Annotated in this window: 52 protein-coding genes and 1 pseudogene (2 of these 53 only partly in view); 31 read left to right on the top strand and 22 right to left on the bottom strand. The window is 60.1% G+C overall.

The features are described from left to right. The 5 genes from WLY71_RS01095 to WLY71_RS01115 form a co-directional block, all read left to right on the top strand. Positions 1 to 1,584, top strand: the 3' portion of a protein-coding gene (locus WLY71_RS01095; RefSeq protein ID WP_347802163.1) for a glycogen/starch/alpha-glucan phosphorylase. The gene continues 867 nt to the left of window position 1, outside the view; only the last 1,584 of its 2,451 coding nucleotides appear in the window; the start codon falls outside the window, past its left edge; the stop codon is at positions 1,582 to 1,584. Between the two features lie 184 nt (positions 1,585 to 1,768). Further along, a complete protein-coding gene (locus WLY71_RS01100) occupies positions 1,769 to 5,356 on the top strand; it encodes a DUF2339 domain-containing protein (RefSeq protein ID WP_347802164.1) in 3,588 nt (1,195 codons plus the stop codon). After that, entirely contained in the window at positions 5,353 to 6,726 is a 1,374-nt protein-coding gene (locus tag WLY71_RS01105) for a DUF3999 domain-containing protein (protein ID WP_347802165.1), read from the top strand. Before WLY71_RS01100 ends, WLY71_RS01105 begins: the two co-directional genes overlap by 4 nt. Before the next feature lie 238 nt (positions 6,727 to 6,964). Continuing rightward, on the top strand, positions 6,965 to 7,975 hold the full coding sequence (locus WLY71_RS01110; RefSeq protein ID WP_347802166.1) for a class 1 fructose-bisphosphatase: 1,011 nt from the start codon (positions 6,965 to 6,967) through the stop codon (positions 7,973 to 7,975). A 3-nt stretch (positions 7,976 to 7,978) separates the two neighbouring features. Next, positions 7,979 to 8,581, top strand: a complete 603-nt coding sequence (locus tag WLY71_RS01115) for a DUF924 family protein (protein ID WP_347802167.1) — start codon at positions 7,979 to 7,981, stop codon at positions 8,579 to 8,581. Positions 8,582 to 8,716: 135 nt separating this feature from the next. On the opposite strand, the gene WLY71_RS01120 is transcribed toward WLY71_RS01115, so the two are convergent. Next, positions 8,717 to 10,609, bottom strand: a complete 1,893-nt coding sequence (locus WLY71_RS01120) for a methyl-accepting chemotaxis protein (protein WP_347802168.1) — start codon at positions 10,607 to 10,609, stop codon at positions 8,717 to 8,719. 40 nt (positions 10,610 to 10,649) lie between these two features. Next, positions 10,650 to 10,859 (bottom strand): hypothetical protein, encoded by a 210-nt coding sequence (locus tag WLY71_RS01125; protein WP_347802169.1) that lies wholly within the window; start codon positions 10,857 to 10,859, stop codon positions 10,650 to 10,652. Between the two features lie 30 nt (positions 10,860 to 10,889). Here WLY71_RS01125 and WLY71_RS01130 point away from each other — a divergent pair, with 30 nt between their 5' ends. Together WLY71_RS01130 and WLY71_RS01135 are read left to right on the top strand one after the other, a co-directional pair. Then, entirely contained in the window at positions 10,890 to 11,144 is a 255-nt protein-coding gene (locus WLY71_RS01130) for a lipoprotein (protein ID WP_046052167.1), read from the top strand. A 31-nt stretch (positions 11,145 to 11,175) separates the two neighbouring features. After that, on the top strand, positions 11,176 to 11,745 hold the full coding sequence (locus tag WLY71_RS01135; protein WP_347802170.1) for a lipocalin family protein: 570 nt from the start codon (positions 11,176 to 11,178) through the stop codon (positions 11,743 to 11,745). Between the two features lie 93 nt (positions 11,746 to 11,838). On the opposite strand, the gene WLY71_RS01140 is transcribed toward WLY71_RS01135, so the two are convergent. Further along, on the bottom strand, positions 11,839 to 13,203 hold the full coding sequence (locus tag WLY71_RS01140) for a formimidoylglutamate deiminase (RefSeq protein ID WP_347802171.1): 1,365 nt from the start codon (positions 13,201 to 13,203) through the stop codon (positions 11,839 to 11,841). Between the two features lie 146 nt (positions 13,204 to 13,349). Between WLY71_RS01140 and hutC the strand changes: the two genes are divergently transcribed. The 21 genes from hutC to WLY71_RS01245 all read left to right on the top strand — a co-directional run bounded on the left by hutC (position 13,350) and on the right by WLY71_RS01245 (position 39,273). After that, the gene (gene hutC, locus WLY71_RS01145; RefSeq protein WP_177326944.1) at positions 13,350 to 14,060 is read left to right on the top strand and encodes a histidine utilization transcriptional repressor HutC; all 711 of its coding nucleotides are present in this window, start codon (positions 13,350 to 13,352) and stop codon (positions 14,058 to 14,060) included. A 10-nt stretch (positions 14,061 to 14,070) separates the two neighbouring features. Further along, positions 14,071 to 14,640, top strand: coding sequence for a HutD/Ves family protein (locus WLY71_RS01150; RefSeq protein WP_347802172.1), 570 nt, complete (start codon positions 14,071 to 14,073; stop codon positions 14,638 to 14,640). Positions 14,641 to 15,090: 450 nt separating this feature from the next. After that, positions 15,091 to 16,779, top strand: coding sequence for a urocanate hydratase (gene hutU / locus WLY71_RS01155; protein WP_347802173.1), 1,689 nt, complete (start codon positions 15,091 to 15,093; stop codon positions 16,777 to 16,779). Positions 16,780 to 16,930: 151 nt separating this feature from the next. Next, complete coding sequence (locus tag WLY71_RS01160; RefSeq protein ID WP_347802174.1) at positions 16,931 to 18,403, top strand: purine-cytosine permease family protein; 1,473 nt, start codon at positions 16,931 to 16,933, stop codon at positions 18,401 to 18,403. A 68-nt stretch (positions 18,404 to 18,471) separates the two neighbouring features. Further along, positions 18,472 to 19,440 carry an ABC transporter substrate-binding protein gene (locus WLY71_RS01165; RefSeq protein ID WP_347802175.1) on the top strand — a complete coding sequence of 323 codons (969 nt, stop codon included), beginning with the start codon at positions 18,472 to 18,474 and terminating at the stop codon, positions 19,438 to 19,440. Positions 19,441 to 19,510: 70 nt separating this feature from the next. Further along, on the top strand, positions 19,511 to 20,362 hold the full coding sequence (locus WLY71_RS01170; RefSeq protein ID WP_283189675.1) for an ABC transporter permease: 852 nt from the start codon (positions 19,511 to 19,513) through the stop codon (positions 20,360 to 20,362). Further along, a complete protein-coding gene (locus WLY71_RS01175) occupies positions 20,359 to 21,189 on the top strand; it encodes a quaternary amine ABC transporter ATP-binding protein (RefSeq protein ID WP_008149478.1) in 831 nt (276 codons plus the stop codon). Before WLY71_RS01170 ends, WLY71_RS01175 begins: the two co-directional genes overlap by 4 nt. Before the next feature lie 142 nt (positions 21,190 to 21,331). Further along, entirely contained in the window at positions 21,332 to 22,855 is a 1,524-nt protein-coding gene (hutH, locus tag WLY71_RS01180) for a histidine ammonia-lyase (RefSeq protein WP_347802176.1), read from the top strand. Between the two features lie 114 nt (positions 22,856 to 22,969). Beyond that, entirely contained in the window at positions 22,970 to 24,502 is a 1,533-nt protein-coding gene (hutH, locus tag WLY71_RS01185) for a histidine ammonia-lyase (RefSeq protein WP_347802177.1), read from the top strand. Positions 24,503 to 24,613: 111 nt separating this feature from the next. Continuing rightward, positions 24,614 to 26,023, top strand: coding sequence for an amino acid permease (locus WLY71_RS01190; protein WP_347802178.1), 1,410 nt, complete (start codon positions 24,614 to 24,616; stop codon positions 26,021 to 26,023). A gap of 17 nt (positions 26,024 to 26,040) precedes the next feature. Beyond that, positions 26,041 to 27,246: an imidazolonepropionase gene (gene hutI / locus WLY71_RS01195; RefSeq protein ID WP_347802179.1), complete on the top strand. Its 1,206-nt coding sequence runs from the start codon at positions 26,041 to 26,043 to the stop codon at positions 27,244 to 27,246. A gap of 10 nt (positions 27,247 to 27,256) precedes the next feature. Then, positions 27,257 to 28,060: an N-formylglutamate deformylase gene (gene hutG, locus WLY71_RS01200; RefSeq protein ID WP_347802180.1), complete on the top strand. Its 804-nt coding sequence runs from the start codon at positions 27,257 to 27,259 to the stop codon at positions 28,058 to 28,060. Positions 28,061 to 28,291: 231 nt separating this feature from the next. Beyond that, entirely contained in the window at positions 28,292 to 29,239 is a 948-nt protein-coding gene (locus WLY71_RS01205; RefSeq protein WP_347802181.1) for a choline ABC transporter substrate-binding protein, read from the top strand. Further along, complete coding sequence (locus WLY71_RS01210) at positions 29,239 to 30,159, top strand: alpha/beta hydrolase (protein WP_347802182.1); 921 nt, start codon at positions 29,239 to 29,241, stop codon at positions 30,157 to 30,159. The genes WLY71_RS01205 and WLY71_RS01210 overlap by 1 nt, the downstream gene beginning before the upstream one ends. A gap of 113 nt (positions 30,160 to 30,272) precedes the next feature. After that, positions 30,273 to 31,244, top strand: coding sequence for a prolyl aminopeptidase (gene pip / locus WLY71_RS01215; RefSeq protein ID WP_347802183.1), 972 nt, complete (start codon positions 30,273 to 30,275; stop codon positions 31,242 to 31,244). Continuing rightward, entirely contained in the window at positions 31,241 to 31,678 is a 438-nt protein-coding gene (gene dtd / locus WLY71_RS01220) for a D-aminoacyl-tRNA deacylase (RefSeq protein ID WP_347802184.1), read from the top strand. The genes pip and dtd overlap by 4 nt, the downstream gene beginning before the upstream one ends. A 321-nt stretch (positions 31,679 to 31,999) precedes the next feature. Continuing rightward, the gene (locus tag WLY71_RS01225) at positions 32,000 to 33,847 is read left to right on the top strand and encodes a glucan biosynthesis protein G (RefSeq protein WP_347802185.1); all 1,848 of its coding nucleotides are present in this window, start codon (positions 32,000 to 32,002) and stop codon (positions 33,845 to 33,847) included. Further along, complete coding sequence (mdoH, locus tag WLY71_RS01230) at positions 33,840 to 36,410, top strand: glucans biosynthesis glucosyltransferase MdoH (RefSeq protein WP_347802186.1); 2,571 nt, start codon at positions 33,840 to 33,842, stop codon at positions 36,408 to 36,410. Before WLY71_RS01225 ends, mdoH begins: the two co-directional genes overlap by 8 nt. A gap of 205 nt (positions 36,411 to 36,615) precedes the next feature. After that, a complete protein-coding gene (locus WLY71_RS01235; RefSeq protein ID WP_347802230.1) occupies positions 36,616 to 37,413 on the top strand; it encodes a transporter substrate-binding domain-containing protein in 798 nt (265 codons plus the stop codon). Positions 37,414 to 37,586: 173 nt separating this feature from the next. Beyond that, positions 37,587 to 38,546, top strand: coding sequence for an amino acid ABC transporter permease (locus WLY71_RS01240; protein ID WP_347802187.1), 960 nt, complete (start codon positions 37,587 to 37,589; stop codon positions 38,544 to 38,546). Then, positions 38,539 to 39,273, top strand: coding sequence for an amino acid ABC transporter ATP-binding protein (locus WLY71_RS01245; RefSeq protein WP_046045596.1), 735 nt, complete (start codon positions 38,539 to 38,541; stop codon positions 39,271 to 39,273). The genes WLY71_RS01240 and WLY71_RS01245 overlap by 8 nt, the downstream gene beginning before the upstream one ends. A 156-nt stretch (positions 39,274 to 39,429) precedes the next feature. Here WLY71_RS01245 and WLY71_RS31200 read toward each other — a convergent pair whose 3' ends face one another. The 11 genes and pseudogenes from WLY71_RS31200 to ubiE form a co-directional block, all read right to left on the bottom strand. After that, positions 39,430 to 40,302 carry a methyl-accepting chemotaxis protein gene (locus tag WLY71_RS31200; protein ID WP_425589903.1) on the bottom strand — a complete coding sequence of 291 codons (873 nt, stop codon included), beginning with the start codon at positions 40,300 to 40,302 and terminating at the stop codon, positions 39,430 to 39,432. Further along, positions 40,288 to 41,367 (bottom strand): annotated as a pseudogene (locus WLY71_RS31205) (methyl-accepting chemotaxis protein); the annotation flags it as partial. The gene WLY71_RS31200 and the pseudogene WLY71_RS31205, both read right to left, overlap by 15 nt. A gap of 198 nt (positions 41,368 to 41,565) precedes the next feature. Further along, positions 41,566 to 42,273 carry a 16S rRNA (uracil(1498)-N(3))-methyltransferase gene (locus WLY71_RS01255; protein ID WP_347802189.1) on the bottom strand — a complete coding sequence of 236 codons (708 nt, stop codon included), beginning with the start codon at positions 42,271 to 42,273 and terminating at the stop codon, positions 41,566 to 41,568. Beyond that, positions 42,270 to 43,064: a twin-arginine translocase subunit TatC gene (gene tatC / locus WLY71_RS01260; RefSeq protein WP_223431127.1), complete on the bottom strand. Its 795-nt coding sequence runs from the start codon at positions 43,062 to 43,064 to the stop codon at positions 42,270 to 42,272. Before tatC ends, WLY71_RS01255 begins: the two co-directional genes overlap by 4 nt. After that, positions 43,061 to 43,480: a Sec-independent protein translocase protein TatB gene (tatB, locus tag WLY71_RS01265; RefSeq protein ID WP_347802190.1), complete on the bottom strand. Its 420-nt coding sequence runs from the start codon at positions 43,478 to 43,480 to the stop codon at positions 43,061 to 43,063. The genes tatC and tatB overlap by 4 nt, the downstream gene beginning before the upstream one ends. A gap of 10 nt (positions 43,481 to 43,490) precedes the next feature. Next, positions 43,491 to 43,769 (bottom strand): twin-arginine translocase TatA/TatE family subunit, encoded by a 279-nt coding sequence (locus WLY71_RS01270; protein WP_347802191.1) that lies wholly within the window; start codon positions 43,767 to 43,769, stop codon positions 43,491 to 43,493. A gap of 25 nt (positions 43,770 to 43,794) precedes the next feature. Beyond that, positions 43,795 to 44,127, bottom strand: coding sequence for a phosphoribosyl-ATP diphosphatase (locus tag WLY71_RS01275; protein WP_008047820.1), 333 nt, complete (start codon positions 44,125 to 44,127; stop codon positions 43,795 to 43,797). Beyond that, positions 44,120 to 44,521, bottom strand: coding sequence for a phosphoribosyl-AMP cyclohydrolase (hisI, locus tag WLY71_RS01280; protein ID WP_008149521.1), 402 nt, complete (start codon positions 44,519 to 44,521; stop codon positions 44,120 to 44,122). The genes WLY71_RS01275 and hisI overlap by 8 nt, the downstream gene beginning before the upstream one ends. A gap of 80 nt (positions 44,522 to 44,601) precedes the next feature. Beyond that, on the bottom strand, positions 44,602 to 46,206 hold the full coding sequence (gene ubiB / locus WLY71_RS01285) for a ubiquinone biosynthesis regulatory protein kinase UbiB (protein WP_347802192.1): 1,605 nt from the start codon (positions 46,204 to 46,206) through the stop codon (positions 44,602 to 44,604). Continuing rightward, complete coding sequence (locus tag WLY71_RS01290; protein ID WP_347802193.1) at positions 46,203 to 46,826, bottom strand: ubiquinone biosynthesis accessory factor UbiJ; 624 nt, start codon at positions 46,824 to 46,826, stop codon at positions 46,203 to 46,205. The genes ubiB and WLY71_RS01290 overlap by 4 nt, the downstream gene beginning before the upstream one ends. Further along, positions 46,826 to 47,596, bottom strand: coding sequence for a bifunctional demethylmenaquinone methyltransferase/2-methoxy-6-polyprenyl-1,4-benzoquinol methylase UbiE (gene ubiE / locus WLY71_RS01295; protein WP_007948968.1), 771 nt, complete (start codon positions 47,594 to 47,596; stop codon positions 46,826 to 46,828). The genes WLY71_RS01290 and ubiE overlap by 1 nt, the downstream gene beginning before the upstream one ends. A gap of 155 nt (positions 47,597 to 47,751) precedes the next feature. Here ubiE and WLY71_RS01300 point away from each other — a divergent pair, with 155 nt between their 5' ends. From WLY71_RS01300 to WLY71_RS01310, 3 genes are all read left to right on the top strand, one after another. After that, positions 47,752 to 48,027, top strand: coding sequence for a polyhydroxyalkanoic acid system family protein (locus tag WLY71_RS01300; RefSeq protein ID WP_074872865.1), 276 nt, complete (start codon positions 47,752 to 47,754; stop codon positions 48,025 to 48,027). A 141-nt stretch (positions 48,028 to 48,168) separates the two neighbouring features. Continuing rightward, positions 48,169 to 48,591 carry a phasin family protein gene (locus tag WLY71_RS01305; protein ID WP_347802194.1) on the top strand — a complete coding sequence of 141 codons (423 nt, stop codon included), beginning with the start codon at positions 48,169 to 48,171 and terminating at the stop codon, positions 48,589 to 48,591. Between the two features lie 10 nt (positions 48,592 to 48,601). Then, positions 48,602 to 49,387 (top strand): phasin family protein, encoded by a 786-nt coding sequence (locus WLY71_RS01310; RefSeq protein ID WP_347802195.1) that lies wholly within the window; start codon positions 48,602 to 48,604, stop codon positions 49,385 to 49,387. A gap of 175 nt (positions 49,388 to 49,562) precedes the next feature. On the opposite strand, the gene WLY71_RS01320 is transcribed toward WLY71_RS01310, so the two are convergent. From WLY71_RS01320 to WLY71_RS01355, 8 genes are all read right to left on the bottom strand, one after another. Then, entirely contained in the window at positions 49,563 to 50,183 is a 621-nt protein-coding gene (locus tag WLY71_RS01320) for a TetR/AcrR family transcriptional regulator (protein ID WP_140680643.1), read from the bottom strand. A gap of 59 nt (positions 50,184 to 50,242) precedes the next feature. Continuing rightward, positions 50,243 to 51,925: a class II poly(R)-hydroxyalkanoic acid synthase gene (phaC, locus tag WLY71_RS01325; RefSeq protein ID WP_347802196.1), complete on the bottom strand. Its 1,683-nt coding sequence runs from the start codon at positions 51,923 to 51,925 to the stop codon at positions 50,243 to 50,245. Positions 51,926 to 52,054: 129 nt separating this feature from the next. Beyond that, positions 52,055 to 52,909 carry a poly(3-hydroxyalkanoate) depolymerase gene (gene phaZ / locus WLY71_RS01330; protein ID WP_347802197.1) on the bottom strand — a complete coding sequence of 285 codons (855 nt, stop codon included), beginning with the start codon at positions 52,907 to 52,909 and terminating at the stop codon, positions 52,055 to 52,057. 156 nt (positions 52,910 to 53,065) lie between these two features. Beyond that, positions 53,066 to 54,745 carry a class II poly(R)-hydroxyalkanoic acid synthase gene (gene phaC, locus WLY71_RS01335; protein WP_347802198.1) on the bottom strand — a complete coding sequence of 560 codons (1,680 nt, stop codon included), beginning with the start codon at positions 54,743 to 54,745 and terminating at the stop codon, positions 53,066 to 53,068. Between the two features lie 257 nt (positions 54,746 to 55,002). Continuing rightward, a complete protein-coding gene (locus WLY71_RS01340; protein WP_033055352.1) occupies positions 55,003 to 55,383 on the bottom strand; it encodes a gamma-butyrobetaine hydroxylase family protein in 381 nt (126 codons plus the stop codon). A gap of 45 nt (positions 55,384 to 55,428) precedes the next feature. Then, the gene (gene hslU, locus WLY71_RS01345; RefSeq protein ID WP_347802199.1) at positions 55,429 to 56,769 is read right to left on the bottom strand and encodes an ATP-dependent protease ATPase subunit HslU; all 1,341 of its coding nucleotides are present in this window, start codon (positions 56,767 to 56,769) and stop codon (positions 55,429 to 55,431) included. A gap of 55 nt (positions 56,770 to 56,824) precedes the next feature. After that, a complete protein-coding gene (gene hslV / locus WLY71_RS01350; RefSeq protein ID WP_007899242.1) occupies positions 56,825 to 57,355 on the bottom strand; it encodes an ATP-dependent protease subunit HslV in 531 nt (176 codons plus the stop codon). A gap of 253 nt (positions 57,356 to 57,608) precedes the next feature. Then, on the bottom strand, positions 57,609 to 57,671 hold the end of the coding sequence (locus tag WLY71_RS01355; RefSeq protein WP_347802200.1) for an SPOR domain-containing protein. It continues 642 nt past the right edge of the window; the window shows 63 of its 705 coding nt (coding positions 643-705); the start codon falls outside the window, past its right edge — the gene reads right to left on this strand; the stop codon is at positions 57,609 to 57,611.

The raw sequence follows: 57,671 nt of genomic DNA on the forward strand, positions 1-57,671 counted from the left end.
TATTTCTTCGTCGCCGCGTCCTTGCAGGACTTGCTGCGTCGTCATCGCAACATGCATACCTCGGTCCTGACCCTGGGCGATCATGCAGCGATCCAGCTCAACGACACCCACCCTTCGATTGCCGTTGCCGAACTGATGCGGCAACTGGTCGATGTCTATGACGTCGCGTGGGATGCGGCATGGCAGGTCACCGTCGACACGCTGTCCTACACCAACCACACGCTGCTGCCGGAAGCGCTGGAAACCTGGCCGGTGGGTTTGATGGAGCGGATGTTGCCGCGGCACATGCAGATCATTTACTTGATCAACGCCCAACACATCGATTCGCTGCGCGCCAAAGGTATTCACGACTTTGAAGTGCTGCGCGCGGTGTCGCTGATCGAGGAAGACAACGGCCGTCGTGTACGCATGGGCAACCTCGCGTTCCTTGGCTCCCACAGCGTCAACGGCGTGTCCGGCTTGCACACGCAACTGATGCGCGAGACGGTGTTCTCCGAACTGCACAAGCTCTATCCGGAGCGGATCAATAACAAAACCAACGGCATTACTTTCCGGCGCTGGCTCTACCAGTCCAACCCCCAACTGACCTCGATGATGGTCGATGCCCTCGGCCCGGAACTGCTGGATAACCCCGAAGAGCGCTTGCTTGATCTGGAGCCGTTCGCCGAGAAAACCGCGTTCCGCAAAGCGTTCGCCGAACAGCGGCTGCACAACAAAAAAGCCCTGGCGTACATCATTCACGAGCGACTTGGCGTTGCGGTCAACCCGGCGGCGATGTTCGACGTGCAGGTCAAACGGATCCACGAATACAAACGTCAGTTGCTTAACCTGTTGCACACCGTTGCGCTGTACCAGGCCATTCGCGCCGAGCCGGAAATCGATTGGGTGCCGCGGGTGAAGATCTTCGCCGGCAAGGCGGCGGCCAGTTATCACCAGGCCAAGCTGATCATCAAGCTGACCAACGACATCGCCCGGGTGGTGAACAACGACCCGACCGTGCGCGGTTTGCTGAAAGTGGTGTTCTTGCCCAACTACAACGTCAGTCTGGCGGAAAGCATCATCCCGGCAGCGGATTTGTCGGAGCAGATCTCCACCGCAGGCTTCGAAGCCTCGGGCACCAGCAACATGAAGTTCGGCCTGAACGGCGCGCTGACCATCGGCACCATGGACGGGGCCAACGTCGAAATGTGCGAACGTATTGGCGTCGAACACATGTTCATCTTCGGCCTCAGCGCTCAGCAGGTTGAAGCGCGCAAGCAGAACCATGAGTTCAACGCGACGCCGGATATTGCCGCATCCCATCGGCTCAATGACGTGCTGCAAGCGATACGCGGCGGGGTGTTCTCGCCGGATGATCCTTCCCGTTACACAGGATTGATCGATTCGCTGATCGACTACGATCGCTTCCTGGTCTGCGCCGATTTCGACTCTTACTGGGACGCGCAGATGCGGGTTGAAGCCCATTGGCACGATTCGAAGGAATGGTGGCGTTCGGCGGTGCTAAGCACCTCCCGGATGGGCTGGTTCTCGTCCGACCGGACCATTCGTGAGTACGCCACGGATATCTGGAAAGCTTTGGAGTAAGCCTTCGTTCGGGTCGATATACTGACGCCCCGGAAAAGATCGCAGCCTTCGGCAGCTCCTACCGTCAGCGTTCACCTAACATTGGGTGAACGCGGTCGGTGTAGGAGCTGCCGAAGGCTGCGATCTTTGCTGTACGGGCTGCGCTAATCTTCTTCGATTGGCCTCTGCGCTTAGGGATTCGACCATGCAATGGATGTTCATGCTGATTGGGCTGGTGCTGGGCTGGGTACTCGATGAGTCGTTCAGCGATGCGCTGCTGGGCGCGCTGCTCGGGTTGTGCATTGCCCAGGCCATTCGCATCGGCCGCTTGGGGTCACAAGCTGACGAGCAGAGCCGGCTGCTTGAACAGGCGCAGGTGGCGCTGAATGCGGTCGAGCAACGGTTGGCGTTGCTGGAGGTATCAGGCGTCAAGGCGTCGGAAATCAGCGAGCCGATTGCCAGCGAAGCTGCTGCATCTCCTGAATTCATTCTCGACGAAATCCCTGTCGAAGCCCCGGAGCTGATCTGGGAACTCCCTCCCGAACTGGAACCGATTACCGCGGCCGCCGCCGAAAGCAGCCGTCCAGTGCCCGTCGATGCCTGGAAACCCGAACCGCTCGCCCGCGAGCCGCAACAACCCGCCATCCCACGTGGCCCGAACTTCATCGACCGCGCCATCAGCGGCGCACGCAACTGGCTGTTCGGCGGCAACACGGTGCTGCGGGTCGGTGTGGTGCTGTTGTTTCTCGGCCTGGCCTTCCTGCTGCGTTACGCCACCGAAGGCATGGTGGTGCCGATCGAGTTGCGTTACGCCGGTGTTGCGGCGGCGGCATTGGGTCTTCTGGGGCTGGGTTGGTGGCTTAGAGCACGCAACAGCCATTACGCGTTGATGTTGCAGGGTACCGGGATCGCGGTGTTGTACCTGACCGTGTTTGCCGCGATGCGCCTGCATCCGCTGCTTGATCCCACGGCGGCGTTAGGCCTGCTGGTCGCGGTGACGGTGTTCTCGGCGATCCTCGCCATCACCCAGGATGCCTTGGGTCTGGCTGCCGCTGCGGCACTCGGTGGTTTCGCGGCGCCGATCCTGACCTCCACCGGTGCCGGCAACCATGTCGCGCTGTTCAGCTACTTCGCCTTGCTCAACGCCGGCATCCTCGCCATCGCCTGGTTCAAGGCCTGGCGGCTGCTTAACTTGATCGGCTTCGTCGGCACCTTCGGCATCGGTTTCGCCTGGGGCCTGCGTTCCTATACCCCGGAACTGTTATGGAGCACTGAGCCGTTCCTGATTGTGTTTTTCCTGATGTACCTGGCCATTGGTCTGCTGTTCGCCCGGCGCAAATTGCTGGAAATGAGCGACGCACCCGAGGACGGCAGCCGTGAGGCGCTGCTGCACTGGTCGGCGCGCAAGGGCGATTACGTCGACGGCACAATGCTGTTCGGTCCTCCGTTGGTGGGCTTCGGCTTGCAGTTCGCGTTGGTCCAGCACTTGGAGTTCGCCGCAGCCTTCAGCGCGTTGGCGTTGGGCATGATTTACATGGGCCTGGCGCGGTTGTTGATGGGCGGACGAGCGTTGCTGCTGGCGGAAACCTGTCTGGCGCTGGGGGTGATCTTCGCCAGCCTCGCGATTCCGTTGGGGCTCGATGCGCGCTGGACTGCTGCTGCCTGGGCCGTCGAAGGCGCCGGCATCTTCTGGCTTGGCCTGCGTCAGCAACGACCGCTGGCCCGAGCCTTTGCCTTGCTGCTGCAACTGGGCTCGGCGCTGGCGTTTATCAGTGAGCTGCGGATCGGTGAAAGCAGCTTGCTCGACGGTGCGCCGCTCGGCGCGTTGATGCTCGGCGTGGCGTTGTTGTTCAGCTTCTATCAAATGCGCAAAGCCTTGCCCGAACAAGCGTCGGAATGGGAACGCAAAGGGCTGCCCGTATTGGCCTGCCTCGGTCTGACCTTCCTCTATCTGCTGGCGCCGTTGTTCTTCTTCACTCACGGCACGGCGATCAGTTGGGCGCTGGCGGGGTTGGCGACGTTGTTCGTTGGCTTGCGTCTGCAATCGCGCACGTTCCTGTTCACCGCGTTTGCCGTGCAGTTGCTCGGCGGTGCGTTGTTCCTGCTGCGGCTGCAAGGTTCGAGCGGTGAGTCCGCCGCTGTGTTCAACGCGGGTTGGAGCGGTCTGCTGAGCGCATCGTTGATCGGCCTGGCGCTGATCGCCGGGATGTTGCTGGCGGCGCGCGATGAGATGGTCCGAAGCGACGTGCGCTTGCTGCGCGGCTTGTCGGTGGTGTTGCTCGCCGGTCTGGTGTTGATCAATCTGGCGGTGCTGTTCGTCTTGCCTTGGCAAGCGGCGAGTGCCGTATGGGCGGCCAGCGGTCTGTTCATTATCTGGCTGAGTCTGTATCTGAAGCAGCGCGTGAGTTTTGTCTTCGGTTTGCTGTTGCAGGTCATCGGCGGCGCGGCGTTCCTGATGGCCGGGCCTGATTTGCTAGGACCACTTGCGAGCGAAGGATTGAAGCCTCTGGCTCATAGCGGTTTCTGGACACCGCTGGTGTTGGGTTTGGCTGCGATGATTGGCGCCTGGCGCTTGCAGCTCGGCAATCATGCTTCGGCCTTCGATGTGCTGAGCTTGCAGCGTTTGTCCGAAGTGCTGCTGGTGTGGGGCGCGGGGTGGTGGGCGCTGGCGTGGATCAGTGAAGTGCTGCGATTCGCACCGTTGAATCTGCAAGCGACCTTGTTGCTGGCCGTTGCGGCGCTGAGCGTGGCGCTGTGGACGGTATTGGCGCTGCGCCTGAAATGGTCGTCGCTGGCCTTGCTCTGCACTTTGCTGATGCCTGCTACCGGTTTGGTGTTGTTGGCTGCGTGGCACTCGCGTTATCACCCGGCGGCCAACGTCGGTTGGCTGGTTTGGGCGGCCGTGTTCGTTGTGCACTTCATCTCCCTGCGGCGTTTGGCGCCGATGTTGCCGGAGCGTGCCCTGAGCGCGGCCCATGTGCTCGGCTGCTGGCTATTGATCGGTGTGTTGGCCCTGGAGCTGCGTTACGGCCTGTTGCTGTTGTCCGAGCAGTACAACGCCTGGCGCTGGTTGGGTTGGGCGATTTTGCCGAGCCTGTATCTGGTGCTGATGGCGGCACCCCGGGCCTGGCCATGGTCGGTGTCGGCTTATTCGCGCGAGTACCGTGTGTACGCGGCGGCACCGCTGGCGTTGCTGATGCTCGGCTGGTTCTGGCTGGCGAACGTCGTCAGCGACGGCACCGCCGAGCCGTTGCCTTACGTGCCGCTGATCAATCCGCTGGAGTTGGGGCTGCTGTTTGCGCTGTTCGGCGTTTACGTGTGGTCCCGCAGCGCCGTGACGCCACTGGCGATTCGCAAGGACTACTTGGATCACGCCACGCAACTGATCGCTGGCGCCTCGCTGTTTGTGTTCTTCACGGCCCTGGTGATGCGCACTACCCACCATTGGGGCGGTGTGCCGTTCGAGCTGGAGGCGTTGCTCGAATCCATGCGGGTGCAGGCCGGTCTGTCCATCGTCTGGACCTTGATGGCCCTGAGTCTGATGATCGGCGGCCATCTGCGTCATCGCCGCGAAGTCTGGCTGATCGGTGCGGCGCTGATCGGTGTGGTGGTGGCCAAACTGTTCTTTGTCGAATTGAGTAACCGCGGCGGACTCGCCCGGATCGTCTCGTTTATCGGCGTTGGCGTGTTGCTGTTGGTGGTGGGCTATTTCGCCCCGTTGCCGCCCAAGCGCTTTGATGCTGTGCCGGAGGCTGAAAAACCGGCCCCGCAAACCGAAGGAGTGTCGTCTTGAGTCAGAAGCTGAACCGTGTCTGGTTGGGCGCTGTTGCGCTGGGTGTGGCGCTGTCGGCCAGTGCTCAGGAAAAATTGGCGGACTTCGCCACGCAGGTGCCGTTGTCGGTCAGCGGCGAAGGTCCGTGGTATCGCCTCGAATTGCCGTTGAGCGTGCAATTGAATGCGCGGCAAACCGATCTCAGCGATGTGCGCGTGTTCAATGCCGCCGGTGAGGCTCAGGCGTATGCCTTGGCGCGCGCGCCGGCGCAGACCAGCGACAACCGTACCCTGACCGACGTGAAGTGGTTCCCGCTGTACAACTCGGCGGACTCCACTGAGCACGCACCGAGCGTGCGGGTGCAATCGAGCGCCAACGGCACGCTGGTCGAAGTGCAGCCGTCCAGTCAGCTGGAGGCGGGTGAAGAAATGCTGCGTGGTTGGTTGCTCGACGCCAGCAGCATCAAAGCACCGTTGCAGCAGTTGATCCTCGACTGGACCAGCGAACGCGACGGCTTCCAGCGTTTCACCATCGAAGCCAGTGACGACTTGCAGCATTGGCAGTCGTGGGGCGAAGGGCAGGTGGCGCGCCTGACGTTTGCCGACGAGCGGGTCGAACAACATGAAGTCGCCTTGCCGGGTCAGTCGGCCCGTTATCTGCGCTTGCTATGGAGCACGCCGCAATCGGCACCGACGTTGACCTCGGCGCAACTGCAAAGCGCCAAGACCCGCAGCCTGCCGCTACCGCTTGTCTGGTCGCAACCGCTGGCTGGCAGCAGCGTAAAGGCCGGTGAATACACCTGGCAATTACCCATGGGGCTGAATGTCGAGCGCTTGCAGGTCGAGTTGAGTCAGCCCAACAGTTTGGCGCCCGTGACCTTGTCCGGTCGTCGGGAAAGCAGCCTGCCGTGGCAGGCGCTGAGCAGCGGTTTGCTCTATCGCCTGACCCAGAGTGGCCAGGACGTGGTGCAGAACGAATTGCAGCTGTCGGGGCAAACCGTGCAGCAGTTGAAGCTGACGGTGGACGAGCGCGGCGGCGGCTTGGGGGCAGAGGCACCGACAGTGCGATTCGCCGTGCGCTCCATTCAATTGGTGTTCCTGGCGCGCGGAGCGGGGCCTTATACGCTCGCACTGGGAAGTGCCACGGTGAAGGCGGCGAACCTGCCGCTGTCGACGTTGATTCCGGATTACAGTGCTGCAAAGTTGGCGACGTTGGGCAAGGCTACGGTGGAGGGCGGGGCGGTGGCCACGCCAGCGTCGACAGTGACAACGGCTGCGACGATGGACACAAACTGGAAGAAATTCGGGTTGTGGGCGGTGTTGCTGCTCAGTGTTTTGTTTCTGGCCGCGATGGCGTTCAGTCTGTTGCGCAAACCACCAGTCAAACCCTGAAGGCGGGTGCTGCGCACCCCAATCGCGAGCAAGCTCGCTCCCACAGGGTCCGCGTTTCTCTGTGGGAGCGAGCTTGCTCGCGATAGCGGTTTCCAGGTCGGTAAAAATGTCGGTTTCGAACTACGCTCAACCGGGCGCATGAACTCTATTGGGTGTAACACGTCTGATAGGAGGAAATGCGCCCCGACTCGCGTTAAACTGCGCGGGTTTTTAGCCCCCCATTCCACCGGAGCCTTCCATGTCCCGCGTTACCCTGAGTCGCTATTTGATTGAGCAGACCCGTAGCAACAACACCCCTGCCGATCTGCGTTTCCTGATCGAAGTGGTGGCGCGCGCCTGCAAGGAAATCAGCCACGCCGTGTCCAAAGGCGCCCTCGGTGGTGTCCTGGGCAGCATGGGCACCGAAAACGTCCAAGGCGAAGTGCAGAAGAAACTCGACGTGATCTCCAACGAGATTCTGCTCGAAGCCAACGAATGGGGCGGTCACCTGGCCGGCATGGCGTCCGAAGAAATGGACAATGCCTACCAGATCCCGGGCAAATACCCGAAAGGCGCGTACTTGCTGGTGTTCGACCCACTGGACGGCTCGTCGAACATCGATATCAACGCACCGGTCGGTACTATCTTCTCGGTGCTGCGTTGCCCGAGCGAATACCTGAGCCAGAACGAAGCCTTGAACGAAAAGGCCTTCCTGCAGCCAGGCACCGAGCAGGTAGCCGCCGGTTATGCCATCTACGGCCCTCAGACCATGCTGGTACTGACCTTGGGCGACGGCGTAAAAGGCTTCACTCTGGACCGCGAAATGGGCAGCTTCGTGCTGACCCATGAAGACATCAAGATTCCGGAGTCCACTCAGGAATTCGCGATCAACTCGTCCAATCAGCGTCACTGGGAAGCTCCGGTACAACGCTACGTCGGCGAATTGCTGGCTGGCGAAGAAGGCCCGCTGAAAAAGAACTACAACATGCGTTGGGTCGCCGCGATGGTCGCGGACGTGCACCGCATCCTGACCCGTGGTGGTCTGTTCATGTACCCACGCGACAGTCGCGAGCCGTCCAAGCCGGGCAAGCTGCGTCTGATGTACGAAGCCAACCCAATGTCGTTCCTGGTTGAACAGGCTGGCGGCGCTTCCACCGATGGCCATCAGCGCATCCTCGACATCAAGCCTGACGGCTTGCACCAGCGTGTCGCCGTGTTCCTCGGTTCGAAAGAAGAAGTCGAACGCGTCACGGCTTACCACAAGGAATAAACCATGACCGCGCCCTGGCAGCCGTTGCTCGAATGGTGGTTCGGAACGCTCGAATCCCCCAACGAAATAGCGGCTGACAAGGGCAAGTTATGGTTCGGCAAGCGCGACAGCCAGGACCTCGAAGCGCGCACGCGTTTCGGGGACTTTGTCGAGCAGGCACTGGCCGGCGGATTGACCGAGTGGGCGCAACGCCCCGAAGGTTGGCTGGCTCTGGTGCTGCTGCTCGATCAACTCCCGCGAATGATCTTTCGCGACACTCCCAAATCCTTTTCAGGCGATCTCAGGGCTCAGGCACTGGTGGCGCAAGGCATTGCTGCGGATTTCGATCGGCAGTTGCGGCCGATCCAGCGGGTGTTCATTTACCTGGTGTTTGAGCATTGCGAGAATCTGGCGGTGCAGAACGAAGCGGTTTCGCGGTTTATCGAGCTGGTGGCGCAGCAGCCTGAGGCTGATCGGGCGGTGTTTGCCGATAACCTGGATTATGCCGAGCGGCATCAGAAAGTAATTGCGTGGTTTGGGCGGTTTCCGCATAGGAATGCGGTGTTGGGGCGGGAATCTACGGCTGAGGAAATTGAGTTTCTGAGCGGGCCTGGGTCTCGGTTCTAACTCTTCGTTGCGGCTTAGGCCGTCATCGCGAGCAAGCTCGCTCCCACATGGGTTCTATGTCGTACACATAATTTGTGTCCAATGAAAATCCCCTGTGGGAGCGAGCTTGCTCGCGATGAGGCCGCAGAGAACGCCTTAGATCCGGAAGCTTCCGACCAACTGCTTCAACCGCGCCGCCTGCTGCTCAAGGTCTGAGCACGCACGCAACGTCGCCTGCAAGTTCTCCACCCCTTCCTGGTTCAGCGTGTTGATCTCGGTAATGTCGACGTTGATCGACTCCACCACAGCTGTTTGCTCTTCTGTCGCAGTGGCCACCGACTGGTTCATCCCGTCGATCTCACCGATACGCTGAGTCACGCTGCCCAGACGTTCGCCAGCCTGGTTGGCGATGCCGACGCTGCTTTCGCTCTGGCGCTGGCTGTCGGTCATGGTGATCACGGCTTCCCGGGCGCCGACTTGCAGTTCCTCGATCATCTTCTGCACTTGCTGCGCCGAATCCTGAGTACGGTGCGCGAGGTTACGCACCTCGTCCGCTACCACGGCAAAACCGCGACCGGCTTCACCGGCACGGGCCGCTTCGATGGCTGCGTTGAGTGCCAGCAAGTTGGTCTGCTGGGAGATGCTGGTGATCACTTCCAGAATCTGCCCGATGTTCACGGTGTTGCTGTTGAGCGTTTCGATGTTGCCGCACGAATCGCTGATCTTCGCCGAGAGCTGCTGCATCGCCGCGATGGTTTTATCGACGACTTGCTGGCCGTCTTCGGCCAATGCGCGAGCATCGCTCGAATGCTGAGAGGCGAGGGCGGCGTTCTGGGCGATTTCCTGGGCGGCGGCGCCCAGCTCGTTGATGGCGGCGGCGACGCTGCTGGTGCGCGAGGCTTGCTGGTCGGAGTTGAACATCGACGAGTTCGACGCGGCAACCACACGCAGCGCGACTTCATTGACCAGGCCAGTGGCCGAGGACACCTCGCGGATCGACGTGTGAATACGCTCCACGAAACGGTTGAACGAGGTGCCCAGCGCGCCGAATTCGTCCTGGCCGTGAATGGTCAGGCGTTTGGTCAGGTCACCTTCGCCTTCGGCGATGTCATGCATGGCGCGGCCCATGGTCAGCAGCGGCTGCATCAGGAAGCTGATCAGCATGCCCAGCAACGCGATGATGATCACCACGGCAATGACCATGGCGATGATCGCCGAGGTGCGGAATTCGCTGAGCATCGAGAACGCGGTGTCCTGATCCAACACCAGCGCCACGTACCAGTCTGCCGAGGGCACACCATTGACGTGGGTAAAGGAGATGAATTGGGTCTTGCCGTCGAGTTCGACTTCTTTCATGCCCGGGCTGACTTTTGGCGCGCCGTTCGGGTAGGCGTCCGTCAGGCTCTTGAGCACCAGTTTGCTGTCCGGGTGAATCAGGATCTTGCCGTCGGCGCTGACGATGAACGCATGGCCGTGGCCGCCGAAGTTCAGCGAGTTGATGATCGCGCTGACGCTGGACAGGTCGATGTCTGCGCCGGCGACGCCGATCATTTGATTCTGATGTTTCACCGGCGTGGCGACGGTGATCACCAGTTTGCCCGACGACGCGGCGATATAAGGTTCGGTGACGATGGTCGTTTGCGCGTTGTTGGCCGCCTTGTACCAGCCACGGGCGCGGGGGTCGTAATCCGCGGCACGATTGCCGGCCGGGACCGAGAACATCACGCCGTCGGTGCCACCGAAGTAGCTCAACTGGAAATTACTGGTGTAGGCGGGCAGGTCGATGGCGCGCTTGAGGTTGGCCTGGGCGCTGCCGTCCACGGCGATCTGCTGGGACAGCGATTGCAGCAACTGCATGCGGCTTTCCAGCCAGGTCTGGATGTTGCTGGTAGTCAGGCTGCCGAGTTCCTGCATCGAGGATTCGGTACTGCTGCGCAGAGTTTGCCGCTGGCGGTAGTCGTTGAAGAGGATGAAACAAGCGAATGCAACGGCCACCACGAGGGCAGCAGCCAACAAGATCTTGTGGCTGAACTTCATGTTTCTGGTCATTAAATGTACTACCGCGAAGAGGCTGGTCAACAAAGGGGCGTCAATTTGCCACAGTCGTGGGCTTGCGCTGCTTATATGTCGACTGAGCGGCGGCAAAGATTAGGCGGGTTTTGCGAAAACTAACGAAACACTCAACAGCAAATGAAAGTTCCTGATATTTCACGAAAGACAGACGAGCGGCCCACAAATAGCCGGCCAGCCACGGAACCAGACAGGGGTTTTCTCTTCTAAGCTTCAGCTTGGCAGCCATGCCATTCCCCTTCGCCCCAGGAGCTACACCATGTCGCTGCGTTCTATTGCCCTGCTTTCGTTCTGCGTGTTGTTGGCCGCGTGCAGCAAGGTTAATCAGGAAAACTACTCGAAGCTGTCGTCAGGCATGCCCAAGGCCGAAGTAGAAACCTTGCTGGGCAAACCCGCCGATTGCTCGGGCGCGCTCGGCATGTCCAGCTGTACCTGGGGCGACAAAAACAGCTTTATCAGCGTGCAGTACGCCGGTGACAAAGTGCTGATGTTTTCCGGCCAAGGCCTGAAGTAATCCGGGGCTATGCGCCCACGGGAGAAAAACAATGAAGCGGTTACTGATAGTCCTTTTAGCCGGCCTGGTATTGGCCGGCTGCGCCACGTCTGGCGTAGATCCGTTGGCACCGAAAACTGACAACAGCGTCAATCTCAAGAAGTACCAAGGGACCTGGTACGAGTTGGCCCGTCTGCCGATGTATTTCCAGCGCAACTGCGCGCAATCCGAAGCCCATTACACACTCAAGCCTGACGGCAAGGTGTTGGTGCTGAACCGCTGCCTGACGGCAGACTGGCAATGGGAAGAGGCCAAAGGCGTGGCCTGGCCACAGGAGCCGGGCAAAACCGACAAGCTGTGGGTCGAGTTCGATACCTGGTTTTCGCGGCTGATTCCGGGTGTGGCGAAGGGAGAGTACTGGGTGTTGTACGTCAGCGATGACTACAAGACCGCCATTGTTGGCGATCCGGGCCGCAAGTATCTATGGCTGCTGTCACGGACCCCCACGGTCAATGGCGTAGTGCGTGAAGAGCTGCTGAGCAAGGCACGTCAGCAGGGTTACGACACTACCCGGTTGATCTGGCGCGCGACAGATACGCAAATGGCCAAGACCTCTAACTAACGGTGCGGCTGAAAAAAAGATCGCAGCCTGCGGCAGCTCCTACAGGGATCGAGTGATTCTGTAGGAGCTGCCGAAGGCTGCGATCTTTTGCTTTTAACCGAGCAAGTCGCGCAGGACTTGGGTGAACGCGCGGTTACTCTCTTCTTCGTCCGCATGACGCCCATCACGCACAACCCACTGGCCATTGACCAGTACATCCCGCACCTGACGATCGCCACCGGCAAACAACCAACGATTGAGAATCCCGTCACCACTGGCCGTGGCCAGGTACGGATCGTTGCCGTCGAGCACCAGCCAGTCCGCACGTTTGCCGACTTCCAATGCACCAATCGGCTGACCTAGCGCCTGTGCCCCGCCATCCAGCGCGGCGTCGTACAGTGTGCGGCCAACCATCGGCTGATCCGCACCATACAAACGATTACGGCGTTGGTCGCGCAGACGCTGGCCGTATTCCAGCCAACGCAATTCTTCCACCACGCTCAATGACACATGGCTGTCGGAACCGATGCCCATGCGCCCGCCCTGAGCGAGGAAATCCACCGCCGGGAAGATCCCGTCGCCGAGGTTGGCTTCGGTGGTCAGGCATAAGCCGGCGATAGCGCGACTCTTGGCCATCAGCGTGACTTCTTCCGGGTTGGCGTGGGTGGCGTGAACCAGGCACCAGCGCTGATCGACCTCGGTGTTTTCGTACAGCCATTGCAGCGGACGGCGGCCGCTCCAGCTCAGGCAGTCATCGACTTCTTTCTGCTGCTCGGCAATGTGAATGTGCACCGGGCACTGCTGGTCGCTGGCCGCCAGCACTTCGCTGATCTGCTGCGGTGTTACCGCGCGCAACGAGTGGAAACACAAACCCAGCGACTGCGCCGGTTGCTGCGCCAGGATCGGCTGCAAGCGCGATTGAAGCTGGAGGTAGTTTTCGGTGCTATTGATAAAGCGGCGCTGGCCTTCGTTCGGGGTCTGGCCGCCGAAACCGGAATGGCTGTAGAGCACCGGCAGCAGGGTCAGGCCGATCCCGGCGGAACTGGCGGCCTGGCTGATACGTAGCGCCAGTTCGGCCGGGTCCGCGTAAGGCTGGCCGTTGGTGTCGTGGTGTACATAATGAAATTCCGCGACCGAGGTGTAACCGGCCTTGAGCATTTCGATGTACAGCTGACGGGCGATGACGCCGAGTTGATCCGGGCTGATTTTTCCGACTAGGCGATACATCAAATCGCGCCAGGTCCAGAAACTGTCATTCGGATTACCCGCCACTTCCGCCAGCCCGGCCATGGCCCGCTGGAAGGCGTGGGAGTGTAGATTCGGCATACCCGGCAGCAGCGGACCGCTCAGCCGTTCGGCGCCATCTGCGTTGGAATCGGCCTGGATATGGGTCAACACGCCATCGGCGCTGACCTCAAGACGTACATTGTTGGCCCATCCACTAGGCAGCAGCGCGCGTTCGGCAAAGAAGGCGGACATGGTTCAGCACCCCATCGTGTGTTATTTGCATATACATATACAGACGTTTGCCTGCTCGGTAAACTCCGGCAAGCTAGCAACTTCAACCAAACGACCAAGGATTAACCGTGCCGACTCCGCCTGCAGTCTCTCCGTTGGCCGCACACATGGGCGACAGTCCGGCGCCCTTGTACGCCCGCGTCAAACAGATGATCACCCAGCAAATCGACAGTGGAAACTGGCCGCCGCACTACCGCGTTCCGTCGGAAAGCGAGCTGGTCAACCAACTGGGTTTCAGCCGCATGACCATCAACCGCGCCCTGCGCGAGATGACCGCCGACGGTCTGCTGGTGCGCATGCAGGGTGTCGGGACTTTTGTCGCCGAACCGAAAAGTCAGTCCGCGCTGTTTGAAGTACACAACATCGCCGACGAAATCGCCTCCCGTGGCCATCGCCACACCTGCAAGGTCATCACCCTCGAAGAAGAGGCCGCCGGTTCCGAGCGGGCGCTGGCGCTGGACATGCGTGAAGGCCAGAAAGTCTTTCACTCGCTGATCGTGCATTTCGAAAATGACATCCCGGTGCAAATCGAAGACCGTTTCGTCAACGCACTCGTGGCGCCGGACTACCTCAAGCAGGACTTCACCCTGCAAACGCCATACGCCTATCTGAACCAGGTCGCGCCGCTGACCGAAGGCGAGCATGTGGTCGAGGCGATTCTGGCCGAAGCCAGCGAGTGCAAGTTGCTGCAGATTGAAAAGGGCGAGCCGTGCCTGCTGATTCGCCGCCGCACCTGGTCCGGCCGTCAACCGGTGACCGCCGCCCGTTTGATCCACCCAGGTTCCCGTCATCGTCTGGAAGGACGGTTCCATAAATAGAGAGCCATAAATGAGTCAGTTCAAGGTTCTACGCGCAATAGATTACCCGCGCATGCCGTGGAAAAACGGCGGCGGCAGCACTGAAGAAATCACCCGTGATGGAGGTGCCGGCCTTGAAGGTTTCGGCTGGCGCCTGTCGATTGCCGATATCGGCGAGTCGGGCGGTTTCTCGACGTTCGCCGGCTATGAGCGGGTGATCACCGTATTGCAAGGCGACGGCATGACCTTGCGGGTTGATGGTCAGGACACTCGGCCATTGTTACCGCTGGACCCATTTGCTTTCAGCGGCGAGAGCCAGGTCTCCTGCACATTGCTCGGTGGGCCGATCCGCGACTTCAACCTGATTTATGCACCGCAGCGTTATAGCGCGCGATTGCAGTGGCTGGACGGCGAGCAGCGGTTTTTCAGCTCTGCGGGTACCGTGCTCGTGTTCAGTGTCACCGACGAGCTTGAAGTGAAGGTCGGAAACAGTGCCTCACAACTCGGTCGCCATGATTGCCTGCAACTCGACGGTAACACCGGCCTGCTGGAAGTCTCCAGCAATGGCCCATGCTGCGTGATTGAGCTGACTGCGCGCTGATCCAGAACTCAAGCGACACTATCGCGGGCAAGCCCGCTCCCACAGGTCCAGTGAAGATCCTGTGGGAGCGGGCTTGCCCGCGATGCTTTTCGTCGCCATAAATCCGTTCCCCAACGCGCACCACTTTGTTACCGAACGCCCCAGCGTGGCGCAAAATCACACTCAAGTAACAGCTGCCTCCCTCCGCAAAATCCCCCGCGAAAAATTTCATCTTCGTCTAAACCCTTGATCCAAGGGCCTTCCAGCGTTCAAAAAACTTTTCTTGAACACTCATCCAGCAAGTTGGCCGCTTGATTGCATATGCTTGTATGTACAAGTAAAGACGTATGCGTATGAGTCGATCGAGACTCCTCGCAACGTCCACTGATTCGCTTGTGGCGCTTTGACGCGCACAGGCTGGCTTACCCACCGCCAGGGTTGGTTTGGATTGATCGCTGAGGAGTCTTTTTCGTGACTGACAATACCCAGAAACCTACAAAGTTTCGTGACGTTGAAATTCGTGCCGCTCGCGGTAACAAGCTGACCGCCAAGAGCTGGCTGACTGAAGCGCCGCTGCGCATGTTGATGAACAACCTCGACCCGGAAGTCGCCGAGAACCCTAAAGAACTGGTGGTTTACGGTGGTATCGGTCGTGCGGCGCGTAACTGGGAATGCTACGACAAGATCGTCGAAAGCCTGACCAACCTGAATGACGACGAGACCCTGCTGGTGCAATCCGGCAAGCCGGTCGGCGTGTTCAAGACCCACAGCAACGCCCCCCGCGTACTGATCGCCAACTCCAATCTGGTGCCACACTGGGCGAGCTGGGAACACTTCAACGAACTCGACGCCAAAGGCCTGGCCATGTACGGCCAGATGACCGCCGGCAGCTGGATCTACATCGGCAGTCAGGGCATCGTCCAGGGCACCTACGAAACTTTCGTCGAAGCCGGTCGCCAACACTACAACGATGACCTGAAAGGTCGTTGGGTCCTGACCGCAGGCCTCGGTGGCATGGGCGGCGCTCAGCCTCTGGCCGCGACCCTGGCCGGCGCTTGCTCGCTGAACATCGAATGCCAACAAGTCAGTATCGATTTCCGTTTGAACAGCCGTTACGTCGATGAGCAAGCCACCGACCTCGACGACGCGCTGGCCCGCATCGACAAATACACCAAGGAAGGCAAAGCGATTTCCATCGCCCTGCTCGGCAACGCAGCTGAAATCCTGCCGGAACTGGTCAAGCGCGGCGTGCGCCCGGACATGGTCACCGACCAGACCAGCGCCCACGACCCGCTCAATGGTTACCTGCCAGCCGGCTGGACCTGGGAAGAGTACCGCGCTCGCGCCAAGACCGAGCCTGCTGCCGTGGTCAAAGCCGCCAAGCAATCCATGGCCGTGCACGTTAAAGCGATGCTCGAATTCCAGAAGATGGGCATTCCGACCTTCGACTACGGCAACAACATCCGTCAGATGGCCCAAGAAGAGGGCGTCGAGAACGCATTCGACTTCCCGGGTTTCGTACCGGCTTACATCCGTCCGCTGTTCTGCCGCGGCATCGGCCCGTTCCGTTGGGCTGCACTGTCGGGCGATCCGCAAGACATCTACAAAACCGACGCCAAGGTCAAAGAACTGATCCCGGACGACGCGCACCTGCACAACTGGCTGGACATGGCGCGCGAGCGCATCAGCTTTCAGGGTCTGCCGGCACGTATCTGCTGGGTGGGTCTGGGCCTGCGCGCCAAGCTCGGTCTGGCGTTCAACGAAATGGTTCGCAGCGGTGAATTGTCCGCGCCAATCGTGATCGGGCGCGACCACCTGGACTCCGGTTCGGTAGCCAGCCCGAACCGCGAAACCGAGTCGATGCAGGACGGTTCCGATGCCGTGTCCGATTGGCCACTGCTCAACGCTCTGCTCAACACCGCGAGCGGCGCGACCTGGGTTTCCCTGCACCACGGCGGCGGCGTCGGCATGGGCTTCTCCCAGCACTCGGGCATGGTGATTGTCTGCGACGGTACTGACGAAGCGGCCGAGCGTATCGCTCGCGTCCTGCACAACGACCCGGCTACCGGTGTCATGCGTCACGCCGATGCGGGTTACCAGATCGCGATCGACTGCGCCAAGGAACAAGGGCTGAACCTGCCGATGATTACCGGCAAGTAACGCAAAACCCTGTAGGAGCTGCCGCAGGCTGCGATCTTTTGGCGTCGTTACGGACGCCGAAGATCAAGATCAAAAGATCGCAGCCTCGTTTCACTCGACAGCTCCTACAGGGACCGAGCGAATTCCAATAACAATCCACAGAGGTTGAATCATGGCTGTTAACAGCGATCGTGCAGGCAGTAAGCCGTTGATCGAGAAACGTTCGATCGACTACATCCCGGAAGCGGAGAGACACGGTCGTCTGTTGAGCCAGTTCACCCTGTGGATGGGGGCCAACCTGCAAATCACCGCGATTGTCACCGGGGCCCTGGCCGTGGTGCTGGGTGGTGACGTGTTCTGGTCGTTGATCGGTCTGTTGATCGGTCAACTGCTCGGCGGTGGCGTAATGGCGCTGCATGCAGCGCAAGGGCCCAAGCTTGGCCTGCCGCAGATGATCTCCAGCCGGGTACAGTTCGGCGTGTATGGCGCAGCCATTCCGATCGTACTGGTCTGTCTGATGTACCTCGGTTTCACCGCAACGGGCACCGTACTTTCCGGCCAGGCGCTGGGCCAGTTGTTTGGCGTCAGCGACAGCGTCGGTATCCTCATCTTCGCCAGTGTCATCGTGCTGGTCACGGTGCTCGGTTATCGGGTGATTCATTTCATCGGCCGTGTCGCCAGCGTCATTGGCGTGATTGCCTTCGTTTACCTGTTCAGTCGCCTGATGAGCCAGACTGACATTGGCGCACTCCTGCAAATCCGCCACTTCAGCTGGAGCAGCTTCCTGCTCGCGGTATCGCTCGCGGCGTCCTGGCAGATCGCCTTCGGCCCCTACGTGGCTGACTATTCACGCTACCTGCCGAGCAAGACTTCCTCGGTGAAAACCTTTTTCGCCGCTGGCGCGGGTTCGGTCATTGGCGCACAGGTGGCGATGATCCTCGGCGTGTTTGCCGCCGCCATGGCCAACGGGCAATTCGCCGGCCACGAAGTGGCCTACATCGTTGGTTTGAGCGGCAGCGGTGCCACCGCTGAGCTGCTGTACTTCAGCATCGCGTTCGGCAAGGTCACCATCTCCACGCTGAACTCCTACGGCAGCTTCATGTGCATTGCGACCGTCATCAGCGGTTTCCGTGGTGACCTGCGGGTAACGCGCTTGCAGCGTCTGGTCTTCGTGCTGGTCATCGTCGGCACTGCGACCCTGATCGCGTTGCTCGGTCAGCACTCGTTCCTCGGTGCGTTCAAGTCATTCATCCTGTTTTTGCTGGCTTTTTTCACGCCATGGAGCGCGATCAACCTGGTGGACTACTACTGCATCACTCGCGAGCGCTATGACGTGCCGGCGCTGGCCGATCCGAACGGTCGCTACGGCCGTTGGAACCCCCTCGGTATCAGCGTCTATGTCTTCGGTGTGCTGGTGCAACTGCCGTTCATCTCTACCAAGTTCTATACCGGTCCGCTGGTGGACGCTCTGGGTGGTGTGGATATTTCCTGGATCATCGGTCTGGTGCTTCCCGCAGCCCTGTATTACGTGTGCGCGAAAAAATGGCACAGCGCCGTACCCGATCACCTGATCCTGCCAGTCGAGCAGGACAGCGATGCAGCACCTATAACAAGCGGGGCCAGTCGCGCTGCGGCGCGGGCCTGATTGGACGTGGACAGGGCTGGATGCCTCTTGACTGCCGTAAGCCAACTCATGATTAGGAGCGTCACACAATGAAATCGAACAAGACCCTGCTGACCACATTGCTTTCCATGGGCCTGCTGGCCAGCGCCGGCGCCACTCAGGCGGCGGGTTGGTGCGAGTCGGGCAAACCGGTGAAGTTCGCCGGCCTGAACTGGGAAAGCGCCATGCTGCTGACCGACGTGATGCAAGTCGTGCTGGAGAAAGGTTACGACTGCAAGGTCGACAGCCTCCCAGGCAACTCCATCACCATGGAAAACGCCCTGAGCAGCAACGACATTCAAGTGTTTGCCGAAGAGTGGGTCGGCCGCAGCGAGGTCTGGAACAAGGCTGAGAAGGCCGGCAAAGTTGTCGGTGTCGGCGCGCCTGTCGTGGGTGCTGTCGAAGGCTGGTACGTGCCGCGTTACGTGATCGAAGGCGACGCCAAGCGCAAGCTGGAGCCTAAAGCTCCGGACCTGAAAGCGATCGCCGATCTGGGTAAATACGCTGCAGTGTTCAAGGATCAGGAAGAGCCATCCAAGGGCCGTTTCTATAACTGCCCGGCGGGCTGGACCTGTGAGCTGGATAACAGCGAAATGCTGAAAAGCTACGGCCTGGAAAGCACCTACACCAACTTCCGTCCGGGCACCGGTCCGGCACTGGATGCCGCGGTGCTGTCGAGCTACAAACGTGGCGAGCCGATCCTGTTCTACTACTGGTCGCCAACCCCGCTGATGGGCCAGGTTGACCTGGTGAAACTCGAAGAGAAACCAGGCGTGGACAAGCGCGTGACCATCAAGGTCGGCCTGTCCAAGACCTTCCACGAGCAAGCCCCGGAACTGGTGGCCGTGCTGGAAAAAGTCAACCTGCCAATCGACCTGCTTAACCAGAACCTCGGGCGCATGGCCAAAGAGCGGATCGAGTCACCAAAACTGGCGAAAATCTTCCTCAAGGAACATCCTGAAGTCTGGCACGCATGGGTGAGCGAAGACGCAGCCAAAAAGATCGACGCGGCCTTGTAGGTTGAGCCTCTCCGACTGCCCTGAGCGGCAGTCGGATGCTTGATCGCAACCCCTTGATTGAGAGTCTCTTATGTTTCCCGAAAGCTTTACCTTTTCCATCGCCGACTGGGTCAACAGTTGGGTCGATTCGCTGGTCACCAACTACGGCGATGTGTTCCGCAGCATCTCCGACACCCTGTTGTGGGCCATCGTCAATCTTGAAGGGCTGCTGCGCGCGGCGCCCTGGTGGCTGATGCTGGCGATCGTGGCGGGCGTTGCCTGGCACGCGACGCGCAAAGTCGTGACCACCGCCGTGATCGTTGGCTTGTTGTTTCTGGTGGGTGCGGTCGGCCTCTGGGACAAGCTGATGCAGACCCTGGCACTGATGATGGTGGCGACCATCATTTCGGTGATGATCGGCATTCCACTGGGCATTCTTTCGGCGCGCAGCAATCGCCTGCGTTCGATATTGATGCCGCTGCTGGACATCATGCAGACCATGCCGAGTTTCGTGTACCTGATCCCGGTGCTGATGCTGTTCGGCCTGGGCAAGGTCCCGGCGATTTTCGCCACCGTGATCTACGCCGCACCACCGCTGATTCGCCTGACTGATCTGGGTATTCGCCAGGTCGACGGCGAAGTGATGGAAGCGATCAACGCCTTCGGTGCCAACCGCTGGCAGCAACTGTTTGGCGTGCAACTTCCGCTGGCCCTGCCAAGCATCATGGCCGGGATCAACCAGACGACCATGATGGCCCTGTCGATGGTCGTGATTGCCTCGATGATCGGTGCCCGTGGCCTGGGTGAAGACGTGTTGGTGGGGATTCAGACCCTCAACGTCGGACGTGGTCTTGAAGCCGGTCTGGCGATCGTGATTCTGGCAGTGGTTATCGACCGCATTACTCAAGCGTACGGTCGGCCACGGCATGAGGTGAGCAAATGAACAACGAAGCCATCAGCAAAATCGAAGTCAAAAACGTCTTCAAGATTTTCGGCAACCGTTCCAAGGATGCGCTGGCCATGATCGGCCAGGGCAAAACCAAAGATCAGGTGCTGTCCGAAACCGGCTGCGTGGTCGGCGTGAACGACTTGTCCCTGAGCATCGGCACCGGCGAGATCTTCGTGATCATGGGCCTGTCGGGTTCCGGCAAGTCCACCCTGGTGCGCCACTTCAATCGCCTGATCGACCCGACCAGCGGCGCGATCCTGGTGGACGGCGTGGACATCCTGCAATACGACATGGAAGCCCTGCGCGAATTTCGCCGGCACAAGATCAGCATGGTGTTCCAGAGCTTCGGCCTGCTGCCGCACAAGACCGTGGTGGATAACGTCGCCTACGGCCTGAAAGTGCGTGGCGAGACCAAGCAAATGTGCTCCGAGCGCGCGCTGCACTGGATCAACACCGTGGGCCTCAAGGGCTACGAAAACAAATACCCGCATCAACTCTCGGGCGGCATGCGTCAGCGTGTGGGCCTGGCTCGCGCCTTGGCGGCGGACACCGACATCATCCTGATGGACGAAGCGTTCAGTGCCCTCGACCCGCTGATTCGCGCCGAGATGCAGGACCAATTGCTGGAACTGCAAAAGACCCTGCACAAGACCATCGTCTTCATCACCCACGACCTCGACGAGGCCGTGCGGATTGGTAACCGGATTGCGATTCTCAAGGACGGGCGCCTGATTCAGGTGGGTACGCCGCGAGAGATCCTGCATTCGCCGGCGGATGAGTATGTGGATCGGTTCGTACAGCGGCGGGCTGCGGTGGTCTGACAAATTTGTGGTGGCTGTGCTGGCCCCATCGATAGCAAGCTCGCTCCCACAGGGGAATGCATTCCAAATGTGGGAGCGAGCTTGCTCGCGATGGGGCCGGTAGGGCTGCATCAGTATTCAGGTTGTACGGTTGAGGTTAATGATGTCCCAGGCTGAAAAAATCGTTATCGCAGGCGACCACCTGCGTTGGCAGAATGTGGTCGCCGTAGCCCGCCATGGCGCACAGCTTGAGCTGTCGCCACAGGCTTGGGCGCGGATCGAAAATGCCCAGGCGATCGTCCAGCGCATCGTCGTCAGCGGCGAGCGCGCCTATGGCGTCAACACCGGACTCGGCGCGCTGTGCAACGTCTCGCTCAAAGACGAGCAACTCAGCCAACTGTCGCGCAACACCTTGCTCAGTCACGCCTGTGGCGTTGGCGCTCCATTGGCCGACGAGCAGACCCGCGCGATCATGTGTGCGGCAATCCTCAATTACAGCCAAGGCAAATCCGGCATTCACCGCCGGGTGGTCGAAGCGTTGCTGGCGCTGCTCAATCGCGGCATCACCCCGCAAGTGCCGTCCCAGGGTTCGGTCGGTTACCTGACTCACATGGCCCACATCAGCATCGCGCTGCTGGGTGTCGGCAATGTCAGCTATCGCGGGCAGATCGTTTCTGCGCAGCAGGCTTTGGCTGAAGAAGGTTTGCAACCGGTTCAGCTCGGAGCCAAGGACGGCTTGTGCCTGGTCAACGGCACGCCGTGCATGACCGGCCTCAGCTGCCTGGCGATTGCTGATGCCACTCGCCTGCTGCAATGGGCTGACGTAATCGGCGCCATGAGCTTCGAGGCCCAGCGCGGGCAGATTGCTGCGTTCGATGCCGAGATCATCGCGCTCAAGCCGCATCCGGGCATGCAGCAAGTTGGCACGAATCTGCGGGCGTTGCTGGATGGCAGTGAAGTGATTGCTTCGAGCATAGGCATCCGCACGCAGGATGCGCTGAGCATCCGTTCTATTCCGCAAGTCCACGGTGCTGCACGGGATCAACTGGCGCACGCGACTCAACAGATCGAAACCGAACTCAACGGCTGCACCGATAATCCGTTGCTGCTGGGCACACCGGACAGCTTCCGGGTGGTGTCCCAGGCCAACCCGCACGGTCAGTCAGTGGCATTGGCGGCAGATTTGCTGGCCATCGCCATGGCCGAAATCGGCTCTATCGCTGAGCGTCGTCTGGACCGTTTGATCAACCCTCACGTCAGCGGTCTGCCAGCCTTTTTGGTGGCCAACCCGGGGGTGAATTCCGGGATGATGATCGTCCAGTACGTCGCCGCTTCGCTGTGTGCGGAAAACCGCCAGTTGGCGCAACCGGCGGTGCTCGACAACTACGTCACCTCGGGCCTGCAGGAAGACCACCTGAGCATGGGCACCAACGCCGCGTTGAAGCTGCATCGCGCCCTGGAAAACTGCACGCAGATCCTTGCCATCGAGTACTTGCTGGCGGCCCAGGCGTTTGAATTCCTGAAAGATCAACGCTTCGGCGCTGGCACCGATGCGGCGTGGCGTCTGCTGCGCGAGCGAGTTCCGGCCTACGACCAGGACCGCTGGCTGGCACCGGACATCGCCAGTGCCGCCGCTGTTTTGAAAGACCCGATTTTGCTGCACAAAGTGTTACCGAACCTGAACTGATTTCCACCACACCAGCGTGCCAAGGCGCAGCCCCCCAAAAGGAGGGAAGCGACGGACAACGGAAATCTCCGGAGCGTCTGGTTAGTTAATAAAAACTCTCAAAAGGAGAATGATGTGACTGCTCTTAATTTGATTCCCGGCCAACTGAGCCTTGCCCAACTGCGTGATATCTATCAGCAGCCGGTCAAAATCACCCTCGACGACAGCGCCTCGGCGCAGATCGAAGCCAGCGTTGCCTGCGTGGAACAGATCCTCGCCGAGAACCGCACCGCTTATGGCATCAACACCGGTTTCGGCCTGCTGGCTTCGACCCGTATCGCCAGCGAAGACCTGGAAAACCTGCAGCGCTCGCTGGTGCTGTCCCACGCCGCCGGTGTCGGCGAGCCGATCAGCGATGCGCTGGTTCGCTTGGTCATGGTGCTCAAGGTCAACAGCCTGAGCCGCGGTTTTTCCGGCATTCGTCGCGTAGTGATCGACGCGCTGATCGCACTGATCAACGCCGAGGTTTACCCGCACATTCCATTGAAAGGTTCGGTCGGTGCCTCCGGTGACTTGGCGCCTCTGGCCCACATGTCGCTGGTGCTGCTGGGCGAAGGCAAGGCGCGCTACAAAGGCGAGTGGATGGAAGCCACCGAAGCGCTGAAAGTGGCCGGTCTGACTCCGCTGACCCTGGCTGCCAAAGAAGGTCTGGCGCTGCTCAACGGCACTCAGGTTTCTACCGCTTATGCATTGCGTGGTTTGTTCGAAGGCGAAGACCTGTTTGCTGGCGCCCTGGCCATTGGTGGTATGACTGTTGAAGCCGTGCTGGGCTCGCGCTCGCCGTTCGACGCGCGCATCCACGCCGCTCGTGGCCAGAAAGGCCAGATCGACGCCGCTGTCGCTTACCGCGACCTGCTGGGCGAGCGCAGTGAAGTCTCCGACTCGCACCAGAACTGCGACAAGGTCCAGGACCCTTACTCCCTGCGCTGCCAGCCGCAAGTCATGGGCGCCTGCCTGACCCAGTTCCGTCAGGCCGCCGAAGTGCTCGCCATCGAAGCCAACGCCGTTTCGGACAACCCGCTGGTATTCGCCGCTGAAGGCGACGTGATCTCCGGCGGTAACTTCCACGCCGAACCGGTCGCCATGGCCGCCGACAACATGGCCTTGGCCATCGCTGAAATTGGCTCCCTGAGCGAACGTCGTATCTCGCTGATGATGGACAAGCACATGTCGCAACTGCCGCCGTTCCTGGTGGCCAATGGCGGCGTGAACTCCGGCTTCATGATCGCCCAGGTGACCGCTGCGGCACTGGCCAGCGAGAACAAGGCGTTGTCCCATCCGCACTCGGTGGACAGCCTGCCGACTTCCGCGAACCAGGAAGACCACGTTTCCATGGCCCCGGCTGCCGGCAAGCGTCTGTGGGAAATGGCCGAAAACACGCGTGGCGTTCTCGCGGTGGAATGGTTGGCGGCTTGTCAGGGTCTGGACCTGCGTGACGGTCTGAAGACCTCGACAAAGCTGGAAAAGGCTCGCGCCATCCTGCGTGCTGAAGTGCCGTTCTATGAGAAGGATCGGTTCTTTGCACCGGACATCAATGCTGCTAGCGAGCTTCTGGCGACTCGTTGCCTGAACGAGCTGGTTTCGGCGAAGTTGTTGCCTAGCCTGTAATGGCCTCTTCGCGAGCAAGCCCGCTCCCACAGGGTTTACGCAATCCAATGTGGGAGCGAGCCTGCTCGCAATTCGATCATTTCCTCCAATAAGAATAATTAAGGACGAGCAATGCATCAGACAGAAAAGGGTTTGAAACGCGGGCTCTCTGCCCGACATATTCGCTTCATGGCGCTGGGGTCGGCGATCGGCACCGGGCTGTTTTACGGTTCTGCCTCGGCCATTCAAATGGCCGGTCCTGCGGTCCTGCTCGCTTACCTGATCGGTGGCGCGGCGGTGTTCATGGTCATGCGCGCCCTCGGTGAGATGGCGGTGCACAACCCGGTGGCCGGCTCTTTCGGCCACTACGCCAGCACCTACCTGGGGCCAATGGCGGGCTTCATTCTCGGTTGGACCTACGCGTTTGAAATGGTCATCGTCGGCATGGCCGACGTCACCGCGTTCGGTATTTACATGGGCTTCTGGTTTCCGGAAGTCGCCCGCTGGATCTGGGTACTGGGCATCGTTTCGGTGGTCGGCGGCTTGAACCTGTGCAACGTCAAAGTCTTCGGTGAAATGGAGTTCTGGCTGTCGCTGCTCAAGGTCGCGGCCATCGTCGCGATGATCCTGGGTGGCTTCGGCATCATGCTGTTCGGCATCAGCACCGCGCCCGGCGCCCAGGCGACTGACATCAGCAATCTCTGGAGCCATGGCGGCTTCATGCCCAATGGCGTGGGCGGCCTGATCGCTTCGTTCGCGGTGGTGATGTTTGCGTTTGGCGGCATTGAAATCATCGGCGTGACAGCCGGTGAAGCCAAAGACCCGCAGCGCGTGCTGCCCAGGGCGATCAATGCCGTACCGTTGCGTATCCTGCTGTTCTACGTGCTGACGATGTTCGTACTGATGTCGATCTTTCCATGGCAGCAGATCGGTAGCCAAGGCAGTCCATTCGTGCAGATTTTCGACAATCTGGGGATCAGCTCGGCGGCGACCATTCTCAATATTGTGGTGATCTCGGCGGCGGTGTCGGCGATCAACAGTGACATCTTCGGCGCTGGCCGCATGATGTACGGTCTGGCCCAGCAAGGGCATGCGCCCAAGGGCTTCGCCCGGTTGTCGCGCAATGGCGTGCCGTGGCTGACGGTGGTGGTGATGAGCAGTGCGCTGCTGCTGGGCGTGTTGCTGAACTACCTGATTCCGGAAAACGTCTTTCTGTTAATCGCCTCCGTCGCGACCTTTGCCACGGTGTGGGTCTGGTTGATGATTTTGTTCACCCAAGTGGCCATGCGTCGTTCCATGAGTGCCGAGCAGGTCGCCCAACTGAAATTCCCGGTGCCGTTCTGGCCCTATGCGCCGATGGCGGCGATTGCCTTCATGCTGTTCATCTTTGGCGTGCTGGGCTATTTCCCGGACACCCAGGCGGCGCTGATCGTCGGCGTGGTCTGGATTGTATTGCTGGTGCTGGCCTACCTGACGTGGGTGAAACCGGCGGCAGGGAAGGCAGTACCGGTGGAGCAGGAACCTTCTTTTTCTCATCGATAACCTAACGGAGGCCACGGATGAAAACTCTCTGGCAACACTGCCACGTCGCAACCATGGCGCAAGGCGTCTACTCGATCATCGAGGATGCGGCCATCGTGACGTCAGGAGCGCACATTGAGTGGATTGGCCCACGCGCTGAACTGCCGTCGGGTGAGTACCCGGCAGTCAATGATCTTAAAGGGGCCTGGGTAACGCCGGGCCTGATCGACTGCCACACCCACACGGTGTTCGGCGGTAACCGCAGCGGTGAATTCGAACAGCGTCTGCAAGGCGTCAGCTATGCAGAAATCGCAGCGGCCGGTGGCGGCATCGCCAGCACCGTGCGCGCCACTCGCGCGGCCACTGAAGACGAGCTGTTCGCTAGCGCCGCCAAGCGTCTGAAGAGCCTGATGCGCGACGGTGTGACCACGGTCGAGATGAAATCCGGCTACGGTCTGGACCTGGCCAGCGAACGCAAGATCCTGCGGGTCATCCGCCGTCTCGGCGCCGAGCTGCCGGTCAGCGTGCGCAGCACCTGTCTGGCCGCTCACGCGTTGCCGCCGGAATACGCGGATCGTGCCGACGACTACATCGATCACATCTGCGCCGAGATGCTCCCGGCCCTGGCCGCCGAAGGGCTGGTGGATGCGGTGGACGCGTTCTGCGAGTACCTGGCGTTTTCGCCGGCGCAGGTTGAACGGGTGTTCATCACCGCGCAACAACTCGGTCTGCCGGTGAAGCTGCACGCCGAACAGTTGTCGTCGTTGCATGGTTCGAGTCTGGCGGCGCGTTACCACGCACTGTCGGCCGATCACCTGGAATTCATGACCGAAGACGACGCCATCGCCATGGCCAAGTCCGGCACCGTCGCGGTGCTGCTGCCCGGCGCCTTCTACTTTCTGCGGGAAACCCAATTGCCGCCGATGGAGGCTCTGCGCAAACACGGGGTGAAAATCGCCATCGCCAGCGACCTCAACCCAGGCACCTCACCGGCGCTGTCGTTGCGTTTGATGCTGAACAATGCGTGCACCTGTTTCCGCATGACCCCGGAAGAAGCCTTGGCGGGTGCAACGATCCATGCCGCCACCGCGCTGGGCATGGCTGAAACCCACGGTTCGCTGGAAGTCGACAAGTGTGCAGATTTCGTCGCCTGGCAAATCGATCGTCCGGCTGACCTGTCGTACTGGCTGGGCGGTGACCTGGAAAAACGCGTCGTGCGTCACGGCGTTGAAGTGAGCATTTAGGAGAACAGTTGTGGATAAGGTTCTGAACTTCAAACAAGGTCGCGTGCCGCTGCTGATCAGCATGCCCCACGCCGGCCTGCGCCTGACCCCGGCGGTCGAAGCCGGGTTGATCCCCGACGCGAAAAGCCTGCCGGACACTGACTGGCATATCCCGCAGCTCTATGAATTTGCTGCCGAGCTGGGTGCCAGCACCTTGGCCGCCGAGTACTCGCGTTTTGTCATCGACCTGAATCGACCGTCTGACGACAAGCCTTTGTATGTCGGTGCGACCACCGGCCTGTACCCGGCGACGCTGTTCGACGGTATTCCGTTGTTCCGCGAAGGGCATGAGCCGTCAGCGGCGGAGCGGGCGACGTATCTGGAGCAAGTCTGGACGCCGTACCACAGCACTTTGCAGAACGAGCTGGCGCGACTGAAGGCTGAGTTCGGCTACGCGCTGCTGTTCGATGCGCACTCGATCCGCTCGATCATCCCGCACCTGTTCGACGGCAAGCTGCCGGACTTCAACCTCGGCACCTTCAACGGCGCCAGTTGCGATCCACAGTTGGCCACTCAGCTGGAAGCCATCTGCGCGCGCCACGGCGATTACAGCCATGTGCTGAACGGTCGCTTCAAGGGGGGCCACATCACCCGGCATTACGGCAATCCGGCCGAGAACATTCATGCGGTGCAACTGGAGTTGGGCCAGTGCACGTACATGGAAGAGTTCGAGCCGTTCCGTTATCGCCCGGACCTGGCGGCGCCGACACAGGTGGTGCTCAAGGAATTGCTGCAAGGGCTGTTGGCCTGGGGCCAAAAGCACTACAGCGCATAAGATCAAAAGATCGTCCGAACGCGGCCCGAACCTTCGGCAGCTCCTACATTGGCCGTGTGAAAACCCGATCTTGTAGGAGCTGCCGAAGGCTGCGATCTTTTCGGGCTGTCGCCACCGTGCAAAACACGGTCGCTACAGTTCGCTTTTACCTTCTCGACGCTGCGTAATGTTCTGGGCACGGTGCACGAAGACATCGGCCCTCGCAATAATCTGCCGCACGAGACTCCCCCAATGAAAAGACTGTTCACCCGCTGTCTCTCAATCCTCTGCGGCACTGCTCTCCTGAGCACCAGCGTTCTGGCCAGTGACGACGCTTCCTGCAAGGCCGTGCGCATGGGCGTGGTCAACTGGACCGACGTGATCGCCACCAGCGGCATGGCTGACGTACTGCTCAACGGCCTCGGTTACGAAAGCAAGCAAACCAGCGCCGTGCAGCAAATCATCTTCGCCGGCATCCGCGACAAGCGTCTCGATATCTTCCTCGGTTACTGGAAACCGGCGATGGACAAAAACATCGCGCCGTTCCTGGCTGCCAATCAGGTGAAGGTCATGTACAAACCGAGCCTGGCCGACGCACAGGCAACCCTCGCCGTACCTGAATATGTCGCCGAAGCGGGCCTGAAAACCTTCGCCGATATCGCCAAATTCAAGGATCAACTCGGCGGCAAGATCTACGGCATCGAGCCGGGCAGCGGCGCCAACACCACCATCAAAACCATGATCGAGACCAATCACTTTGGCTTGAAAGACTTCAAGCTGATCGAGTCGGGTGAAGCCGGCATGCTTGCCGCTGTACAGCGGGCGGTGAATCGCAAGGAATTCGTGGTGTTCGTCGGCTGGACCCCGCACCCGATGAACATCAACATGAAGATCGCCTACCTGACCGGCAGCGAAGACGTTTACGGCCCGAACGAAGGCGCCGCCACCGTTTCCACCGTGACCGCCCCGGACTACGCCCAGCGCTGTCCGAACGTAAACCGTCTGCTGGAAAACCTGACCTTCACCGCGGCCCAGGAAAGCCAGTTGATGGTGCCGATCATGGAGCGTAAAACGCCGCAGGATGTTGCCAGACAATGGCTACGTGATCATCCCGAGGATCTTCAGCGCTGGCTTGCCGGTGTCACCAGTTTTGATGGCAAGGATGGCGTGGCGACCGTTCAGACCAGTTTGAAACTTTGATGAGTTCCTATCCGTTATCCGAGCAAATGGCGGCTTTCGTCGAGAAAACCGTCAGCTTCAACAGTACCGACAGCAGTCTCGGTGGTTTGCGCCAGGCCTACAGCGACATGTGCCGGGCGTTCACTCCGTCACGTCCCGACGGGCTTTATGTGGTCGACTTTGAATTGGCCGGCGTGCCGGTGCGGTCTTATCAACCGCCGGTTTCGCCACCGACCAGCGGTTGCCCGTGCATTGTGTATCTGCACGGCGGTGGGTGGGTGGTGGGGGACCTGGATTCCCACGACTTCATCTGCGCCGAATTGGCGTCGACGCTCGGTGTGCTGGTGATCGCCGTCGATTATCGGTTGGCGCCGGAACATCCGTTTCCGGCGGCGTTTGAAGACTGCCTGGGTGTCTGGCGCGCGCTACGGACCGGGCCATTCCGGCTCGATCCCGAGCGAACGCTGGTGGCCGGGGACAGCGCCGGTGGCAACCTTGCGGCTGCGTTGTGCCTGGCGTTGCGCGATGCGGGCGAGCCATTGCCGGCGGCGCAGGTGCTGATTTATCCGGGGCTGGGCGGTAATCACCGATTGCCGTCGCGCAGTGAATGCGTCGATGCTCCCTTGCTCAGCAGCAGCGATCTGGATTGTTATCACGCCCTGTACTTGCGCGGCACTGGGCAGCCAGGGGCCTATGCGATGCCGTTGCTCGCCGAGGATTTCAGTAGGCTGCCGCCGGCCTTGATCGCCGTGGCGCAATTCGACCCACTGCGCGATGACGGCATGCTCTACACCGAGCGACTGAACGCAGCAGGTGTGGCAGCGACGCTGTACTACGGCGAGGGGTTGGTCCACGGTTGTCTGCGGGCTCGGGGGCAGGTCGCCGAGGTCGACGCACTCTATGAAACGCTGCTCGGCTATTTGTCTGAAAAAACGGGCTGAAGAACTCTGACTCTGCAAGGCATGCTCATTGGCGTAATTCGGGTTTATGATGCCGGACGGCAGAATAATAGAAGTCCCCCCAGGGATGACCTCGACCCCTTACGGAGCGCGCAATGCAGACTTTGTACCCGCAGATCAAACCCCACGCCCGGCACGATCTGGCCGTCGATGAAACCCACACGCTGTATGTCGACGAAAGCGGTTCGCCGAAAGGTTTGCCGGTGGTGTTCATTCACGGTGGCCCCGGCGCCGGGTGTGATGCCCAGAGCCGTCGGTATTTCGATCCGAACCTGTATCGCATTGTGACCTTCGACCAGCGCGGTTGCGGTCGTTCCACGCCCCACGCCAGCCTGGAAAACAACACCACCTGGGATCTGGTCGCCGACCTTGAGCGAATTCGCCAGCACCTTGGCATCGATAAGTGGGTGTTGTTCGGCGGTTCATGGGGCTCGACCCTGGCGCTTGCCTACGCGCAAACCCACCCGGAGCGTGTGCACGGTCTGATTCTGCGCGGGATTTTTCTCTGCCGCCCGCAGGAAATCGAGTGGTTCTACCAGTGTGGCGCCAGTCGCCTGTTCCCCGATTACTGGCAGGACTACATCGCGCCGATCCCGCTGGACGAGCGCGAAGACTTGCTCTCGGCTTTCCACAAGCGCCTGATCGGCAACGATCAGATTGCCCAGATGCACGCGGCCAAGGCTTGGTCCACCTGGGAAGGCCGGACCGCCACCCTGCGCCCGAACCCGATGGTGGTCGATCGTTTCTCCGAGCCACAGCGCGCACTGTCGATTGCCCGCATCGAATGCCACTACTTCACCAACAATGCGTTCCTTGAGCCCAACCAGTTGATCCGCGACATGGGCAAGATCGCCCATTTGCCTGGCGTGATCGTCCACGGTCGCTACGACGTGATCTGCCCGCTGGACAACGCCTGGGAACTGCATCAGAACTGGCCGAACAGTGAATTGAAGGTGATCCGTGACGCCGGCCATGCCGCCTCCGAACCTGGCATTACTGACGCACTGGTTCGCGCCGCCGATCTGATGGCCCATCGTCTGCTCGACCTGGCCCCTGAAGAAGCATGAAGGGCCTGCTGCAACGCGTGCGTGGTGCGCGAGTCGAGGTAGCGGGGGAGGTGGTTGGCGCCGTTGATCAGGGTTTGCTGGTGCTGGTGGCGGTCGAGCCCGAGGATACTCGGGCCAGCGCCGACAAACTTCTGCAGAAACTGCTTAACTATCGTGTGTTCAGTGACGCCGAGGGCAAGATGAATCTGTCCCTGGCGGATGTAGGCGGTGGGTTGCTGCTGGTCTCACAGTTCACCCTGGCCGCCGATACCCGGAGCGGGTTGCGTCCGAGTTTTTCGACCGCTGCCCCTCCGGCCCTGGGCGAGGAACTTTTCGACTATCTATTAGGTAAGGCGAAACAGGTGCATGGCACTGTGGCATCAGGTAGATTCGGCGCGGATATGCAGGTGCACCTGGTCAACGACGGCCCGGTAACCTTCCTGTTACAGACCTGAAAGCGCTTGAAACATGTTTTTAAGCCCTTTTCGACTGAAAACAGGCGTTTTTCAAGATAAATACTTTGTTACCCCTGATGCGTTGTAACGCGGCCTACTAGATAATCGCGCGCTACGGGGATCAGCGTTCGTTGGTCCATTTTGACTTAGGTAGAGACTTGTCCTGGACCTCTTGGGGAATCATTTAGCCCCACAGGAGTCGGAACAATGCTCGCCAACTTGGCAAGAGTGGTCTGTAGGGTCGGTTTTTCCATGCCGTTCTCCTCACAGGCACTTAAACTGGCCGTTGGTTTTTTGATCTGTTTTCGGCGAGGGTTGCTCGTGATTGTTAGTCCCTGTAATGCACCAAAATTGTCTGCCAAACGGTTACGAAGCGCTCTGGTAGCGGGCTCTGCACTGCTCTGCCTGCTCAGCGCCGGTCAGCTTTGGGCATTCAATCTGGATGATGTATCGGTCAAGGCAAAAGAGCTGGCCGGGCAGAAATACGAAGCTCCGCGCAGTAACCTGCCGAACGAGTTCCGCGAGATGAAATTCGCGGACTATCAAAAAATTCGCTTCCTGACCGAAAAAGCCGAGTGGGCCGATCAGAAAACCCCGTTCAAGCTGTCGTTCTATCACCAGGGTATGCATTTCGATACGCCGGTGAAAATCAACGAAATCACAGCTAACACCGTCGAAGAGATCAAATACGACCCAAGTCGTTTCGATTTCGGCGATGTGAAGTTCGATCCTAAAGCCACCGAGCAACTGGGTTATGCCGGTTTCCGTGTGCTTTACCCGGTCAACAAGGCTGACAAGCAAGACGAAATCATGACCATGCTCGGCGCGAGTTACTTCCGCGTTGTCGGCAAGGGTCACACCTATGGCTTGTCCGCTCGCGGCATGGCCATCGATACCGCGTTGCCGTCCGGCGAAGAATTCCCGCGTTTCACCGAGTTCTGGATTCAACAGCCGAAACCGGGCGACAAGCACTTGGTGATCTTTGCTCTGCTGGATTCGCCACGGGCTACTGGTGCGTATTGCCTGACCGTGCGTCCGGGCAGCGACACCGTTGTCGACGTCAAGGCCAAGATGTTCCTGCGTGACAAGGTCACCAAGCTTGGCGTTGCGCCGCTGACCAGCATGTTCCTGTTCGGCGCCAATCAGCCGTCGAAAGTGCTGAACTACCGTCGCGAACTGCACGACTCCAGCGGTCTGTCGATCCATGCCGGTAACGGCGAGTGGATCTGGCGCCCACTGAACAATCCGAAACACTTGTCGGTGAGCAACTTCTCGATCGAGAACCCGCGCGGTTTTGGCCTGCTGCAACGTGGCCGTGACTTCAGCCACTACGAAGACCTCGACGACCGCTACGACAAGCGCCCAAGTGCCTGGATCGAACCAAAAGGCGATTGGGGCAAGGGCTCCGTCGATCTGGTAGAGATTCCGACTGCCGACGAAACCAACGACAATATCGTTGCGTTCTGGAGCCCGGAAAAACTGCCTGAGCCTGGCCAGCCGCTGGACGTCGCTTATCGCATGCACTGGACCATCGACGAAGCCTCGCTTCACGCACCGGACAGCGCCTGGGTTCAACAGACCCTGCGTTCCACGGGTGACGTGAAACAGTCCAACCTGATCCGTCAGCCGGACGGCAGCGTTGCTTATCTGGTGGACTTCGAAGGCCCGTCCCTTGCGGCATTGCCGGAGGATACGGACGTTCGTAGCCAGGTCAGCGTTGGCGAGAATGCCGAGCTGGTCGAGAACAGCGTGCGTTACAACCCTGAAACCAAGGGCTGGCGCCTGACGCTGCGGATGAAAATCAAGGATCCGGGCAAGCCTACCGAGATGCGTGCTGCACTGGTCAAGAACATCGTGACTGCTGACCTGGCCAAAACATCGCTGCCAGCATCCAATTCTTCCGTCGCCAAGGCTGACAAGATTGCCGCTCGGCAGCAGGAGAAGCTGGACAAGGAAGCCAAGGAAGCGAAGGAAACCAAGCAAGCTGAGGCCAAGCAGGTTGAAGCCAAGCCGGCCGAAGCCAAGCCAGCCGCAGATTCCAAGGACAAGGACAACAAAGACGCCAAGCAGCCAGTCGCTGCCGAGGCGGCCCCAGCCACACCGGAATCGGTACCGACTGAAGAAGTCCTGACCGAGACCTGGAGCTACCAGTTGCCTGCCGATGAGTAATTCTCAAGTACAGCCAGAGACTCTTGCCGAGTATCTGGCGCATCTGCCGATGACCGACCAGCAGCGCGCGGAACTCGCGGGCTGCCAGTCTTTCAGCGAATTGCATGAGCGCCTTTCGTCCTCGACGTTCGACGCGCCGACCGAGGCTGCTCAAGCTTCGGTGGGGCGTCGTTTGACGCTGAACACCGCCGAAGAGCTGGCGGAAGCGCAAATGCTGGTGCTCGACGCCAGCGGTCGGGTCTGCCTCAAGGCGACCCCTCCGATCCGTCGGACCAAAGTCGTACCGGAGCCGTGGCGCACCAACATTCTGGTGCGTGGCTGGCGTCGTCTGACCGGTCGCACCAATCCGCCGGCCCCGCCGAAGGATGAAAATGTGCTGCCGGCGGCTCGCTGGCGCACCGTCGGTTCGATCCGTCGCTACATTCTGCTGGTACTGATGCTCGGCCAGACCATCGTTGCCGGCTGGTACATGAAAGGCATCATGCCGTACCAGGGCTGGTCGTTCGTCGACCTCGAAGAAGTCCTGCACCAGCCGTTCCTGCAAACCGTCACGCAAGTACTGCCGTATGCGCTGCAAACCAGCATCCTGATTCTGTTCGGGATTCTGTTCTGCTGGGTGTCGGCCGGTTTCTGGACAGCGCTGATGGGCTTCCTCGAGTTGCTCACAGGCCATGACAAATACCGCATTTCCGGTAAAAGCGCCGGCAACGAGCCGATCCCCAAGGACGCACGCACCGCTCTGGTGATGCCGATCTGCAACGAAGACGTGCCGCGAGTGTTTGCCGGTCTGCGGGCGACCTTCGAGTCGGTCGCGGCCACGGGTAACCTGGATCGCTTCGACTTCTTCGTCCTCAGCGACAGTAACGACGCCGATATCTGCGTCGCCGAACAACAAGCCTGGCTGGACGTCTGCCGTGAAGCCAAGGGCTTCGGCAAGATCTTCTATCGCCGCCGTCGCCGTCGCGTCAAGCGTAAAAGCGGTAACCTCGACGACTTCTGCCGTCGTTGGGGCGGTGATTACAAGTACATGGTCGTGCTCGACGCGGACTCCGTGATGAGCGGCGATTGCCTGACCAGTCTGGTGCGCTTGATGGAAGCCACCCCGGACGCCGGGATCATCCAGACCGCGCCGCGCGCGTCTGGCATGGACACGCTGTATGCACGCATGCAGCAGTTCGCCACCCGCGTGTACGGTCCGCTGTTTACCGCCGGTCTGCACTTCTGGCAGTTGGGCGAATCCCACTACTGGGGCCACAACGCGATCATCCGCATGAAGCCGTTCATCGAGCACTGCGCCCTGGCGCCGTTGCCCGGTAAAGGCGCATTTGCCGGTGCAATTCTGTCCCACGACTTCGTCGAAGCTGCGCTGATGCGCCGTGCCGGCTGGGGCGTGTGGATTGCCTACGACTTGCCGGGCAGCTACGAAGAATTGCCGCCGAACCTGCTGGACGAACTCAAGCGTGACCGTCGCTGGTGTCACGGCAACCTGATGAACTTCCGGCTGTTCCTGGTAAAAGGCATGCACCCGGTGCACCGTGCAGTGTTCCTGACGGGCGTGATGTCTTACTTGTCGGCGCCGTTGTGGTTCTTCTTCCTCGTGCTGTCGACGGCGCTGCTGGCGGTCAACACGCTGATGGAGCCGCAGTACTTCCTTGAGCCGCGCCAGCTCTATCCGTTGTGGCCACAATGGCACCCGGACAAGGCGATCGCGCTGTTCTCGACCACCGTCGTGCTGCTGTTCCTGCCGAAGTTGTTGAGCATCATCCTGATCTGGGCCAAGGGCGCGAAAGAGTTCGGTGGCAAGTTCAAGGTGACGATGTCGATGCTGCTGGAGATGCTGTTCTCCATGCTGCTGGCGCCGGTACGGATGATTTTCCACACCCGTTTCGTGCTCGCCGCGTTCCTCGGCTGGGCCGCGACCTGGAACTCGCCGCAACGTGACGACGACTCCACGCCATGGAGCGAAGCGGTCAAACGCCACGGTCCGCAAACCTTGCTGGGCTTCTTCTGGGCGTTGCTGGTGATCTGGCTGAACCCGAGCTTCCTCTGGTGGCTGGTGCCGATCGTCGGTTCGTTGATGCTGTCGATTCCGGTGTCGGTGATCTCCAGTCGAGTCGGCCTGGGCCTCAAGTCCCGTGACGAAAGCCTGTTCCTGATCCCTGAGGAATACAATCCGCCACAGGCGTTGCTGGCAACTGACCAGTACACCCACGAAAACCGTTGGCATGCGCTGAACGACGGCTTCGTCCGGGCAGTGGTCGATCCACAGCAGAACGCCCTGGCGTGCTCGCTGGCGACTTCACGCCACCGTGAGGCCGAGCCGATCGAATGGTTGCGGATTGAACGGGTGCGTCATGCGCTGAAAGCCGGGCCTGAGGGTCTGAGCAACAATGAGCGCGTGCAACTGCTCAGTGATCCGGTAGCACTGGGTCGTCTGCATGAGCAGATCTGGAACGAAGCTCACCCCGAGTGGCTGGATGCGTGGCGTAAATCGGTGAAAGCCGATCCCCATGCGCCGCTGTTGCCGCTCAAGCCGCTGTGTGTGCAGCCTCAGTTGGCCTGACAAAAAAACCCGCGAAAGCGGGGTTTTTTTTGTGCGCCTCGTCAGGCAATAATTCCTGCTTAAACCCTTGTGCAAACGAACGAGTGCGTTAGCATCCGTCCCCGAATTGGTGCGCCCGGACAACTTTCTGTTCGTATCTGCCGGTTTCCCAAGGGAAACCCGCGGTTTGCGCGTCTCACAACGCGATGGTTTTGGGGACTTGATGATGAAGAAGTATCTGTCGATGCTGCTGGTCGGCGTCACGGCATTGGTTGCAGTCAACGCGGCGCATGCCGGTGCCATCGATGAGGCGGTCAAGCGCGGCACGCTGAAAGTCGGCATGGACCCGACCTACATGCCGTTCGAAATGACCAACAAGCGCGGCGAGATCATCGGCTTCGAAGTCGACATTCTCAAAGCCATGACTAAGGCCATGGGTGTCAAGCTGGAGATGGTTTCCACCGGCTACGACGGCATTATCCCGGCCTTGCTCACCGACAAGTTCGACATGATCGGCAGCGGCATGACCCTGACCCAGGAACGCAACCTGCGGCTGAACTTCAGCGAACCGTTCATCGTGGTGGGCCAGACCCTGCTGATCCGCAAGGAACTGGAAGGCACCATCAAGTCCTATAAAGACCTGAACACCGCCGACTACCGCATCACTTCCAAGCTCGGCACCACCGGCGAGATGGTGGCCAAAAAGCTTATCTCCAAAGCCAACTACCACGGCTACGACAACGAGCAGGAAGCCGTGCTCGACGTGGTCAACGGCAAGGCCGACGCCTTTATCTACGACGCGCCTTACAACGTCGTGGCCGTGAACAAGGTCGGTGCTGGCAAACTGGTGTTCCTCGACAAGCCGTTCACCTACGAGCCGCTGGCCTTCGGTCTGAAGAAGGGTGACTACGACAGCCTCAACTTCATCAATAACTTCCTGCGTCAGATCCACGAAGACGGCACCTACGATCGCATCCATGACAAGTGGTTCAAAGACACCGCTTGGCTCAAGGACATGGAATAAGGATTTCTGCTGCGGTGTATCAGTAACACCGCGCCGCTTCAATCGCGAGCAAGCTCGCTCCCACAGTTGATCGATGTGAACACAACCTTTGTGTCCGGCACAGACCCTGTGGGAGCGAGCTTGCTCGCGATGGCGTCCTCCTTGGCGACACAAATTTCGGAATCTGCTTACAGATGAAACAGAAAAAAGCCCAATGGCCGTGGCACGTATTAACCGTGCTGCTGCTGATCGGCCTGGCCGGCGCGTTGTATTACGCCACCTCGCTGATGTCCTACGAATGGCGCTGGAACCGTGTGCCGCAATACTTCGCCTATCACGCCGAAGAATCCCAGCGTGCCGCCGAAATCTCCACCGTCAGCGAACTGATGCGCAAGGGCGACAAGGCTGAAGTCACCCTGCGCAATGACGCCGGTACAGAGCAGCACCTGACCGTCGACGACAACAGCCTGCAAGTCGCCCAAGGTGATGACGTGGCCGAAGGCGACGTGATCGGCGTGACCCGCCATTGGGCCGCCGGACCGCTGATGTGGGGGCTGTGGACCACCTTATGGTTGTCCGTGGTTTCAGGTGTGCTCGGCCTGCTGATCGGCCTCGCCACGGGCCTGTGCCGACTGTCGAGCAACCCGACCCTGCGCGATCTCTCGACGATCTACGTCGAACTGGTGCGTGGTACGCCGCTGCTGGTGCAAATCTTCATTTTCTACTTCTTCATCGGCACCGTGATGAACCTCTCCCGGGAGTTCGCCGGGATCGCCGCGCTGTCGCTGTTCACCGGTGCTTATGTGGCGGAAATCATCCGTTCCGGCGTTCAATCCATCGCCCGTGGCCAGAACGAAGCCGCGCGCTCCCTGGGCCTGAGCGCTGGTCAGTCGATGCGCCGCGTGGTGCTGCCGCAAGCGTTCAAACGGGTGCTGCCACCGCTGGCCGGTCAGTTCATCAGTCTGGTCAAGGACACCTCGCTGGTGTCGGTGATCGCCATTACCGAGCTGCTCAAAAGCGGTCGCGAAGTCATCACCACCTCGTTCTCGCCGTTCGAAATCCTGTTCTGCGTGGCCGGTCTGTACCTGTTGATCAACCTGCCGCTGTCGAGAATCGCCAGCCGGCTTGAGCGGAGGCTCGCGCAAAGTGATTGAAGTCCGCGATCTGGTAAAAGTTTTCGACACCCGCGGCCACGTGGTTCGCGCGGTGGATAACGTTTCGACGCACGTGGCCAAGGGCGAAGTGCTGGTGGTGATCGGCCCGTCCGGTTCCGGCAAGTCGACCTTCCTGCGCTGCCTCAACGGCCTGGAAGAGTTTGACTCGGGCTCGGTGAGCATCGATGGATTGCAACTGGCCGACCCGAAAACCGATGTGAATGCCTACCGCCGCGAAGTCGGCATGGTGTTCCAGCATTTCAACCTGTTCCCGCACATGACCGTGTTGGAAAACCTCTGCCTGGCCCAGAAAGTCGTGCGCAAGCGCGGCAAGAAGGAGCGCGAGGCCAAGGCCTTGGCGTTGCTGGAAAAGGTCGGTATTGCGCAGAAGGCCAACGAGTTTCCGTCGCGCCTTTCCGGCGGTCAGCAACAGCGTGTGGCCATCGCCCGGGCATTGGCCATGGAGCCGAAGGTCATGCTGTTCGATGAGCCGACCTCGGCGCTCGACCCGGAAATGGTCGGCGAAGTGCTGGACGTGATGAAAACCCTGGCGGTAGAAGGCATGACCATGGTTTGCGTCACCCACGAAATGGGCTTCGCCCGGGAAGTGGCGGATCGGGTGCTGTTCTTCGACCACGGCAAATTGCTGGAGGACGCTTCACCGGCCGAATTCTTCGATGCGCCGAAGGATCCGCGCGCACAGGCTTTCTTGCGGCAGGTCCTCTAACTGCGGCGACCTTCCGGCCGCCATCGCGGGCAAGCCCGCTCCCACATTGATCGGTGGTGAACACAAGATTTGTGTTTGACGCATATCCTTGTGGGAGCGGGCTTGCCCGCGATTGCATCACCTCGGTCCTAAGTGAACCGAGGTCATTGAATCGCCTTAAACCTTAAACCGTCCCACCAGCATCTGCAGATGCGTCCCCAACCGCGCCAGCTCAATGCTGGACGCCGCCGTCTCTTCACTGGCTGCCGAGGTCTGCTCGGACACATCACGCACGTTGAGCACGCTACGGTTGATCTCCTCGGCCACCGCCGTTTGCTGCTCCGCAGCGGCGGCGATCTGCTGGTTCATCGACTGAATCGCCGAGACGGTGCGGGTAATGCTTTCCAGCGAGCCACCGGCGCGGCGGGTCAGTTCGACGCTGCTTTCGGTCAGGCTGCGGCTGTTGTCCATGATGGTCGCCACTTGCTGGGTGCCGGTTTGCAGGCCGACGATCAGCTCTTCGATTTCTTCGGTGGACTTCTGGGTACGCTGGGCCAGGCTGCGGACTTCGTCGGCGACCACCGCAAAGCCACGTCCGGCCTCACCGGCACGGGCGGCCTCGATGGCGGCGTTGAGGGCCAGCAGGTTGGTTTGCTGGGCCACGGATTTGATCACGTCGAGCACGCTGCCGATCTTGTCGCTTTCGCGTTTGAGGTGACCCATGGCTTCGGTGGAGCTGCCGACTTCCTTGGCCAGACGTTCGATCTGGGCGATGGCTTCGCCGACCACTTTGTCACCTTCGCGGGCCTGTTGGTCGGCGGCGACGGCGGCTTCGGAGGCTTCTTCGGCGTTACGCGCGACTTCCTGCACGGTGGCGGTCATTTCGTTCATGGCGGTGGCCACCTGGTCGGTCTCGACCTTCTGGCTGTTGACCCCGGCGCTGGTCTGCTCGGTGACTGCCGACAGCTCTTCGGCGGCACTGGCGATTTGCGTGACGCCGTCACTGATGCCACCAATCAACTCGCGCAGGCCCAGGGTCATGCTCTGCATGGCGCGCTGTAGCTGGCCGAGTTCGTCCTGACGCTCGGAGATAAGGTTTTGGGTCAGGTCACCGGCAGCAACACGCTCCGCCACTTTGAGGGTCTGGCTCAGGGGAATCACGATCTGGCGAGTGATGGCCCACGCGGCAAGCATCCCGAAGGCGAGCGCCAGGACGGTGGCCAGCAGCAGCAGGTTTTTGGCGTGCGCGGCGTCAGTGTCACGGACGATGGTTTGCGACACGGTGAGTTTTTTGCTGACGGCGAGCAGGATGTCGCCTTGCACGGCCATGCGTTTGAGCGCGGCCGCGCTGGCTACCTGAGAGTCACGGAACTGGCTGACGGCGGCGCGATAGGCCTTGAGCGAGTCAGTGGCCTGCTGCAGGTTGGCGATGTGCTGTTCCGGCAGTTTGGAGGGCAGGCTTTCGAGGTTTTTCAACGCGTTGTCGATGGCGTCCAAAGCAGGTTGCTCGGCCTCGGTTTTGCCGCTGTAGGTGTAACCGCGCACCTGGAAGCGCGCGTGCTGGATCAGTTTGCTCAGGTCGATCACGTTGTTGAAATCGGCAATGCTGTCACCTTGCAACATGGATTTTTCGACTTCGGCGACACGGGCCACGGCGTTGTCGGCGGTGGCGCCGAGTTTGCCGCGGGCGTCTTCGCGGGTGGCGCCGGCCTGGGTCATCGCCGTGAAGGCTTGTTTGTACTCACTGACGGCGGCCAGTTGCTGGTCGATCATGGCCACGTCGGCCGGTTGTTCGATCATCGTGCGCGCGGTTTTCAGGCCGGTATCGAGTTGGCCGAGCAGGTCGTTGACCGCACCAGGGCCTTGGTCGCCGCGACGCATTTCGTAATCCAGACGGGCCAGGCGCAGGTCTTTGGTCAGGTCATTGAGGCTGGCAATAAACCCCAACTTATCGCCGCGACTCATCACGCCGCTCAGGCCGGTCCAGCCGGTGAAGGTGATCAACAAGGTAAGAAGCAGCACCAGACCGAAGCCGACACCCAGTTTGCGATTGACGCTGACGTTCCCCAGTTTCTCGGCTAGCCATCGGTACATGCTGCAACTCCCTCGAACCATTCGTTGGTTTTATGGGGACTGTATCGGCTGGCGGGCCGCAATCTGTAGGCGTACACATTGGTTGGGACGACGAATCTTCCTGTGGGAGCGAGCTTGCTCGCGATGGCGGTGGGTCAGTCAACACATGGGTTAACTGGCAGTCCGCTATCGCGAGCAAGCTCGCTCCCACAGGTTCTGTGTCTAAAGTGGAGTCAGGGGTTAGAACAGGCGTGCGAGCAGCGCAGTGACGGCGGTTTCGACCCGCAGGATGCGCTCGCCGAGCTGCACCGGTTGCAGGCCGGCCTTGCCCAGCAGGTCGATTTCGTAAGGAATCCAGCCACCTTCGGGGCCGATGGCCAGGGTCACCGGTTCGTCCAGGCCGCGAGGGCAGGGCGGATAATGGCCGGGGTGGCCAACGAGGCCAAGGGTACCGTCGGTGATCGCCGGCAGACGGTCTTCGACGAACGGCTTGAAGCGCTTCTCGATGACGACTTCCGGTAGCACGCTGTCCCGGGCCTGTTCAAGGCCCAGGATCAGTTGCTCGCGAATCGCCTCGGGCTCCAGGAATGGGGTTTGCCAGAAGCTCTTCTCGACGCGATAGCTGTTCACCAGAATGATTCGCGGCACACCCATGGCCGCTACGGTCTGAAACACCCTACGGAGCATTTTCGGCCGTGGCAGGGCCAGCACCAGGGTCAGCGGCAGCTTGGCCGGTGGTGGCTGGTCGAGGGTGACGCGCAACTCGGCTTCATCGGCGTCCAGGCGCAGCAGTTCGGCGGAGCCCATCAGCCCGCCGATGCGCCCGACCCGCAGGCTGTCGCCGACAACCGAACGGTGGACTTCCTGCATGTGCGTCAACCGGCGATCACGCAGGATCGCCCGGTCGGCCGCAATGAAGTCGGCCTCTTCGAGCAGCAGCAGGTTCATGGTTGAGTCGCTGGCGGCTGGTCGTTGTGATCGTCGGCCGGCTGGTCGTCCGGATGCTCGCCGCGCTTGCTGATCAGGCCACCGAACAGGATGCCGATTTCAAACAGCAGCCACATCGGTACGGCCAGCAACGTCTGCGAGAAGATGTCCGGCGGCGTCAGGATCATGCCGACCACGAAGCAGCCGATGACCACGTACGGGCGGATTTTCTTCAGGTAAGCGACGTTGACCACACCGATCCACACCAGCAGGACCACGGCCACCGGAATTTCGAAGGCCACGCCGAAAGCGAAGAACAGCGTCATGACGAAGTCGAGGTAGCTGCTGATGTCGGTCATCATTTCCACGCCGGCCGGGGTGGCGGCGGCGAAGAATTTGAAGATCAGCGGGAACACCAGGTAATAGGCGAACGCCATGCCGGTATAGAACAGCAGGATGCTGGACACCAGCAGTGGCACCGCAATGCGTTTCTCATGCTTGTACAGGCCTGGCGCGATAAAGCCCCAGATCTGATGCAGGATCACCGGGATCGCCAGGAACAGCGAAACCATCATGGTCAGCTTCAGCGGCGTCAGGAACGGTGACGACACGTCGGTGGCGATCATCGTCGCGCCCACGGGCAGGTACTGACGCAGCGGCGTGGAGACGAAGGTATAAATCTGCTGGGTGAAGGCAAACAACCCGGCGAAGATGATGAAGATCGCCGCTACACAGCGCAGCAGACGGGTACGCAACTCGGTGAGGTGCGAAACCAGCGGCATGTGCTGGTCGTTTTCAGGGAGATCGCTCATGGGGCTCGCGGCGGCAATGTTGGGTCATGAGGGGCCGGCGCAACAGGCGCAGCCGCAGGCGTAACAGGTTCTACGGCCGCTACAACAGGTGCCGCAGGCTCGGCGGCTGGAGCATGAATCGTCTGCTCCATCACAGGTTCAACCGGCTGAACCGGCGTAGCCTCCTGCTGAGTCGGCGTGAAAATCTTCCGCGCCTCCTGCTCCAGCGAGAGAATGTGCTCGTTGTGCAGCTGCCGACGAATCTCGTCGGCACCGATTTCACGTTCAACTTCCTGTTTGATCGCGTTGAAGCTGCGCTTCAGACGGCCGACCCACAGGCCGGCGGTGCGCGCAGCACCCGGCAGACGCTCGGGGCCCAGCACCAGCAGGGCCACGAGGCCGACGAGCAGCAGTTCAGAGAAGCTGATACCAAACATTAGTCAGTGCTCACACGTCTTTGCGGATCGGCTCTTCGACTTTTTGCGCCTGCACGTCGATGGTGTGCGGCTGGTTCACGGACTGTGTGGTCTGTGGCTGAACGGGTGGAACCGGTTGTTGCGGCGTCACTGTCGGGTCAACCGGCTTGTCTTCATCGTTCATGGCTTTGCGAAAGCCCTTGATCGACTCACCCACGTCAGTGCCGAGGTTCTTCAGTTTCTTGGTGCCGAACACCAGCACGACCACAACCAGAATGACGACCCAGTGTTTCCAGTCAAAAATGCCCATGTTGCTGCTCCTCTCAAATAGGTGTTCAGGCGGACGGACGCGAGGCTTTCTCGGCGTGTCCGGACAGACCGAAACGACGGTCCAGTTCATCGAGTACAGCCTGTGGATGCTGCCCCAGTTGGGCGAGCATGACCATGCTGTGGAACCACAAATCGGCGGTTTCGTAGATCACATCGCTGCAGTCACCGCTGATGGCGGCATCCTTGGCGGCAATGATGGTTTCGACCGACTCTTCGCCGACTTTTTCCAGAATCTTGTTCAAGCCCTTGTGGTACAGGCTGGCGACATACGAGCTGTCGGCGGCGGCGCCTTTGCGCTCTTCCAGCACCTCGGCCAGACGGGTCAACGTGTCACTCATGGCTGTGTCCTGCGGAATAGATGGCGTGCGGGTCTTTGAGCACCGGATCGACGGTTTTCCAGTCGCCGTTCTCGAAGACGCGGTAGAAACAGCTCTGACGGCCGGTATGGCAAGCGATGTCGCCGATCTGTTCGACCATCAGGATGATCACGTCGGCGTCACAGTCCAGGCGCATTTCATGCAGGGTTTGCACGTGGCCGGACTCTTCGCCCTTGCGCCACAGCTTGCCACGGGAACGTGACCAGTAAATGGCGCGGTTCTCGGCAGCGGTCAGTTCCAGCGCTTCACGGTTCATCCAGGCCATCATCAGGACGCGCCCGGTCTTGTGATCCTGGGCAATCGCCGGCACCAGGCCATCGGCGTCCCACTTGATCTCGTCCAGCCAGTTTTTCATCTTCGACTCCGACAGCGGTTCCACACTTCATGAGTAGAACCCAAGCGTTGAAACAGTGTGCCAGCGTGCGGGGGCGCTGGCTATCGGCGAGCGACCAGATACAAACCGACCGCCACCATGATCCCGGCCGGCCAATGGCCCAGTTCGTTCAGCGGCCCGCCGGCAGCGAGTATGGTGCCGCCGGCCAGGTGCGCACAGCCGAGCAGTCGCAGCAGCCAATCGTCCTTGCGGCGGTGCCACGGTGGCGGCGGGTCGTAGGCGTGGGGCTGGGACATGCGTTCGAGCAGGTCGCGGGCCATGTTGGCCAGGTGCGGCAGTTGTTCGAACTGGCTCTGCACGTTGCCGATCAAGGCTTTGGGGCTGACGCGCTCACGCATCCAGCGTTCGAGGAACGGCTGGGCGGTGTTCCACAAATCGAGGTCCGGGTACAACTGGCGGCCCAGGCCTTCGATGTTCAGCAGGGTTTTTTGCAGCAATACGAGCTGCGGCTGCACTTCCATGTTGAAGCGCCGGGCGGTCTGGAACAGGCGCATCAGCACCTGACCGAAGGAAATATCTTTTAACGGTTTTTCGAAGATCGGCTCGCACACGGTGCGGATCGCCGCCTCGAATTCGTTGAGTTTGGTTTCCGCCGGTACCCAGCCTGAATCGATGTGCAGTTGGGCGACACGCCGGTAATCACGCTTGAAGAACGCGAACAGGTTACGCGCCAGGTAGTCCTGGTCCTCCGGGGTCAGGCTGCCGACGATGCCGCAGTCGATCGCAATGTACTGCGGGCTCCACGGGGTCACGGTGCTGACGAAGATGTTGCCGGGGTGCATGTCGGCGTGGAAGAAGCTGTCGCGGAACACTTGAGTGAAGAAGATCTCCACACCGCGTTCGGCGAGCATTTTCATGTCGGTACGCTGGTCGGCGAGGGTCGCCAGATCGGTGACTTGAATCCCGTAGATCCGCTCCATCACCAGCACTTTCGGCCGGCACCAGTCCCAATAGACTTGCGGCACGTAAAGCAGCTCCGAGCCATCGAAGTTGCGCTTCAACTGACTGGCATTAGCCGCTTCGCGCAGCAGGTCGAGTTCGTCGTAGATGGTTTTTTCGTAGTCCAGTACTACGTCCACCGGGTGCAGCAGGCGCGCGTCGGAAGAGAGCTTTTCGGCGGCGCGGGCGAGAATGAACAGCCACGCCAGGTCCTGCGCGATGATCGGTTTCAGGCCCGGGCGGATGACCTTGACCACCACTTCTTCGCCGGTTTTCAGTTGCGCGGCATGCACCTGCGCCACAGAGGCCGAGGCCAGCGGCTCAACGTCGAAGCGGGAGAACACTTCACTGATCTTTTTGCCGAGTTGCTCTTCGATCAGCCTGACCGACACCTGCGAATCGAACGGCGGCACGCGGTCCTGCAGCTTCATCAGCTCATCGGCGATGTCTTCGGGCAGCAAGTCGCGGCGGGTGGACAGGATTTGCCCGAACTTGATGAAAATCGGTCCCAGGTCCTGTAACGCCAGACGCAATCGAGCACCGCGGCTCAGGTCCAGCGTCTTGCGTGGGAACCAGCGCCACGGTAAGGCGTAGCGCAGCGCCAGCAGAAACCAGGGCAATGGCAGGGCGAACAGCAGGTCATCGAGGCGGTAGCGAATCACAACGCGCTGTATGCGCAACAAACGGCGGGCGGCAAGCAGCTTCATGCGTTATCGCTTGGGTCGAGGGATCGGGAAAGGCGCTCGAAGCGCGCCTCGAGACGGTCCAGATCGAGTTTGATCTGATCCAGTTCATTGAAACGGGCTTCAGCTTCGCGCTGACCGACGAGGGTGCGCGATTCTTCGGCCAGGTACTCGCCAAGGTTCTGATTGAGGCTGGCGAACCCTTGCTGATACCAGCGTGCGCGACTGCGCAGATGACCGCCGAGCAGTTGCGTGGCGACAGGTCCCAGCCAGCGCGAGAGTTCGTACTCCCAGTCCAGCTCAAGGTCCTGAAGGATCGCCGCCAGTTCCAGCAGCACGCCGCTGTCGCCGTCGAGTTCGACTTCAGGAGCATGCAGGACCGAAGTCTTGTCCTTGCTCATCGCCAGTTTCAGCAGGCTGGAGGCCGGTGCGCGCAAGGTGCAGTCGGCGCCGGTTTCCCAGTGGGAAGCCAGCATCAAGCCTTCGTCGCTGGGCAGGATGAACACTTGCAGCGCCGGGCTGCGGCAGTCGACGGCAATCACCTTGCCACTCAAATGCGCCAGCCGCGGCAGCGCTGTGCTGTCGAGACGCAGCACCCGGTTCAGACCGAGTTCAACGCTGGCGAGCAGGCCGGCCAGCAACATCAGGGTTTGATGCCACGGTGCAGGGCGACGATGCCCGCAGTCATGTTGTGGTAAGTCACGCGGTCGAAACCGGCCTCGACCATCATCGACTTCAGGGTTTCCTGATTCGGGTGCATGCGGATCGATTCGGCCAGGTAGCGATAGCTTTCCGAGTCGTTGGTGATCAGCTTGCCCATCAGCGGCATGAAGGCGAACGAGTAGGCGTCGTAGGCTTTGGACATCAGCGCGTTGGTTGGCTTGGAGAACTCCAGCACCAGCAAACGGCCGCCCGGTTTCAGCACGCGCAGCATCGAGCGCAGGGCGTCTTCTTTATGCGTAACGTTGCGCAGGCCGAAAGCGATGGTCACGCAGTCGAAATGGTTGTCCGGGAACGGCAGCTTTTCAGCGTCGGCCTGAACGAATTCGACGTTGCCGGCCACACCCAGATCCAGCAGGCGGTCACGACCGACCTTGAGCATGGATTCGTTGATGTCGGCCAACACGACCTGGCCGGTCGGGCCAACGAGGTGCGAGAACTTCTTGGTCAGGTCGCCCGTGCCGCCGGCGATGTCCAGCACGCGGTTACCGGTGCGAACGCCCGACAGCTCGATCGCGAAACGCTTCCACAGACGGTGCATGCCGCCCGACAGAAGGTCGTTCATCAAGTCGTACTTGGCGGCTACCGAGTGGAAAACTTCAGCGACTTTTTCCGCTTTTTGGCTTTCCGGAACGTTTTTGAAACCGAAGTGAGTGGTGGGTTCGGCATCGCTGCCTTTGCGCTGATCAGTCATATCGCTGTCACCAGAAGAGAATGCGGGACATTCTAATCCCGGTGGCCTGCTTTGTCTTGGCAAGGCTGCAGGTAAGATAGGTAACCGCCGGGACGTTTTGCCGCAGTAGCGGTCAAGATGCTTCAGGAAAGTATCCATATAGCAGGAGTCATTTGATGGCCCGTATTAGTGTTGAGCGTGCCCATGGCCTGGGTAAGGAAGCGGCCCGCGAGAAGGCTGATTTGTTGGCGCAGAAGCTGTCCGATCAATATGGCCTGGAGCCGCAATGGTCCGGCGACACCCTGAACCTCAAACGGTCCGGTGTGAAAGGCGCGGTGTATGTGGGCGAGGATTCGATCAAGGTCGATGTCGAACTTGGCCTGTTGATGTCGGCCATGAGCGGCACCATCAAATCGGAAATCGAAAAGGCCCTCGATAAAGCGTTGGCCTGATCCCGAAAAGATCGCAGCCATAAGGCATCACCGATTTGTGTCAGTTGTTAGGGTGCCGTTTCTAATTATTCTCACTACTTTGTGCCTGAGCCCGACTCTTTCGCGGGCAGTTCCTCAAACCTTCTGCGCGTGAGGTGCACCATGGCCAAAGTTATTTTGAAGAAAAAAATCGACGCTTCGACGACTGCTCTGAGCGACGTTAAATCTTACGCCCGCAAGATCTGGCTGGCAGGCCTGGGGGCCTACACCAGGGTCGGCCAAGAGGGCAACGAGTACTTTCAAGAGTTGATCGTCGCGGGTCAAGCTGTTGAAAAGAAAGGCAAAGAAGCAGTTGCCGAGAAACTTGAAGCGGCTAATGCCGAGATCGATGAAGCCAAGAGTGAAGTCACTACTTTCAAAGGTAAGGTCGAAGTTCAACTCGACAAGGTCGAGAAGGCTTTTGACTCGCGTGTCGCAAGTACCTTGAATCGTATCGGCATTCCGTCTAAACATGACGTTGAGACACTCTCTGCCAAGCTCGATGAGCTGACGGCATTGCTCGAACGCGTCGCGCAAAAATCTTAAGGAGAACGGGATGGCTGGTAAAAAGAATACTGAAAAAGAAGGCAGCTCGTGGATCGGGAAGGTTGAAGACTACTCCCGCAAAATCTGGCTGGCTGGTTTAGGCGTGTACTCGAAGATCGACACTGACGGCAGCAAGCTCTTCGATACATTGGTTAAAGACGGCGAGAAAGCCGAGAAGCTCACCAAGAGCGCTGTCGACAAGAAAGTCGATGCCGCCAAGGACTCCGCTTCGTCGGCCAAGTCGCGCATCAGCGGCGTGAAAGATCGCGCACTGGGCAAGTGGGATGAGCTGGAAGGGGCTTTCGACAAGCGTCTGAACAGCGCCATTTCGCGCCTGGGTGTACCGAGCCGCAATGAAGTCAAAGCGCTGCACAGCAAGGTCGATACCCTGACCAAGCAAATCGAAAGACTCACCGGTGCCAAGGTGGCGCCAGTTGCGGCGAAAACCGCGGCGGCCAAACCTGCGGCGAAGTCTGCTGCCAAACCACTGGCTAAAGCTGCCGCTAAACCGGCTGCCAAGCCAGCGGCCAAAACTGCCGGAGCTAAGCCAGCCGCTAAACCGGCTGCCAAAACTGCAGCGGCCAAACCCGCTACCAAGCCAGCGGCCAAACCTGCCGCAGCGAAGAAGCCAGCGGTGAAAAAGCCGGCAGCTCCGAAAGCGGCTGCACCAAAACCAGCAGTGGCTGCCGCCAAACCGGCAACCCCGGTCAGCACATCGAACTCCGCTGCTGCACCGACCCCTGCTGCAACCCCGACTGTCGCGCCAGCTCCTTCGACGCCAACCAGTCAGTCCTGATTTTCAGGGCTCAAGAAAACGCCCGACCTGCAAAGGTCGGGCGTTTTTTTATGCACGGATTTATGAACACCGCAGATCCACTGTGGGAGCGAGCCTGCTCGCGAAAGCGGTGGGTCAGTCGACATCATTTTTGAATGATAAACCGCTTTCGCGAGCAGGCTCGCTCCCACAGGGGTTAGTCGTGTTCTTCGAGGTATTGGAGCGCCAACTGCTCCGTCGCCACCTTGATCGGCGGCAGCAAATGCGGCGCCACCAGCATCATGATCTGGTAAACCACCAACCTCACCTCGCCCTCGCGATCAAGAATCCGCTGATAGTCCAGCGAGAACAGCAGCGTCATGGTGATCTGTTCCACCAGTTGCCCCAACGCTTGGGTATCGCTGACCAATTGCCCCTGAGCCTTCAATCGTGCGAGCAACGAAGCCAGCGTGCGCTTCAACGCGTTGAGCAGGTTGCGAATGCCCTTGGCCAGTTTCGGCAAGCGCCCGGCGAGGTTCGACAGGTCCTGGAACAGAAACCGGTAGTGGGCCAGGCGTTCGACGATCAGGTGCAGGAACAGCCAGTAATCTTCCGGTGCAAGTTCCACATCGGCCGGTGGATCGAGCAGGGGCGCCAGTTCGGCCTGGAAGCGCTCGAACAGTCCGAGAATCAACGGTTCCTTGCCGTGGAAGTGGTAGTAGAGGTTGCCCGGGCTGATGCCCATTTCGTTGGCAACTTCCATGGTGGAGACGTTCGGCTCGCCCTTTTGATTGAACAACTGCAAAGCACATTCGAGAATCCGGTCGCGGGTTTTCATCCAGTCTTCTTAATGGTCAAGTCATGCCACGGCCGGCGCCGGCCGTGGTTCGTTGTCAGTCAGCGCACGTGCACATAAGTGCCGGGTGCCGCTTCCATCGGTGGATAGTTCTGGTTGCCAAGCGCCATGTGGGTTTCCTTTAGCGCGCCTGAACGTTCTTGAATCCAGCCCAGCCACTGAGTCCACCAACTGCCGTTGACTTGCTTGGCGTCGTAATACCAGGCCCGCGGGTCGCTGCTCAGCTTCGTGCTCTCGACGAAGTTGGCTTTCGGGTTGGAGGGCGGGTTGAGAATGCTCTGCACATGCCCGCTGTTGGACAACACGAAGCGTCGCTCGCCACCCAGCAGCAGGGTCGAGCGATACACCGCATCCCACGGAGTGATGTGGTCGTTGATGCCCGCGACGCTGAAGCTGTCGACGTTGACTTTCTGCAAGTCGATTGGCGTGCCGCACACTTCCAGACCACCCGGATGACTCAGCGGGTTGTGTTTGAAGAAGTCCAGCAAGTCGCCATGCAAGGCTGCCGGCAAACGTGTGTTGTCGTTGTTCCAGTAGAGGATGTCGAACGCCGGAGGCTCTTTGCCCAACAGGTAGTTGTTAACGAAATAGCTCCAGATCAAATCGTTGGGGCGCATCCAGGTGAAGACCCTGGCCATGTCGCGGCCGTCCAGCACGCCTTTCTGATAGGAGCGACGCTTGGCCGCCTCAAGCGTCTGTTCGTCGGCGAAGAGGGTCGCCGGCGAGTCCATCTGACTGTCGAGCAGGCTCACGAGATAGGTCGCGCTGGACACCCGCCGAAGTTGTCGCTTGGCCTGCAAATGGCCTTGCAGCGCGGCAATGGTCAGCCCGCCCGCGCAGGCGCCCATCAGGTTGACCTCACGAGCACCGGTGATCGCCCGGCACACATTCATCGCTTCTTCTACGGCTTCGACGTACGTCGACAGCCCCCATTCGCGATGACGTACATCCGGATTGCGCCAGCTGATCATGAAGGTCTGCAAACCGTTCTTCAGGGCGAACTGGACGAAGCTGTTGTGCGGGCTCAGGTCGAAAATGTAGTACTTGTTGATCTGTGGCGGCACCACCAGCAGCGGTTTGGAATATTGTTTTTCGCTCATTGGCTTGTACTGGATCAACTCCAGCAGCTCATTGCGAAACACCACGGAGCCCGTAGTGGTGGCGACCGTTTTGCCGACCTCGAAAGCTTGCTTGGTGACTTGTCTGGGCAGACCGTCGTTGTGCAGGAAGTCGTCGACCAGGTGGCTTATGCCTCGCACCAGGCTGTTGCCGCCGGAATTGAAGATCTCCTTGATCGCCAGCGGATTAAGCAGGCTGTTGGACGGTGCCATGGCGTCGTTGAGCAAGGCGAACGCGAAGTGCGCGCGGGCGCGATCGTCCGGGGTCATGTTGCTGTCGTCGATCCAGTGTTTGACCTGCTTCTGCCAGCTCAGGTAGGCCTGCAAGCTGCGGCGATAAAAAGGGTTGAGGCTCCACGCCGGATCGGCAAAGCGATTGTCCTGCGGATTGGTCGGGTGCAGGGTTTCGCCCAGCAGTACGCGGCCCAGTTGACCGCCCAGTTTCAAGGCGTGTCGGGCGGTGTGCACCGGGTTGCGCAAACCATGGGCGGCAACACTGCGCAGGGTCGACAACAAATCCCGACCGCGCACGCCTGTAATCGCACTCTGTGCATTGATGAACGCGGCGGGAGTGGGTGAAAAGTCCCTCGCTGGTTTTTCGCGCATGAATCAACACTCCTTCGTCTTCAGGCCAAATACAGATACACCGAACCAGAACACCATAGACGCTGTTGCGGATTGTTGCGCGGCGCTGCCTCTTCCCGACCCCTTTTTGTTAACAAAAGCCAGGGCCGATTAGCCGCCAAATGGCGCCGGATGCGGATGCATCACGGCACGCTGCCGTTCTTCCTGGAGAAACTTCATGATGATCGGTGCCACTGCTTCGGCCCGGGTAATCAAAAACAGATGCCCGTCATCGATGATGTGCAACTGGGCGTTGGGAATCCGCCAGGCGAGCAAACGCATGTTGATCAGCGGGATCAGCGGATCGTCGTCACCGGCCAGTACCAAGGTTGGCTGGTGGATCTTGTGCAGCCAGTGAATGCTGGTCCAGCCGAGGCCGGCGAACAGCTGCCAGTAGTAACCGAGTTTGCCTGCCGAGCGGACCTTGGCGGCATGGCTGGCGGCGAGGGTCGGATCGCGACGGAACGCACCGCCATAGATCATCGGCGCGATGCGAATCACGTGAGACGGCTGGATATAGCGTCGTGGGCTGGCCATCATCCACAGGACTTTCGGCTTGCCCGGCACCATCACCGTGCCAGCCGCCGTGGCCGCCAGAACGAGTTTCTTGCAGCGCTCGGGATAGTCGTAAGCGAACTGCTGGGCCAGGGCGCCACCCCACGACACGCCAATCACATTGACTTTCCCGTAGTCGAGATAGTCGAGCATCCGCGCCGTGAGTTTCGCCAGGCCCGGAAAGCGATACGGTCGTCTTGGCGTCGACGAACCGCCGACACCAGGGACGTCGAAGGCGATGACTTCCAGGTCCGGGTCCAGCGCCGCGACAAACGGAAACACCAGCTCCAGGTTGGCGCCGATGCCGTTGAAAATCAGCAAGGGCGTCAAGTGAGGCTTGCCGGGGCGTACTGCCGTGCGGAGGGTCTGGCCATCCAGGTCGACGGTACGAAATATGAACGGTTGCGGCATGCTTCACGCCCTGTGGGTCACTGTCTTTAATTCATCCCAATCCCTTGTGGGAGCGAGCTTGCTCGCGATAGCGGTGTGTCAGCCAGCACATTTGCCAAAGCTGCCGCCGCCATCGCGAGCAAGCTCGCTCCCACACAGGGGCGCGAGGTGTGTCAGTTATCGCTCATGCACATAAGTGCCTGGTGCAGCTTCACCTGCTGGATAAGCTTTGTTGCCCAAACTGCCCGGAGACTTCTTCAGCTTACCCGAACGTTCGGCTTGCCATGCCTGCCAGTGCAGCCACCAGGAGTCGGTGTGCTTGGTAGAGTTTTCTTGCCACTCCTCCGCCTTGACCGGCATCTCGGTGCTGGTCATGTAGCGCGATTTCGGATTGCCCGGCGGGTTCAGAATGCTCTGGATATGCCCGCTGCTGGACAGCACGAATTCAACCTTGCCACCGAACAGTTGCGCTGACTTGTAGCAGGACTTCCATGGGGTGATATGGTCGTTGGTGCCGGCCAGGGAGTAGATGTCGGCAGTGACCTGCTTCAGATCGATCGGTGTGCCGCACACTTCCAGTGCATCAGGTCGGATCAGTGGGTTGGTTTTGAACATCTCGATCAGGTCGCCGTGGAACGCGGCGGGCAACCGTGTGGTGTCGTTGTTCCAGAACAGGATGTCGAACACCGGCGGCTCGTTGCCCAGCAGGTAGTTGTTGACCCAGTAGTTCCAGATCAGGTCGTTGGGGCGCATCCAGGCGAAGACTTTCGCCATGTCGCGGCCTTCCAGTACGCCGGCCTGGTAGGAGTGGCGTTTGGCGGATTCGAGGGTCTGCTCGTCGACGAACAGTGCCACGTCGCTCTCCAGGGTGGTGTCCAGCACGCTGACCAGTAACGTCAGGGCGTTGACCTTTTTCTCACCGATCGCAGCGTAGTGGCCCAGCAGGGCGGTGCAGGTGATGCCGCCGGAGCAGGCACCGAGCATGTTGATGTCTTTGCTGCCGGTGATCGCGGTGACCACGTCGACCGCTTCCTTGAGCGCTTCGATGTAGCTCGACAGACCCCACTCGCGCTGCTCCTTGGTCGGGTTGCGCCAGCTGACGATGAACGTCTGCATGTTGTTGCGCAGGCAGAAGCGCGCCAGGCTCTTGTCCGGGCTCAGGTCGAAAACATAGAACTTGTTGATCTGCGGTGGCACCACCAACAGTGGGCGCTCGTGCACCTGCTCGGTGGTCGGCCGGTACTGGATCAGCTCCAGCACGTCGTTGCGAAACACCACCGCGCCTTCGCTGACGCCCAGGCTCTTGCCAACCTCGAACGCGCCCATGTTGACCTGGCTCGGCATGCCGCCGTTGTGCACCAGATCCTTGGCCAGATGGGAGAGGCCGTCGAGCAGGCTTTTGCCGCCGGTTTCAAAGAAGCGTTTGACCGCCGCCGGGTTGGCCGCACTGTTGGTGGGGGCCATGGCTTCGGTCATGAGGTTGATCACGAAATGCCCGCGTGCGACATCCTTGGGCGAGAGGTTGCTGTCGCCGATCCAGTCGTGGAGTTCCTTGCGCCACGCCAGGTAAGTTTGCAAATAACGTTTGTAGAGCGGGTTTTGGCTCCAGGCCGGATCGGCGAAGCGACGGTCATCGCTTGTCGGTAGGAGCTCGGATTTACCGAACAACACGTTCTTCAGTTCAAGACCAAAATGGGCGACATGCCTGGCGCTGTGAATCGGTTGTCTGATGGCCTGCCTAAGCACCATTCGAGCAGAAGCCAGTAGATCCTTTCCACGCAGCCCAACGACAGGATTCAGCCCCAAGGTGTTTTCCGAGGCCTGATACTTCAAGTCATCGTTATTCTTGTTACTCATCTACGACGCTCCATTGTCCTGAGACGAGTACCTGGGTCCAGCTGTGCAGTCCACAGCCAGTGCCAGGTACTACTGCTCGGGTGACCGTTAATTCTGCATCGCTGCTTTTTAGTTCAGAGAGCACTGCAGGTACCTTGCCAGCTCCATTGGTTACCCGAGTTTAATTTTTTTCGCAAGCAGGCCAATCGTCGGCCCAGAAGCGGAGCATTCAAACAGATGGAATTAGAAAATGCCTTCTAATGAGCGAAAGGCCTGAGTTAGAGCATCAGCTTGACGATGGATTCGTTCGGATCACGGGTCTTTCCGGCGGCTTTGAGTTCGGCAAGATAATCGTTCCACAGATCCTCTTGGCGTACGCCCAGTTGATACAGATATTCCCAAGTGAACAGGCCGCTGTCGTGGCCGTCGTCGAAGGTCAATTTCAGTGCGTACTGACCGGCCGGTTCGACCTTGGTCAGGCCTACGCCGATCTTGCCAAATTGCAGGATAGGTTTGCCGTGGCCCTGGACCTCGGCGGAAGGAGAGTGCACGCGCAGGAACTCGGCGGGCAGGTGATGTTCCTCGCCGGACGCGTATTTCAGCGACAGGGTTTTCGAGGCTTTGTGCAGTTTGATGTCGGTGGGGAGTTGGGTCGTCATTTTGGTTCAGGGCCGCAAGCGGCCCTGCCATGTAGAGAATGAGACCTACAGGATATAACGGGACAGGTCTTCGTTCTGCGCCAATTCGCCCAAGTGGCTGTTGACGTAATCGGCGTCGATCACGATCGCTTTGTCGTCGTGGGCGCTGGCCAGATCACCGGCGCTGAACGACACCTCTTCAAGCAGACGCTCAAGCAGCGTGTGCAGGCGACGGGCACCGATATTCTCGGTCTTCTCGTTGACCTGCCAGGCGATCTCGGCAATACGCTTGATGCCGTCCGGCTGGAACTCGATCACCAGGCCTTCGGTTTTCAGCAGGGCGCAATATTGCTCGGTGAGCGACGCGTGCGGCTCGCTGAGAATGCGTTCGAAATCTTCAGGCGTCAGGGCTTTGAGTTCGACACGAATCGGCAGGCGACCTTGCAGCTCGGGCACCAGATCGCTCGGCTTGCTCAGGTGGAACGCACCGGACGCGATGAACAGGATGTGGTCGGTCTTGACCATGCCCAGTTTGGTGTTGACGGTGCAGCCTTCGATCAGCGGCAGCAGGTCGCGCTGTACGCCTTCGCGGGACACGTCGACGCCACCGGTGTTGCCGCGCTTGGCGACCTTGTCGATTTCGTCGATGAACACGATGCCATGCTGCTCGACCGCTTCCAGCGCCTTGGCCTTCAATTCTTCTTCGTTGACCAGACGACCGGCTTCTTCGTCACGCACCAGCTTCAGTGCTTCCTTGACCTTGATCTTGCGGCTTTTCTTTTTACCCTTGCCCATGTTGGCGAACAGGCTCTGCAACTGGTTGGTCATCTCTTCCATGCCCGGTGGCGCGGAGATATCGACACCGGTCATTTCGGCGACTTCGATTTCGATCTCTTTGTCATCCAGCTGACCTTCGCGCAGGCGCTTGCGGAACAGCTGACGGGTGTTGGAGTCGGCCGACGGTGCGGCGTCGTCGTTGCTGAAGCCCATGCGTGCCGGTGGCAGCAGGGCGTCGAGGATGCGCTCTTCGGCGGCGTCTTCGGCGCGGTGGCGAACCTTGGTCATTTCCTGTTCGCGCAGCAGCTTGATCGCCGCGTCGGCCAGGTCACGAATGATCGACTCGACGTCGCGGCCGACATAGCCGACTTCGGTGAACTTGGTCGCTTCGACCTTGATGAACGGCGCGTTGGCCAGTTTGGCCAGACGACGAGCAATCTCGGTTTTACCGACACCGGTCGGGCCGATCATCAGGATGTTCTTGGGGGTCACTTCAACGCGCAGCTCTTCAGGTAGCTGCATCCGGCGCCAGCGGTTACGCAGCGCGATGGCGACGGCGCGCTTGGCATCGTCCTGGCCGATGATATGGCGATTGAGTTCGTGGACGATTTCACGGGGAGTCATGGACATAGTAATTGGCGGTCCTCAGGTAAAAGTGAGCCGTGGCGTGGTGGCCAAAACAGGCTTACTCAGCGAGGTCCTGCTCCTCAATGGTGAAGGTGTGGTTGGTGAATACACAGATGTCGCCGGCGATACCGAGGGCGGTTTCGACGATTTCCCGGGCCGACAGATCGGTTTTCTTCAGCAGCGCGCTGGCGGCGGCCTGGGCGTAACCGCCACCGGAACCCATGGCGATCAGACCTTCTTCAGGTTCGACCACGTCGCCGTTGCCGGTGATGATCAGAGAGGCGTCTTTGTTCGCGACCGCGAGCATGGCTTCGAGGCGGCTGAGGGAGCGGTCAGTGCGCCATTCTTTGGCGAGTTCGACAGCGGCGCGAACCAGGTGGCCCTGATGTTTCTCAAGCTGGCCTTCGAAACGCTCGAAGAGGGTGAAGGCGTCAGCGGTGGCCCCGGCAAAACCGGCGATCACCTGGCCGTGGTACAGGCGGCGAACTTTCTTCGCGTTGCCTTTCATCACGGTATTGCCGAGAGAAACCTGGCCGTCGCCGCCCATGACGACTTTGCCGTGGCGGCGAACTGAAACGATGGTGGTCAAGGGAGAGTCTCCACGCAGCGGGGCGAAAATGCCTTATGCCAACTCATATGGGGGTGGTGGAGCGTATTTCAACTGCGGAGAGGGAGAGGGGACGAGCGGTGCGAGGCGCGTAGGAGCTGCCGAAGGCTGCGATCTTTTGATCTTGCTCTTGATGATGGGTAAGACGGAATACCCTGCAAACCTTGAAAAGATCGCAGCCTGCGGCAGCTCCTACAGGATTCGTGTCTCCTGCGGGAGCTGCGGTGGCAGAGGGTTAGCGGCTTTGGCGTTGTTGTAACAACAGGTTGCTGAACCCGCTGCCGGCCAATTGTTTCTG

Source organism: Pseudomonas rossensis, from assembly GCF_039888995.1.
GTDB lineage: Bacteria > Pseudomonadota > Gammaproteobacteria > Pseudomonadales > Pseudomonadaceae > Aquipseudomonas > Aquipseudomonas rossensis.

Coding starts and splice junctions, on each gene's coding strand:
- WLY71_RS01300 (WP_074872865.1), top strand. CDS start 47,752: ATGGCCCGTATTAGTGTTGAGCGTGCCCATGGCCTGGGTAAGGAAGCG.
- WLY71_RS01255 (WP_347802189.1), bottom strand. CDS start 42,273: ATGAACCTGCTGCTGCTCGAAGAGGCCGACTTCATTGCGGCCGACCGG.
- tatC (WP_223431127.1), bottom strand. CDS start 43,064: ATGAGCGATCTCCCTGAAAACGACCAGCACATGCCGCTGGTTTCGCAC.
- WLY71_RS01210 (WP_347802182.1), top strand. CDS start 29,239: ATGAGTTCCTATCCGTTATCCGAGCAAATGGCGGCTTTCGTCGAGAAA.
- hslU (WP_347802199.1), bottom strand. CDS start 56,769: ATGTCCATGACTCCCCGTGAAATCGTCCACGAACTCAATCGCCATATC.
- WLY71_RS01130 (WP_046052167.1), top strand. CDS start 10,890: ATGTCGCTGCGTTCTATTGCCCTGCTTTCGTTCTGCGTGTTGTTGGCC.
- hutH (WP_347802176.1), top strand. CDS start 21,332: ATGTCCCAGGCTGAAAAAATCGTTATCGCAGGCGACCACCTGCGTTGG.
- WLY71_RS01235 (WP_347802230.1), top strand. CDS start 36,616: ATGAAGAAGTATCTGTCGATGCTGCTGGTCGGCGTCACGGCATTGGTT.
- ubiB (WP_347802192.1), bottom strand. CDS start 46,206: ATGAAGCTGCTTGCCGCCCGCCGTTTGTTGCGCATACAGCGCGTTGTG.
- WLY71_RS01150 (WP_347802172.1), top strand. CDS start 14,071: ATGAGTCAGTTCAAGGTTCTACGCGCAATAGATTACCCGCGCATGCCG.
- WLY71_RS01270 (WP_347802191.1), bottom strand. CDS start 43,769: ATGGGCATTTTTGACTGGAAACACTGGGTCGTCATTCTGGTTGTGGTC.
- WLY71_RS01340 (WP_033055352.1), bottom strand. CDS start 55,383: ATGACGACCCAACTCCCCACCGACATCAAACTGCACAAAGCCTCGAAA.
- WLY71_RS01120 (WP_347802168.1), bottom strand. CDS start 10,609: ATGACCAGAAACATGAAGTTCAGCCACAAGATCTTGTTGGCTGCTGCC.
- phaC (WP_347802196.1), bottom strand. CDS start 51,925: ATGCGCGAAAAACCAGCGAGGGACTTTTCACCCACTCCCGCCGCGTTC.
- WLY71_RS01175 (WP_008149478.1), top strand. CDS start 20,359: ATGAACAACGAAGCCATCAGCAAAATCGAAGTCAAAAACGTCTTCAAG.
- WLY71_RS01305 (WP_347802194.1), top strand. CDS start 48,169: ATGGCCAAAGTTATTTTGAAGAAAAAAATCGACGCTTCGACGACTGCT.
- WLY71_RS01320 (WP_140680643.1), bottom strand. CDS start 50,183: ATGAAAACCCGCGACCGGATTCTCGAATGTGCTTTGCAGTTGTTCAAT.
- ubiE (WP_007948968.1), bottom strand. CDS start 47,596: ATGACTGATCAGCGCAAAGGCAGCGATGCCGAACCCACCACTCACTTC.
- WLY71_RS01205 (WP_347802181.1), top strand. CDS start 28,292: ATGAAAAGACTGTTCACCCGCTGTCTCTCAATCCTCTGCGGCACTGCT.
- WLY71_RS01110 (WP_347802166.1), top strand. CDS start 6,965: ATGTCCCGCGTTACCCTGAGTCGCTATTTGATTGAGCAGACCCGTAGC.
- WLY71_RS01135 (WP_347802170.1), top strand. CDS start 11,176: ATGAAGCGGTTACTGATAGTCCTTTTAGCCGGCCTGGTATTGGCCGGC.
- WLY71_RS01190 (WP_347802178.1), top strand. CDS start 24,614: ATGCATCAGACAGAAAAGGGTTTGAAACGCGGGCTCTCTGCCCGACAT.
- hisI (WP_008149521.1), bottom strand. CDS start 44,521: ATGAAAAACTGGCTGGACGAGATCAAGTGGGACGCCGATGGCCTGGTG.
- WLY71_RS01290 (WP_347802193.1), bottom strand. CDS start 46,826: ATGTTGCTGGCCGGCCTGCTCGCCAGCGTTGAACTCGGTCTGAACCGG.
- WLY71_RS01275 (WP_008047820.1), bottom strand. CDS start 44,127: ATGAGTGACACGTTGACCCGTCTGGCCGAGGTGCTGGAAGAGCGCAAA.
- hutI (WP_347802179.1), top strand. CDS start 26,041: ATGAAAACTCTCTGGCAACACTGCCACGTCGCAACCATGGCGCAAGGC.
- mdoH (WP_347802186.1), top strand. CDS start 33,840: ATGAGTAATTCTCAAGTACAGCCAGAGACTCTTGCCGAGTATCTGGCG.
- hutC (WP_177326944.1), top strand. CDS start 13,350: ATGGGCGACAGTCCGGCGCCCTTGTACGCCCGCGTCAAACAGATGATC.
- dtd (WP_347802184.1), top strand. CDS start 31,241: ATGAAGGGCCTGCTGCAACGCGTGCGTGGTGCGCGAGTCGAGGTAGCG.
- WLY71_RS01310 (WP_347802195.1), top strand. CDS start 48,602: ATGGCTGGTAAAAAGAATACTGAAAAAGAAGGCAGCTCGTGGATCGGG.
- WLY71_RS31200 (WP_425589903.1), bottom strand. CDS start 40,302: ATGCAGAGCATGACCCTGGGCCTGCGCGAGTTGATTGGTGGCATCAGT.
- WLY71_RS01165 (WP_347802175.1), top strand. CDS start 18,472: ATGAAATCGAACAAGACCCTGCTGACCACATTGCTTTCCATGGGCCTG.
- WLY71_RS01125 (WP_347802169.1), bottom strand. CDS start 10,859: ATGGCTGCCAAGCTGAAGCTTAGAAGAGAAAACCCCTGTCTGGTTCCG.
- pip (WP_347802183.1), top strand. CDS start 30,273: ATGCAGACTTTGTACCCGCAGATCAAACCCCACGCCCGGCACGATCTG.
- phaZ (WP_347802197.1), bottom strand. CDS start 52,909: ATGCCGCAACCGTTCATATTTCGTACCGTCGACCTGGATGGCCAGACC.
- WLY71_RS01170 (WP_283189675.1), top strand. CDS start 19,511: ATGTTTCCCGAAAGCTTTACCTTTTCCATCGCCGACTGGGTCAACAGT.
- WLY71_RS01100 (WP_347802164.1), top strand. CDS start 1,769: ATGCAATGGATGTTCATGCTGATTGGGCTGGTGCTGGGCTGGGTACTC.
- WLY71_RS01140 (WP_347802171.1), bottom strand. CDS start 13,203: ATGTCCGCCTTCTTTGCCGAACGCGCGCTGCTGCCTAGTGGATGGGCC.
- WLY71_RS01240 (WP_347802187.1), top strand. CDS start 37,587: ATGAAACAGAAAAAAGCCCAATGGCCGTGGCACGTATTAACCGTGCTG.
- tatB (WP_347802190.1), bottom strand. CDS start 43,480: ATGTTTGGTATCAGCTTCTCTGAACTGCTGCTCGTCGGCCTCGTGGCC.
- WLY71_RS01160 (WP_347802174.1), top strand. CDS start 16,931: ATGGCTGTTAACAGCGATCGTGCAGGCAGTAAGCCGTTGATCGAGAAA.
- phaC (WP_347802198.1), bottom strand. CDS start 54,745: ATGAGTAACAAGAATAACGATGACTTGAAGTATCAGGCCTCGGAAAAC.
- WLY71_RS01115 (WP_347802167.1), top strand. CDS start 7,979: ATGACCGCGCCCTGGCAGCCGTTGCTCGAATGGTGGTTCGGAACGCTC.